At 68.8% G+C, this 57,671-nt stretch carries 44 protein-coding genes (2 of these 44 only partly in view); 23 read left to right on the top strand and 21 right to left on the bottom strand.

Features of this window, described 5'->3' with window-relative positions; all coding sequences use genetic code 11:
• The 4 genes from ADE01S_RS04655 to ADE01S_RS04640 form a co-directional block, all read right to left on the bottom strand.
• Window positions 1–209, bottom strand: the 5' end (the start) of a protein-coding gene (locus ADE01S_RS04655; protein ID WP_062680290.1) for a formate/nitrite transporter family protein. The gene continues 604 nt to the left of window position 1, outside the view; 209 of the gene's 813 nt are visible here — the first part of the coding sequence; its start codon is at window positions 207–209; its stop codon lies off the left edge, out of view.
• Window positions 210–256: 47 nt separating this feature from the next.
• Entirely contained in the window at window positions 257–607 is a 351-nt protein-coding gene (nirD, locus tag ADE01S_RS04650; RefSeq protein ID WP_062680289.1) for a nitrite reductase small subunit NirD, read from the bottom strand.
• The gene (gene nirB, locus ADE01S_RS04645) at window positions 607–3,156 is read right to left on the bottom strand and encodes a nitrite reductase large subunit NirB (protein WP_062680288.1); all 2,550 of its coding nucleotides are present in this window, start codon (window positions 3,154–3,156) and stop codon (window positions 607–609) included. The genes nirD and nirB overlap by 1 nt, the downstream gene beginning before the upstream one ends.
• A gap of 324 nt (window positions 3,157–3,480) precedes the next feature.
• The gene (locus tag ADE01S_RS04640; RefSeq protein ID WP_062680287.1) at window positions 3,481–4,368 is read right to left on the bottom strand and encodes a LysR family transcriptional regulator; all 888 of its coding nucleotides are present in this window, start codon (window positions 4,366–4,368) and stop codon (window positions 3,481–3,483) included.
• Window positions 4,369–4,558: 190 nt separating this feature from the next.
• Between ADE01S_RS04640 and ADE01S_RS04635 the strand changes: the two genes are divergently transcribed.
• A complete protein-coding gene (locus tag ADE01S_RS04635; RefSeq protein ID WP_062680286.1) occupies window positions 4,559–6,175 on the top strand; it encodes a GMC family oxidoreductase in 1,617 nt (538 codons plus the stop codon).
• A gap of 68 nt (window positions 6,176–6,243) precedes the next feature.
• Here the strand turns inward: ADE01S_RS04635 and cfa are convergent, their stop codons facing one another.
• Entirely contained in the window at window positions 6,244–7,425 is a 1,182-nt protein-coding gene (gene cfa / locus ADE01S_RS04630) for a cyclopropane fatty acyl phospholipid synthase (protein ID WP_062680285.1), read from the bottom strand.
• A 337-nt stretch (window positions 7,426–7,762) separates the two neighbouring features.
• Between cfa and ADE01S_RS04625 the strand changes: the two genes are divergently transcribed.
• The 3 genes from ADE01S_RS04625 to greB all read left to right on the top strand — a co-directional run bounded on the left by ADE01S_RS04625 (window position 7,763) and on the right by greB (window position 10,276).
• Window positions 7,763–8,698, top strand: coding sequence for an alpha/beta fold hydrolase (locus ADE01S_RS04625; protein WP_062680284.1), 936 nt, complete (start codon window positions 7,763–7,765; stop codon window positions 8,696–8,698).
• Between the two features lie 109 nt (window positions 8,699–8,807).
• A complete protein-coding gene (locus ADE01S_RS04620; RefSeq protein ID WP_062680283.1) occupies window positions 8,808–9,653 on the top strand; it encodes a 3',5'-nucleoside bisphosphate phosphatase in 846 nt (281 codons plus the stop codon).
• A 71-nt stretch (window positions 9,654–9,724) separates the two neighbouring features.
• Window positions 9,725–10,276, top strand: coding sequence for a transcription elongation factor GreB (gene greB, locus ADE01S_RS04615; RefSeq protein WP_062680282.1), 552 nt, complete (start codon window positions 9,725–9,727; stop codon window positions 10,274–10,276).
• Window positions 10,277–10,446: 170 nt separating this feature from the next.
• Here the strand turns inward: greB and ADE01S_RS04610 are convergent, their stop codons facing one another.
• The 3 genes from ADE01S_RS04610 to ADE01S_RS04600 form a co-directional block, all read right to left on the bottom strand.
• A complete protein-coding gene (locus ADE01S_RS04610; RefSeq protein WP_062680281.1) occupies window positions 10,447–11,475 on the bottom strand; it encodes a DctP family TRAP transporter solute-binding subunit in 1,029 nt (342 codons plus the stop codon).
• 62 nt (window positions 11,476–11,537) lie between these two features.
• Window positions 11,538–12,836: a TRAP transporter large permease gene (locus ADE01S_RS04605; RefSeq protein ID WP_062680280.1), complete on the bottom strand. Its 1,299-nt coding sequence runs from the start codon at window positions 12,834–12,836 to the stop codon at window positions 11,538–11,540.
• Window positions 12,833–13,390: a TRAP transporter small permease gene (locus ADE01S_RS04600; protein ID WP_062680279.1), complete on the bottom strand. Its 558-nt coding sequence runs from the start codon at window positions 13,388–13,390 to the stop codon at window positions 12,833–12,835. The genes ADE01S_RS04605 and ADE01S_RS04600 overlap by 4 nt, the downstream gene beginning before the upstream one ends.
• A 362-nt stretch (window positions 13,391–13,752) precedes the next feature.
• On the opposite strand from ADE01S_RS04600, the gene purL reads away from it, so the two are divergent.
• The gene (gene purL / locus ADE01S_RS04595; protein ID WP_062680330.1) at window positions 13,753–17,802 is read left to right on the top strand and encodes a phosphoribosylformylglycinamidine synthase; all 4,050 of its coding nucleotides are present in this window, start codon (window positions 13,753–13,755) and stop codon (window positions 17,800–17,802) included.
• Between the two features lie 152 nt (window positions 17,803–17,954).
• On the opposite strand, the gene ADE01S_RS31945 is transcribed toward purL, so the two are convergent.
• Together ADE01S_RS31945 and ADE01S_RS04585 are read right to left on the bottom strand one after the other, a co-directional pair.
• Complete coding sequence (locus ADE01S_RS31945) at window positions 17,955–23,318, bottom strand: autotransporter domain-containing protein (protein WP_062680278.1); 5,364 nt, start codon at window positions 23,316–23,318, stop codon at window positions 17,955–17,957.
• Between the two features lie 296 nt (window positions 23,319–23,614).
• The gene (locus tag ADE01S_RS04585; protein ID WP_062680277.1) at window positions 23,615–24,541 is read right to left on the bottom strand and encodes a LysR family transcriptional regulator; all 927 of its coding nucleotides are present in this window, start codon (window positions 24,539–24,541) and stop codon (window positions 23,615–23,617) included.
• A 171-nt stretch (window positions 24,542–24,712) separates the two neighbouring features.
• On the opposite strand from ADE01S_RS04585, the gene ADE01S_RS04580 reads away from it, so the two are divergent.
• The 5 genes from ADE01S_RS04580 to ADE01S_RS04560 are packed head-to-tail and all read left to right on the top strand — an operon-like array spanning window position 24,713 to window position 29,506.
• Window positions 24,713–25,924, top strand: coding sequence for an ABC transporter substrate-binding protein (locus ADE01S_RS04580; RefSeq protein WP_062680276.1), 1,212 nt, complete (start codon window positions 24,713–24,715; stop codon window positions 25,922–25,924).
• 30 nt (window positions 25,925–25,954) lie between these two features.
• Complete coding sequence (locus ADE01S_RS04575) at window positions 25,955–26,470, top strand: thiamine pyrophosphate-binding protein (RefSeq protein WP_062680275.1); 516 nt, start codon at window positions 25,955–25,957, stop codon at window positions 26,468–26,470.
• A gap of 13 nt (window positions 26,471–26,483) precedes the next feature.
• Complete coding sequence (locus ADE01S_RS04570; RefSeq protein WP_062680274.1) at window positions 26,484–27,080, top strand: thiamine pyrophosphate-dependent enzyme; 597 nt, start codon at window positions 26,484–26,486, stop codon at window positions 27,078–27,080.
• Between the two features lie 31 nt (window positions 27,081–27,111).
• A complete protein-coding gene (locus ADE01S_RS04565; protein WP_062680273.1) occupies window positions 27,112–28,542 on the top strand; it encodes an aldehyde dehydrogenase family protein in 1,431 nt (476 codons plus the stop codon).
• A 49-nt stretch (window positions 28,543–28,591) separates the two neighbouring features.
• Window positions 28,592–29,506 carry an NAD(P)-dependent oxidoreductase gene (locus tag ADE01S_RS04560; RefSeq protein ID WP_062680272.1) on the top strand — a complete coding sequence of 305 codons (915 nt, stop codon included), beginning with the start codon at window positions 28,592–28,594 and terminating at the stop codon, window positions 29,504–29,506.
• Here the strand turns inward: ADE01S_RS04560 and ADE01S_RS04555 are convergent.
• The 3 genes from ADE01S_RS04555 to ADE01S_RS04545 all read right to left on the bottom strand — a co-directional run bounded on the left by ADE01S_RS04555 (window position 29,503) and on the right by ADE01S_RS04545 (window position 33,515).
• Window positions 29,503–31,899 carry a TonB-dependent siderophore receptor gene (locus ADE01S_RS04555; RefSeq protein ID WP_062680271.1) on the bottom strand — a complete coding sequence of 799 codons (2,397 nt, stop codon included), beginning with the start codon at window positions 31,897–31,899 and terminating at the stop codon, window positions 29,503–29,505. The genes ADE01S_RS04560 and ADE01S_RS04555 overlap by 4 nt on opposite strands.
• Before the next feature lie 114 nt (window positions 31,900–32,013).
• Window positions 32,014–32,997 carry a FecR domain-containing protein gene (locus ADE01S_RS04550; protein WP_062680270.1) on the bottom strand — a complete coding sequence of 328 codons (984 nt, stop codon included), beginning with the start codon at window positions 32,995–32,997 and terminating at the stop codon, window positions 32,014–32,016.
• Window positions 32,994–33,515: a sigma-70 family RNA polymerase sigma factor gene (locus ADE01S_RS04545; protein ID WP_242663493.1), complete on the bottom strand. Its 522-nt coding sequence runs from the start codon at window positions 33,513–33,515 to the stop codon at window positions 32,994–32,996. The genes ADE01S_RS04550 and ADE01S_RS04545 overlap by 4 nt, the downstream gene beginning before the upstream one ends.
• 158 nt (window positions 33,516–33,673) lie before the next feature.
• On the opposite strand from ADE01S_RS04545, the gene ADE01S_RS04540 reads away from it, so the two are divergent.
• From ADE01S_RS04540 to ADE01S_RS04510, 7 genes are all read left to right on the top strand, one after another.
• Window positions 33,674–35,299 (top strand): methyl-accepting chemotaxis protein, encoded by a 1,626-nt coding sequence (locus ADE01S_RS04540; protein WP_062680269.1) that lies wholly within the window; start codon window positions 33,674–33,676, stop codon window positions 35,297–35,299.
• A 177-nt stretch (window positions 35,300–35,476) separates the two neighbouring features.
• On the top strand, window positions 35,477–36,766 hold the full coding sequence (locus ADE01S_RS04535) for a hypothetical protein (RefSeq protein WP_062680268.1): 1,290 nt from the start codon (window positions 35,477–35,479) through the stop codon (window positions 36,764–36,766).
• Between the two features lie 124 nt (window positions 36,767–36,890).
• Window positions 36,891–38,360, top strand: coding sequence for a M20 family metallopeptidase (locus tag ADE01S_RS04530; RefSeq protein WP_062680267.1), 1,470 nt, complete (start codon window positions 36,891–36,893; stop codon window positions 38,358–38,360).
• Window positions 38,357–38,914, top strand: coding sequence for a DUF1415 domain-containing protein (locus tag ADE01S_RS04525; RefSeq protein ID WP_062680266.1), 558 nt, complete (start codon window positions 38,357–38,359; stop codon window positions 38,912–38,914). Before ADE01S_RS04530 ends, ADE01S_RS04525 begins: the two co-directional genes overlap by 4 nt.
• 349 nt (window positions 38,915–39,263) lie before the next feature.
• Entirely contained in the window at window positions 39,264–40,250 is a 987-nt protein-coding gene (locus ADE01S_RS04520) for a Bug family tripartite tricarboxylate transporter substrate binding protein (RefSeq protein ID WP_062680265.1), read from the top strand.
• A gap of 12 nt (window positions 40,251–40,262) precedes the next feature.
• Window positions 40,263–41,555, top strand: a complete 1,293-nt coding sequence (locus ADE01S_RS04515; protein ID WP_062680264.1) for an acyl-CoA thioesterase/BAAT N-terminal domain-containing protein — start codon at window positions 40,263–40,265, stop codon at window positions 41,553–41,555.
• Window positions 41,556–41,712: 157 nt separating this feature from the next.
• On the top strand, window positions 41,713–42,687 hold the full coding sequence (locus tag ADE01S_RS04510) for an FAD-dependent monooxygenase (protein ID WP_062680263.1): 975 nt from the start codon (window positions 41,713–41,715) through the stop codon (window positions 42,685–42,687).
• On the opposite strand, the gene ADE01S_RS04505 is transcribed toward ADE01S_RS04510, so the two are convergent.
• The 5 genes from ADE01S_RS04505 to ADE01S_RS04485 all read right to left on the bottom strand — a co-directional run bounded on the left by ADE01S_RS04505 (window position 42,654) and on the right by ADE01S_RS04485 (window position 49,124).
• Complete coding sequence (locus ADE01S_RS04505) at window positions 42,654–43,676, bottom strand: Lnb N-terminal periplasmic domain-containing protein (protein ID WP_062680262.1); 1,023 nt, start codon at window positions 43,674–43,676, stop codon at window positions 42,654–42,656. The two genes, ADE01S_RS04510 and ADE01S_RS04505, sit on opposite strands and share 34 nt — an antisense overlap.
• Window positions 43,673–45,058 carry an HdeD family acid-resistance protein gene (locus tag ADE01S_RS04500; protein WP_062680261.1) on the bottom strand — a complete coding sequence of 462 codons (1,386 nt, stop codon included), beginning with the start codon at window positions 45,056–45,058 and terminating at the stop codon, window positions 43,673–43,675. Before ADE01S_RS04500 ends, ADE01S_RS04505 begins: the two co-directional genes overlap by 4 nt.
• A gap of 161 nt (window positions 45,059–45,219) precedes the next feature.
• On the bottom strand, window positions 45,220–46,155 hold the full coding sequence (locus ADE01S_RS04495) for an SMP-30/gluconolactonase/LRE family protein (protein ID WP_062680260.1): 936 nt from the start codon (window positions 46,153–46,155) through the stop codon (window positions 45,220–45,222).
• Between the two features lie 33 nt (window positions 46,156–46,188).
• Window positions 46,189–47,580, bottom strand: coding sequence for an FAD-binding oxidoreductase (locus ADE01S_RS04490; protein WP_062680259.1), 1,392 nt, complete (start codon window positions 47,578–47,580; stop codon window positions 46,189–46,191).
• Between the two features lie 242 nt (window positions 47,581–47,822).
• Window positions 47,823–49,124, bottom strand: coding sequence for a UDP-N-acetylglucosamine 1-carboxyvinyltransferase (locus ADE01S_RS04485; protein WP_062680258.1), 1,302 nt, complete (start codon window positions 49,122–49,124; stop codon window positions 47,823–47,825).
• Between the two features lie 220 nt (window positions 49,125–49,344).
• On the opposite strand from ADE01S_RS04485, the gene ADE01S_RS04480 reads away from it, so the two are divergent.
• Together ADE01S_RS04480 and ADE01S_RS04475 are read left to right on the top strand one after the other, a co-directional pair.
• Window positions 49,345–50,283: a DODA-type extradiol aromatic ring-opening family dioxygenase gene (locus ADE01S_RS04480; RefSeq protein ID WP_062680257.1), complete on the top strand. Its 939-nt coding sequence runs from the start codon at window positions 49,345–49,347 to the stop codon at window positions 50,281–50,283.
• The gene (locus ADE01S_RS04475) at window positions 50,280–51,098 is read left to right on the top strand and encodes a DODA-type extradiol aromatic ring-opening family dioxygenase (RefSeq protein WP_062680256.1); all 819 of its coding nucleotides are present in this window, start codon (window positions 50,280–50,282) and stop codon (window positions 51,096–51,098) included. Before ADE01S_RS04480 ends, ADE01S_RS04475 begins: the two co-directional genes overlap by 4 nt.
• Here the strand turns inward: ADE01S_RS04475 and ADE01S_RS04470 are convergent.
• Entirely contained in the window at window positions 51,095–52,042 is a 948-nt protein-coding gene (locus ADE01S_RS04470) for a GlxA family transcriptional regulator (protein ID WP_062680255.1), read from the bottom strand. The two genes, ADE01S_RS04475 and ADE01S_RS04470, sit on opposite strands and share 4 nt — an antisense overlap.
• Window positions 52,043–52,338: 296 nt before the next feature.
• Between ADE01S_RS04470 and ADE01S_RS04465 the strand changes: the two genes are divergently transcribed.
• Window positions 52,339–52,950 (top strand): cysteine hydrolase family protein, encoded by a 612-nt coding sequence (locus ADE01S_RS04465; RefSeq protein ID WP_062680254.1) that lies wholly within the window; start codon window positions 52,339–52,341, stop codon window positions 52,948–52,950.
• Between the two features lie 185 nt (window positions 52,951–53,135).
• Window positions 53,136–53,750 (top strand): hypothetical protein, encoded by a 615-nt coding sequence (locus tag ADE01S_RS04460; RefSeq protein WP_062680253.1) that lies wholly within the window; start codon window positions 53,136–53,138, stop codon window positions 53,748–53,750.
• 23 nt (window positions 53,751–53,773) lie between these two features.
• Here ADE01S_RS04460 and ADE01S_RS04455 read toward each other — a convergent pair whose 3' ends face one another.
• Complete coding sequence (locus tag ADE01S_RS04455) at window positions 53,774–54,511, bottom strand: DUF899 domain-containing protein (RefSeq protein ID WP_087881461.1); 738 nt, start codon at window positions 54,509–54,511, stop codon at window positions 53,774–53,776.
• Between the two features lie 340 nt (window positions 54,512–54,851).
• Here ADE01S_RS04455 and ADE01S_RS04450 point away from each other — a divergent pair, with 340 nt between their 5' ends.
• A complete protein-coding gene (locus ADE01S_RS04450; RefSeq protein WP_062680251.1) occupies window positions 54,852–55,331 on the top strand; it encodes a VOC family protein in 480 nt (159 codons plus the stop codon).
• 20 nt (window positions 55,332–55,351) lie between these two features.
• Here the strand turns inward: ADE01S_RS04450 and ADE01S_RS04445 are convergent, their stop codons facing one another.
• The gene (locus ADE01S_RS04445; RefSeq protein WP_075873424.1) at window positions 55,352–56,311 is read right to left on the bottom strand and encodes a DNA/RNA non-specific endonuclease; all 960 of its coding nucleotides are present in this window, start codon (window positions 56,309–56,311) and stop codon (window positions 55,352–55,354) included.
• A 238-nt stretch (window positions 56,312–56,549) separates the two neighbouring features.
• Here ADE01S_RS04445 and ADE01S_RS04440 point away from each other — a divergent pair, with 238 nt between their 5' ends.
• Window positions 56,550–57,671, top strand: partial view of a GGDEF domain-containing protein gene (locus tag ADE01S_RS04440; protein ID WP_062680250.1) — the 5' portion only. Its footprint extends 54 nt past the window's final position; the window shows 1,122 of its 1,176 coding nt (coding positions 1–1,122); its start codon is at window positions 56,550–56,552; its stop codon lies off the right edge, out of view.

Here is a 57,671-nt window from a genome sequence, read left to right as displayed (position 1 = left end):
AGAATGCAGAAGCCGACCGGGAACAGCGCCGCGCCCAGGATGGGCGTGCCGGTCTGCACGGAGACGGTGACGGCGAATACCGCCGAGAGCGCCAGGATGGCGCCGGCCATGTAGGCGCGGATGAGCGCGTCGCGGGTGGCCATGTAGATCTTGGATTCGCCGGCATCCACCATCTTGGTGACGAATTCGGCAGGGACAATGTAGGACATGATGGCTTCCTGTTTCTGGAGGGATCGGGAACTGGGGGGCCTGGGCCTCAGCGGATTTCCACCGCGTCGGCGTTGAGCCGCGCGCGCCAGGCGCGCAGCGGTTGGTCGGGGTACTGCACGCAGCTTCCGTCCGCCAGGCGGAAGTGCTGCTTGTAGAGCGGCGAGGCGACCACCAGCTCGCCGCCCAGGTGGCCGACGATGCCGCGGCCGATGACGTTGGCGCCGGAGCGCGGGTCGCGGTTCTCGACGGCGTAGACGTCGCCGTCCGCGGCTTGCGGCACGTAGAACAGCGCGATCTGCACCCCGTCGACCAGCGCCACCACGCCGGAGTTGGGGACCAGGTCCTGGCGGCGGCAGACGGGCCGCCAGGCTTTGGTGGGGTGGGCAAGGGTGTCCATCAGGCAATCTCCTCGGCAATGGGAATGACGCGGGCGGGCGCGGGCCGGGGCTGGCCGCGTTCCTGCACGAACTGGATGTCGGGGTCGGGGCCGCGGTCGTTGACGAAGGTGCGGAAGCGCTTGAGCTTTTCCGGATCGTTCAGCGCGTTGGCCCACTCGCATTCGTAGCGGTCCACCACCAGCTGCATCTGGGCCTCCAGTTCGGCGCACAGGCCCAGGCTGTCTTCCAGCACCACCTGCTTCAGGTAGTCCAGCCCGCCCTCCAGCGACTCGCGCCACACGGAGGTGCGCTGCAGCTTGTCGGCGGTGCGGATGTAGAACATCAGCAGGCGGTCGATGACGCGGATCAGCGTGGCGTCGTCCAGGTCAGTGGCGAACAGTTCGGCATGGCGCGGCCGCATGCCGCCGTTGCCGCAGACGTACAGGTTCCAGCCGTTCTCGGTGGCGATCACGCCGATGTCCTTGCTCTGCGCTTCCGCGCATTCGCGGGTGCAGCCGGAGACGGCGAACTTCAGCTTGTGCGGCGAGCGCAGGCCCTTGTAGCGGTGCTCGATGTCCAGCGCCATGCGGACGCTGTCCTGCACGCCGTAGCGGCACCAGGTGCTGCCCACGCAGGATTTCACCGTGCGCGTGGATTTGCCGTAGGCGTGGCCGGTCTCGAAGCCCGCGGCGATCAGTTCGCCCCAGATGCCGGGCAGTTCGTGCAGTTGCGCGCCGAACAGGTCGATGCGCTGGCCGCCCGTGATCTTGGTGTACAGGCCGTACTTCTTGGCGACGGCGCCGATGGCGATCAGCCCGTCGGGGGTGATTTCGCCGGCGGGAATGCGCGGCACCACCGAATAGGTGCCGTTCTTCTGCATATTGGCCATGAAGGTGTCGTTGGTGTCCTGCAGCGGCACCAGGGCGGGATCCTGGATGGGGCGGTTCCAGCAGGACGCGAGGATGGAGCCCACGGCCGGCTTGCAGATGTCGCAGCCCAGCTGGCCCCGGCCGTGGCTGGCCAGCAACTCGTCGAAGGTCTCGATGTTGCCGACGCGCACGATGGCGTACAGCTCCTGGCGGGTGTAGGCGAAGTGCTCGCACAGGCTCTTGTCGACCGCGATCCCGCGGGCGGCCAGTTCGTGCTCCACCACCTGCTTGAGCAGGCCGGCGCAGCCGCCGCAGCCCGAGGCCGCGCGGGTGCAGCTCTTGACGGCGGCCAGGTCCGCGCAGCCGCCGCCGATGGCGTCGCGGATGGCGCCCTTGCTGACGTTGTGGCAGGAACAGACGGTGGCCGAGGCGGGTAGCGCATCCACGCCCAGCAGCGGGGCGGCCTGCCCCTGGGGCAGGATCAGGCTGGCGGGATCGGCGGGGGGCGCGATGCCGTTCTGCACGTATTGCAGCAGTGTGTCGTAGTAGCTGTTGTCGCCGACCAGGACGGCGCCCAGCACGCGCTTGCCGTCGGCCGACACCACCAGGCGGCGGTAGCCGGCGCCGGCTTCGTCGATGTAGCGATAGCTGCGCGCGCCGGGCGTCGCGCCGTGCGCGTCGCCGATGGAGCCGACGTCCACGCCCAGCAGCTTGAGCTTGGTGGACAGGTCGGCGCCGGCGAAGGGTTGGGGCGCCTGGCCGCACAGCGCCGCCGCCGCGATGCGCGCCATCTGGTAGCCGGGCGCCACCAGGCCGAACACGCTGCCGTTCCAGGCCGCGCATTCGCCGATGGCGTAGATGTGCTCGTCGCTGCTGCGGCAGTAATCGTCCACGGCCACGCCGCCGCGCTCGGCCAGCGTCAGCCCGGCCTTGCGGGCCAGCGTCACTTGCGGCCGGATGCCGGCCGAGAACACGATCAGGTCGGTTTCCAGCGCGGCGCCTTCGGCGAAGCGCATGCGGTAGCGGTATTGCGTGCCGGGCCGGATGTCCTGCGTGGCGCGCGACAGGTGCACGCCCACCCCCAGCGATTCGATGCGGGCGCGCAACGCGGCGCCGCCGGCTTCGTCCAGCTGCACCGGCATCAGGCGCGGCGCGAATTCCACTACGTGCGCCTCCAGGTCCAGCGACTTCAGCGCGTTGGCCGCCTCCAGGCCCAGCAGCCCGCCGCCGACCACCACGCCGCGGCGGGCGCCGCGGGCGGCCTCGCGGATCAGGTCCAGGTCGTCCAGCGTGCGATACACGAGCCGCGACGTTCCTTCCGCGCCCGCGATCGGCGGCACGAAAGGATAGGATCCGGTGGCCAGGACCAGCTTGTCATAGGCCTGGCGGCCCAGCGGGGTGACGATCTCGCGGCGGTGCCGGTCGATCTCCAGGACGGCGGCGTCCAGGTGCAGCATCACGCCGTCCCGCTCGTAGAGCGCCGCGTCGCCCAGCGCCATCGAGTCGGCGTCGCGTCCGTTCAGGTATTCGGACAGGTGCACGCGGTCATAGGCGCGGCGGCTTTCCTGGCCGTACACATGGATGCGGTAGCGCTCCAGGGCGCCGAGGGCAACCAGCTGCTCGACGCAATGGTGGCCCACCATGCCGTTGCCGATGACGACGAGGGTCTGCAGGGAGTCGGATGTGGCCGATACGTTCATGGGATATCCCCGGGCTTGGATATTCAGGTTTCAGAAGACGAAAAGCGCCCTGGACCTTGCGGTCGGGGCGCCTTTGCCGGTATTGCTCAAGTTGTCTTGCCGGCCTTGCGGCCCGCATGCCAGACATCAAGCAAAGTCCGTGCCAGGAATGCGGCCTGGGCCCGCCTTGAGGCGGAATGCCGGGGAGCGCGGGGCGAAGAGTGAGCGGAAGCGGGCGGACGAAGGCCGCGGGGCGGCCGCGGCGGGAAGGGCCGCCGCATCAAGCCGGTGCATAGTCCTGTGCGCGCCGCACCTGTTTGGCGCAGTGCAGCACGGCGCGGGCGTTCAGCCGAAGGCGGCCCGCACGGCGGAGAAGGCGGCGGCCACCAGCGGATCCTCGCGCCGGGCCGCCTGGGTGATGAAGGACAGCTCGGCCTGGATCGACAGGCCCTTCACCAGCAGCAGGCCGTTGGCCTGCGATTCGCGCAGCGCGATGGAGTCGCGCGCCAGCGACAGCCCGACGCCGGAACGCACCAGGTCCAGCATGGACGACTCCTGGTCCACTTCGGCCACCGCGTTGGGCGCGATGCCCAGCGCGGCGAACCGGTCCGACAGCAGGCGGTGGTGCACGGAATCCGGCGGGGTCCAGATCCAGGGCAGGGCGGCGATCTCGGCCCAGCCCCGGCCGGCCACCTGGGCGCCCCAGCCCTTGGGGGCGACCACGCAGTACGCGAACGAGGCCAGGGGCAGCGCCTCCACCCCGGGCGAGCCGCCGTTGCCGGCTTGCGGGCCCAGGAAGAAGCCCGCGTCCAGTTCGCCCGAGCGGACCTGCCGTCCCACCGACCCCGACATGCCATGGCGCAGCGTGGGCCGGATCTTGGGATAGTGCTCCACCAGGTATTGCAGGGTGGCGCCCAGCCGCAGGAATTCGGGGTCGAGAATCGTGCCGATGCGCAGTTCGCCCTGGACGGTATCGCGCAGGGCGCCGATGGCGCGCTGGAAATCCTCCAGGGCATCCAGGATCCGCTGCGCCGACGGCAGCAGCGCCCGGCCGTCGGCATTGGGGGCCAGGCCCTGGGCGGTGCGCGAAAACAGCGTCAGGTCCAGGGCTTCCTGGAAGTTCTTCAGCTGCAGGCTCAGCGCGGGCTGGGTCAGGTGGAGATGCTCGGCCGCGCGCGTGAGGTTGCCTTCGCGGGCGACGGCGGCAAAAGTGCGGATGTGCTTCAGGTCCATGGGCAGTCCAGGAGAAGGGCGCTGGGCATTATTAGAGTTGCTTATAAGGTGTTTTTCAACAAATCATTGGACAGTTGCGCGGGCCTGCGCCAGAGTCACGGCAGATGCCCGGCGCGCGCCCTGTGCCGCAGCCGGGTCGGCTCACCCCGCCGGCGGACGCATTGCCCCGGCAAGCAGATAAGAAGAGCTTATGGAGACGTACGACTACATCATCGTGGGCGCGGGGTCGGCCGGCTGCGTGCTGGCCAACCGGTTGAGCCAGGATCCGGCGTTGCGGGTGCTGCTGCTGGAGGCCGGCGGGCGCGACAACTACCACTGGATCCACATCCCCGTGGGGTACCTGCACTGCATCGGCAACCCGCGCACGGACTGGATGTACCGCACCGCGGCCGAGCCCGGCCTGGGCGGCCGCTCCCTGATCTATCCGCGCGGCCGGGTGCTGGGCGGCTGCTCGTCGATCAACGGCATGATCTATATGCGCGGCCAGCGCCAGGACTACGAGGACTGGGCCGCCCTGTCGGGGGATCCGGCCTGGGGGTGGGACCAGGTGCTGCCGGTGTTCAAGCGCAGCGAAGATCACCACCGCGGGGGCGACGACTGCCACGGCGCCGGCGGCGAATGGCGGGTGGAGCCGCAACGGCTGCGCTGGGACATCCTGGAAGCCTTCGCCGCCGCGGCGGAGCAGGAGGGCATTCCGCGCGTGCAGGATTTCAACCGGGGCGACAACTTCGGCAGCGGCTATTTCGAAGTGAACCAGCGCCGCGGCTGGCGCTGGAACACGTCCAAGGCCTTCCTGCGGCCGGCGCGCAAGCGCGCCAACCTGCGCGTGGAAACCGGCGTGCAGGCCGAACATCTGCTCTTCGAAGGCAAGCGCTGCGTGGGCGTGCAGCTGCGGCGCGGCGGCGCCAGCGTCGGCGTGCGGGCGAGCCGCGAGGTGGTGCTGTCCGCCGGGGCCGTGAACACGCCGCAATTGCTGGAACTGTCGGGCGTGGGCGAACCGGCCCGGCTGCGCGAAAGCGGCATCGCGCTGCGCCACGCCTTGCCCGGCGTGGGCGAGAACCTGCAGGACCATCTGCAACTGCGGGTCATCCTCAAGGTAAGCGGCGTCAAGACGCTCAACCGCATCGCCTCGACCTGGTGGGGCAAGGCCGGCATCGGCCTCGAATACCTGGTCAATCGCAGCGGGCCGATGAGCATGGCGCCGTCGCAACTGGGCGCGTTCGCCAAGTCGGACCCCGGCCAGGCGCGCGCCAACGTGGAGTTCCACGTCCAGCCGCTGTCGCTGGGCGCCTTCGGCGAACCCCTGCACGGCTTCGATGCCTTCACCGCCAGCGTGTGCAACCTGCGGCCCACCTCGCGCGGCAGCGTGCACGTGCAGGGCTCGCCGGGCGCGGGCCTGGCGCCCGTCATCGCGCCCAACTATCTCAGCACCGAGGAAGACCTGCGCGTGGCGGCGGACTCCATCCGCCTGGTGCGCCGGATCGCCGCGGCGCCCGCGCTGGCGCGCTACCGGCCGCAGGAATGGCTGCCCGGGCCGGCCTTCCAGACGGAAGCCGAGCTGCGCGAGGCGGCCGGCAAGATCGGCACCACCATCTTCCATCCGGTGGGCACCTGCGCCATGGGACGCGATGCCGACGGCGGCGCGGTGGTGGACGCGCGGCTGCGGGTGCACGGCCTGGAAGGACTGCGCATCGCCGACGCTTCGGTCATGCCGCTGATCACCTCGGGCAACACCAATTCCCCGACCATCATGATCGCGGAGCGCGCGGCGGAGATGATGCGCGAGGACGCGGCGGCAGGCGCGTAAGGCGTGGAGTCATCCGGGCGGGCCGCCCATCGGCGGCGGACGCCCGGATCCGCGGGGCGCCGCCGCGCTCAGCGCAGCGAGCGGTACGTGTCCCGGCGTTGCGGATGGGTCAGCATCACCTGCCAGAGCTGGCCCTCGCGCGACCGGAAGAAGCCCGCGCAGCACATCAGATAGTATTTCCACATGCGGTAGAAGCGCGTGCCGTAGCGCGGTTCGAGCTCGGGCCAGGCGCGCTCGAAGTTCTCCCACCACGCCATCAGCGTGCGGTCGTAGTCGGCGCCGAAGTTGTGCCAGTCCTCGATGATGAAGCGGCCTTCCACGGCCGTCGCGATCTCGCGCGCCGAGGGCAGCTTGCCGTTGGGGAAGACGTAGCGGTCGATCCAGGGGTCGGTGCTCTGGCTGGTGGACGCGATGCCGATGGTGTGCAGCAGGAATGCGCCGTCCGGCGCCATCAGGCGCTGCACGTGGCTGAAGTAGGTGTCGTAGTTCTTGGGGCCCACGTGTTCGAACATGCCCACCGACACCACCTTGTCGAAGCTGCCCTGGAGGTCGCGGTAATCCTGCAGCAGCAGTTCCACGGGCAGGCCCTTCACGCGTTCCTGCGCCAGCGCCAGCTGTTCCTTGGAGACGGTCACGCCGGTGACCTTGACGCCATAGCGCTCGGCCGCGAACTTGGCCAGCCCGCCCCAGCCGCAGCCGATGTCCAGCAGGGTTTCGCCCGGCTTGAGCTGCAGCTTGCGGCAAATCATGTCCAGCTTGGCCAGTTGCGCTTCCTCCAGCGTGCCGGCGTTTTCCCAGTAGGCGCAGGAATAGATCATGCGGCTGTCCAGCATGGCTTCGAACACGTCGTTGCCGGCGTCATAGTGCTGCTTGCCGACCTCGAAGGCGCGGTGCTTGGACTGGAGGTTGAACAGCTTGTGGCGCAGGTGCTCGGCGATCAGCTTGACGCGCGCCAGGCCCAGCGCCGCCGACCCCATGTCGGCGCGCAACAGGCGGGTGAACAGTTCGTCGAGCTCGTCGCAGTCCCATTCCCCATCCATGTAGGACTCGCCCAGGCCCAGCGACCAGCTCGCGAAGACGCGGTCGTACATGTGCTTGTCGTGCACATGGATGTCCCAGGGGCGCGTGCCGTTGATCTGGACGTCGGCTCGGGCCAGGACGTCCTGCAACACTTTGGGGGCTTCGGGGGGAGGGAGGGCGACCGCGCGATCGTCGGTGGCTAGCGGGGTGGCGGGACTGCTTTGCTGCATACGGACTCCATATCAATTTTGGGAAGACTGATCTGGCAATGCTGAGACTCTGAACTGTGGCGCGAAAGGCCGGGCAACTCCAATTTAATGATTGGATCGCGCCGATAGGCAACCGCAATTCCCTGGCCGCCCGGCGGGCGGGGCGTCGATCCGGATGGGATGATCGTAGCGACGACCGCGCCGATAGTCCAGGACCGTGGCCCGGATGCCGCTGTCCGAGCGGCTGTCATGCGCCGGCACGCCCGGCGCGATTACACTACGCGCCCCGTCGCCGTCCTATAAGATACCGGCCTAGCGCGCCGCCGTATCGGCGCGCACGGATTCGTGGAGTGTATCGATGGTGGACGCCAGCCTGGAACCCCGTTTGGAATTTGTCACTTGCGCCAGCCCGGCGGGCCTGCATCGCATGGCCTATTGGGAATGGGGCGATCCCGCCAACGACCAGGTGCTGGTCTGCGTGCACGGCCTGACCCGCAGCGGCCGGGATTTCGACACGCTGGCCCGCCGCCTGGCCGGCCGCTACCGCGTGGTCTGCCCCGACGTGGTGGGCCGGGGCCGCTCGGACTGGCTGTCCAATCCGGCGTTCTACACGGTGCCGCAATACGTGTCCGACATGGTGACCCTGATCGCCCGGCTGCGGCCGGCGCGACTGGCGTGGCTGGGCACCTCCATGGGCGGGCTGATCGGGCTGGCGCTCTCCGGCGCGGCGGTGTTCGCCCAGGCCATGCTGGCCTTGCGGCCGCATGCGGGCATGCTGCCGCCCGGCGAAGGCGTGCGCCTGGACAAGCTGGTGCTCAACGACGTCGGCCCGCGGCTGGAAACCGGCGCGCTGGCCCGCATCGGCCAGTACGTGGGCGAGCCCGGCGAATTCGCATCGTTCGAAGAGGCCGTGGCGACGATGCGCGCCAATTCGGAGACCTTCGGCCCGCACACGGACGCGCAATGGGCCGACCTGGCCCGCTATCTCTACCCGGAGCAGGGCGGCAAATGGGTCAAGCACTATGACCTGGCGTTGTCGCAGGCCCTGGCCGCGCAGACGCCCGAGGAACTGGCCGCCGGCGAGCAGATCCTGTGGCGCGCCTATGACACCGTGGCCTGCCCGGTGCTGATCGTGCGCGGCGAACGGTCGGACCTGCTGACGCGCGCCACGGTCGAGGAGATGTTGGCGCGCAACCCGCGCGCCCAGGCGCACGAGGTGCGCGGCGTGGGCCACGCGCCCACCCTGATCGCCGACGAGCAGGTGGAGCCGGTGGCGGCCTTCCTGCTGGCTTAGGGCCCGTTCATACCAAATCGAGCCTTTGCACAGGCCCTGGCGTCACCCCGCCAAACCAGGGACGGACAGGGCGCTATCCACGTCGGCGGGCCTTCTCTACAATAGGCCCATGAACGCGCGTACCCTGAATATCGACCTGCATTGCCATTCCACCGTCTCGGACGGCGCGCTCGCGCCGCGCGATGTGGCGCAGCGCGCGCGCGCCAACGGCGTGGACGTCTGGGCGCTGACCGACCACGATGAAGTCGGCGGCCTGGCGGAAGCCGCCAGCGCGGCGCGCGAGGTCGGCATGGATTTCGCCACCGGCGTCGAGATCTCGGTCACGTGGGCGGGCCTGACGGTGCATATCGTGGGGCTGCGTTTCGATCCCGAAAACACCGTCCTGATCGAAGGGCTGCGCAAAACCCGCGCCGGCCGCGCCGAACGCGCCAAGCGCATCGGAGAGCGCCTGGCGGACATGGGCATGCCGGGCGCCTACGAAGGCGCGCTGCCGTTCGCCGGCAACCCGGAGCTCATCAGCCGCACGCACTTCGCGCGCTACCTGGTCGAGGCCGGGTACTGCCCCGACGTGCAGACCGTCTTCAACAAGCATCTGGGCGACGACCGCCCCGGCCACGTGCCCATGCAATGGGCCACGCTGGCGGAGGCGGTGGGCTGGATACGCGGCGCGGGCGGGCTGGCCGTCATCGCGCATCCGGGCCGCTACAAGTACACGCCCTTGCAGTTCGCCGCGCTGTTCGACGAATTCCTGCAGCTGGGCGGCGTGGGCATCGAGGTCAACACCGGCAGCCATACGGCCGAGGAAGCGCGCCAGTATGCCGACGTGGCGCGCCGCTACGGGTTCCTGGCGTCGCGCGGGTCCGACTTCCACAGCCCGAAGGAAAGCCGGATGGACCTGGGCCGCCTGCCGGCGCTGCCCTCCGATCTTAAGCCGGTCTGGCACGACTGGTTCTGACGCGGGCGGCGGCGCCGCCGCCTTGCCTTCCAAGCTATCGACTATGACCGCGCCCGAGCGGCGCAACCGCCATGAACAAAGCTTTTGTTAAAGAGTCCGATCACGAGGACGACGACGACCTGCCGCAGGCCCAGGCGCTGCCGGCGGGAACCAAGAACTACATGACGCCCGGCGGCTACGAACGCCTGCGCGGCGAGCTGACGCAGCTGATGAACGTGGAGCGCCCGGCCGTCGTGCAGGTGGTGTCCTGGGCCGCGTCCAACGGCGACCGTTCCGAGAACGGCGACTATCTCTACGGCAAGAAGCGCCTGCGCGAAATCGACCGCCGCATGCGCTTCCTGACCAAGCGGCTGGACATCGCCGAGGTCGTCGACCCCGCCGCCCAGCCCAATCGCGACCAGGTGTTCTTCGGCGCCACGGTGCTGTATTCCGACAAGGCCGGCGAGGAACACCGCGTGACCATCGTGGGCGTCGACGAGGCCGAGCCCCTGGCCGGCAAGATCAGCTGGATTTCCCCGGTGGCGCGCGCCCTGATCAAGGCCAGGGAAGGCGATACCGTGGTCCTGCGCACGCCGGGCGGGATCGAGGAGCTGGACATCCTGGAAGTCGCGTATCCGGAGTAGCCGGGCGGGGGGCGCCCGGACGCTCGCGGCGCGCCCAAAAAAATACGGGCGCCAGCTTGTGGCCGGCGCCCGTTGGCGGGCGGGATCTGATGTCCCTGCCTCGGTTGGCGGCTTGCGCCGCCGGTTCCCCTGGGGCTTGCAGTGTTCTTGCGGGTCCGCGTGTCGCGGATTTACTTCTTGCGGTTGGCGATCGACTTCTCGGCCAGGCTCACCAGGTCTTCGCCGATCTGCTTCTTCCACTTGTCATAGACGGGCTTCGTGATCTTCACGAAGGCTTCGTGGTCGGCCGCGGACAGCGAGGTCACGGTGACGCCGTGGCCCTCGATCTCCTTCAGCAGCGAAGGATCCTCGGGCGTCACGCCCTTGCGGGCGATCACGATCTGCTGCTTGGCGGCGTCCAGCGCGGCCTGGCGCACGATGTCGCGGTCCTTTTCGGACCAGGAATTCCAGACCTCGCGGTTGACCACGAAGATCAGCGGGTCGGCCACGTAGTTCCACAGGGTCAGGTTCTTCTGGCCCACGGTGTAGAGTTTGGAGCCGGTGTAGATGGACAGGGGATTTTCCTGGCCGTCCACGGCGCCGCTGGCCAGCGCGGGCTGCGCGTCGGCCCAGCTCATCTGCGTGGGGTTGGCGCCCAGCGCGGTGAAGGTGTCGATGTAGAGCGGCGAACCCACCACGCGCAGCTTCATGCCCTTCATGTCCTCGGGCTTCTTGATCTGGTGCTTGGAGTTGCTCAGCTGGCGGTAGCCGTTCTCGCCCCAGGCCAGCGGCACGACGCCCGCCTTTTCGATGAGCTTGAACATTTCGCGGCCCACGTCGCCTTGCACCAGCGCGTCGATGGCGGCGTAGTCGGGCATCAGGAAGGGCAGGGAGAACAGGTTCAGCTGCTTGACCTGCGGCGACCAGTTGATGGTGGAGCCCACGGCCATGTCGATCACGCCCTGGCGGATGGCGGTGAATTCGCGGGTCTGGTCGCCCTGCACCAGCGAGGTGCCGGGATACACCTTGATGTTGATGCGGCCCTGGGTGCGCTCACGGACCAGGTTGGACCAGATTTCCGCGCCCTGGCCCCACGGGAAGGTGGTGCCGACGACGATCGACAGCTTGTACTCGGGCTTGTAGTTCTGCGCGTGGGCGGGCGCCATGCCCACCACCGCCGCGGCGCACAGGGCGGCGCCGATCAAGTTGCGGAATTTCATGTTGCGTCTCCTCTCTTTGCAAGTCTGTCTGTTGTTGTGTAATGCGTACTCGTAACGCCTGCTCAATAACCCAGCTTGTGCGGCAGCCACAGCGCCAGCTGCGGGAACACCAGCACCGCGACCAGCACCAGGAACATCGCGCCCAGCAGCCACACCACCCAGCGCACCGTGGATTCCATGGGCACGCGGGCGATGCGGCAGGACACCATCAGGTTCACCGCCAGCGGCGGGGTGAACTGGCCCAGCGCCACCTTCAGGGTGAGGATCACGCCGAACCACACCGGATCCCAGCCATAGGCGTTGGCGATGGGCATGAGCAGCGGCACGAAGATCAGGAAGATGGAGATGCCGTCCAGGAACATGCCCACGGTCATCAGCAGCAGGATCAAGAGCGCCAGCACGCCCCATTCGCCCAGGCCCGAGTTGACGATGGCGTGCGTGATCGGATCGATCACGCTGAGCGTGGACAGCGCCCAGGCGAAGATGCCGGCCAGCGTCACCACCAGCATGATCACGGCGGACAGTTCGGCGGCCTCGCGCAAGATGGTGAACAGGTCGCGCAGCTTGATGCTGCGGTGGATGAACATGCCGACGAACAGGCCGTAGAACACCGCGACCACGGCCGCTTCCGTGGGCGTGAACCAGCCCATGCGCATCCCGCCCAGGATCAGGACCGGCGCGGCCAGGCCCCACGAGGCTTCGCGCAGGCTGGCCCAGAAGGGCGGGCGCGGCAGGTGGGCTTCCAGGCCGCCCATCTTGTGCTTGCGGGCCAGCCACACGGCCGGGATGATGAGCGCCAGGCCGGCCAGGATGCCGGGCACCATGCCGGCGGCGAACAGGGCGGGCACCGAGGCGCCGGGCACCAGCACCGAATAGATGATGAAGGCGACCGACGGCGGGATCAGGATGTCCGTGGCGGCGCCGGCCGCCACGACGGCGGCCGAGAACGAGCCGGGATAGCCGGCGCGCGACATGGCGGTGATCATCACCGCGCCCACCGCCGCCGCGCAGGCCGGGCCGGAGCCGGAGATCCCGCCCAGGAACATGGCCACCGCGATGGACACCAGCGGCAGCATGCCCGGGCCGCGCCCGACGATGGCGATGGCGAAGTCCACCAGCCGCTTGGCCACGCCGGAGCGGTCGAAGATCGAGCCCACCAGGACGAACATCGGGATGGCCAGCAGCGGGTATTTCGCCAGGCCGGCGTAGAAGTTCTGCGGCACCGTCAACAGGCCATACCAGGGCGTGTCCAGGTTGGACAGCACGATCGCCACCGTGCCGCCCAGGCCCAGCGCCACGCCGACCGGCACGCCGATCAGCATCAGCACGATGAAGACGGTAAAGAGGATGGCCGCGATCATGGCTGTTCCCCCCGGGCCGTGTCGGCGGCCAGCGGCGCGCGCGCGATGCGGCGCAGGATGCCGAGGGTGCGCAGCGAAATCGCCGCGGCCATGACCGGCAGCCAGATCGAATACCACCAGGTCGGCACGCCGATGGCGGGGGAGGTCTCTTCGTAGATGTATTCGTCGGCCACCAGCTTGACCGACAGCACGGTCAGCAGCAGGAAGAACGCCAGGACGCAGCCGTTGGAGATCAGCGCCATGATGCGCTGGCGGCGCGGCGAGCCGTTGTCGGCCAGGATCTCGATGCGGATGTGGTGGTTGCGCACGAAGGCGACGCTGCCGCCCGCCATGGTCAGGACGATCAGCAGGAACACCGAGATCTCTTCCGTCCACGCGAACGACTGGTCGGTGAAATAGCGCACCAGCACGTTCAGGAAGGTAATGATGGCCAGGGTGGCCAGCAGGATCACGGCCAGCCAGTCCTCGATGGCCAGCGGCACTTTTACGGCGGGATCGGTTTCTGCGGGGATGATCGGTTCGACGGGCTCGGCGGGGGCTTCGGGGCGGGACATGTGAGGCGACGGCCAGCGCGCGGGTAGGCGCTATGCATTTTTATTTATGGGGTCGCTGCATCCTACCGTCGCGCCGTGGGAGCGATAGTTCGTGTTTTCCCGCGGTGCGGGATGGCTGCAACATGGTGCGATGCACCATAAATGTGCCGCCGGCACCGCCGGTCCGGCATGAAAACGCCGAATCCTAAAAGAGCAGGGTGGAATGCTGCTATGCAATATCGGCATCCCGAAAGCTCGGAATTCTTTTGTAACAACAGCCGAAATCGAGCATTCGCGGGCGGATCGAAGGGCAGCTCCGGGAAAACCCCCTAAACGGGTAAAATCACGTTTTGCTCCTCCTCTCTTTATACGGCGCCCGCATCGTGTCCCTAGTTCAGCATCTGCCTGGTTCCTCCGTCCTGTCCTCCTTTCGTCGCGAACGCCTCCTGGCGCAGTTGAAGGAAGCCGGCCTGCCGGTGGCCGACATATCCGCCCGCTACGAGCACTTCGTCAGCACCGACGCCGCCCTGACGGCCGAGCAGCAAAGCCAGTTGAGCCAGCTGCTGGACTACGGCACGCCGGCCACGGGCGATGCGCCCGCCAAGAGCCTGGCGCTGCTGGTGATCCCGCGCCTGGGCACGATCTCCCCGTGGGCCAGCAAGGCCACCGACATCGCCCATAACTGCGGCCTGTCCGCCGTGCACCGCATCGAGCGCGGCGTGCGCTACGTGATCACCCCGGAACGCGGCCTGCTGGGCGCCAAGTCCTTCGACGACGCCATGCTGGCGCGCGCGGCCGACTGCCTGCACGACCGCATGACCGAAACCGTGGTGGACGCCGGCTTCGACGGCCAGGCGCTGTTCCAGCCCCTGGCGGGCAAGCCGATGCGCACCGTGGACGTCCAGGCGCGCGGCGCCCAGGCGCTGGTCGAGGCCAACGTCACGCTGGGCCTGGCCCTCTCGGACGACGAAATCGAATACCTGGCCAAGTCCTTCGGCGACCTGGGGCGCGACCCCACCGACGTCGAACTGATGATGTTCGCGCAGGCCAACAGCGAACACTGCCGCCACAAGATCTTCAATGCCCAGTGGGTGATCGACGGCCAGGAACAGCCCAACACGCTGTTCGGCATGATCCGCGCCACCCACAACGCGCAGCCGGCCGGCACCGTCGTGGCGTATTCCGACAACGCCGCCATCATGGAAGGCGGCCCCGCGCAGCGCTTCCAGGCCGGCGTGCCCGGCCTGGCGGGCGAGGGCGCCGAGGGCGCGCGCTACATCCGCCGCGACACCACCGTGCACACGCTGATGAAGGTGGAAACGCACAACCACCCGACCGCGATCGCGCCGTTCCCCGGCGCCTCCACCGGCGCCGGCGGCGAGATCCGCGACGAGGGCGCCACCGGCCGCGGCTCCAAGCCCAAGGCGGGCCTGACGGGCTTCACCGTGTCGCACCTGCGTTTCGACGATGCCATGCAGCCCTGGGAAGCCGACCACCACGGCCTGCCCGACCGCATCGCCTCGCCGCTGTCCATCATGATCGACGGCCCCATCGGCGGCGCCGCGTTCAACAACGAATTCGGCCGGCCCAACCTGCTGGGCTATTTCCGTTCCTTCGAGCAGACCGCCGGCGGCACGCGCTGGGGCTACCACAAGCCCATCATGATCGCGGGCGGCCTGGGCAGCATCGACGCCGGCCTGACGCACAAGGACGTCATTCCCCCCGGCGCGCTGCTGATCCAGCTGGGCGGCCCGGGCTTTCGCATCGGCATGGGCGGCGGCGCGGCATCCAGCATCAGCATGGGCAGCAACTCCGCCGAACTCGACTTCGACTCGGTCCAGCGCGGCAACCCCGAACTGGAACGCCGCGCCCAGGAAGTCATCGACCGCTGCTGGCAGCAGGCCGAGAACAACCCCATCATCGCCATCCACGACGTGGGCGCGGGCGGCCTGTCCAATGCCTTCCCGGAACTCGTCAACGACGCGGGCCGCGGCGCCATCTTCGACCTGAAGCGCGTGCCGCTGGAAGAGTCGGGCCTGTCGCCCGCCGAAATCTGGAGCAATGAATCGCAGGAGCGCTACGTCCTGTCGATCCTGCCGCAAGACCTGGAACGCTTCGACGCCATCGCGCGCCGCGAACGCTGCCCGTACGCGGTGGTGGGCGTGGCCACCGAGGAGCGCCAGCTGCGCGTGGTGGACGGCGAAGGCCTGCCCGGCCTGGACGCCATCCGCCCGCAAGGCGAGGCCGAAGTGCGTCCCGTGGACGTGCCGATCGACGTGATCCTGGGCAAGCCGCCGCGCATGACGCGCGACGTCCGCCGCCTGCCCGGCGTGTCCGAGCCGCTGGACCTGGCCGGCATCGACCTGACCGAAGCCGCCTACCGCGTGCTGCGCCACCCCACCGTGGCCAACAAATCCTTCCTCATCACCATCGGCGACCGCACCGTGGGCGGGCTGTCCAGCCGCGACCAGATGGTGGGCCCGTGGCAGGTGCCGGTGGCGGATTGCGCCGTCACCCTGGCCGACTACGAGGGCTTCCGCGGCGAAGCGATGTCGATGGGCGAACGCACGCCCATCGCCATGCTGGATGCCCCGGCCTCGGGCCGCATGGCCGTGGCCGAGGCCCTGACCAACCTGGCCGCCGCCGACGTGGCGCGCCTGGAAGACATCAAGCTGTCGGCCAACTGGATGGCCGCCTGCGGCGTGGACGGCCAGGACGCCGCGCTGTACGACACGGTTTCCGCCGTGAGCGAACTGTGCCAGGCCACCGGCCTGTCGATCCCGGTCGGCAAGGACTCCCTGTCCATGAAGACGTCCTGGGAACAGGACGGCGAGCAGCGCCAGGTGGTGGCGCCGGTGTCGCTGATCGTCACGGCCTTCGCGCCGGTGGCCGACGTGCGCGCCAGCCTGACCCCGCAGCTGCGCACCGACGCCGGCGACAGCGTCCTGATCCTGATCGACCTGGGCCGCGGCCGCCATCGCATGGGCGGCTCGATCCTGGCGCAGGCCTACAACCAGGTCGGCGAAACCGTGCCGGACATCGACGCCCCGCAAGACCTGCGCGCGTTCTTCGTCACCATCCGCACCCTGGCCGAGGCCGGCACCATCCTGGCCTACCACGACCGTTCCGACGGCGGCCTGTTCGCCACGCTGACCGAAATGGCCTTCGCCGGCCGCACCGGCATCTCGGTGAACCTGGACATGCTGACTTTCGATCCGCAATCGGCGGATTGGGGCGATTACAAGATCCGCCCGGATCAGGTGAAGGTGCAGCGCGAAGAACTGACGCTCAAGGCTCTCTTCTCGGAAGAGGCGGGCGCCGTGATCCAGGTGCCGGCATCGCAGCGCGACGCCGTCATGCAGGTGCTGCGCGGCGCGGGCCTGTCGGCCCACTCGCACGTCATCGGCGGCCTGAACGGCGCGGACGAAGTGGAGTTCTACCGCGACGGCAAGAAGGTCTGGGGCCAGCCGCGCGCCGATCTCGGCCGCGCCTGGAGCGAAGTGTCCTACCGCATCATGGCCCGCCGCGACAACCCGGCCTGCGCCCAGGCCGAGCTGGACGTCTGGAACGACGCCAAGGATCCGGGCATGAGCCCGACCGTGGCCTTCGACCCGCAGGAAGACGTGGCCGCGCCTTTCATCAATACCGGCAAGCGTCCGCGCGTGGCCATCCTGCGCGAGCAGGGCTGCAACAGCCAGGTTGAAATGGGCTGGGCCTTCGACACCGCCGGCTTCGAAGCCATCGACGTGCACATGACCGACCTGCTGTCCGGCCGCCTGGACCTGGCGCAAGTGCAGGGCCTGGTGGCCGTGGGCGGCTTCAGCTACGGCGACGTGCTGGGCGCCGGCGAAGGCTGGGCGCGCACCATCCGCTTCAACAGCAAGCTGTCGGACCAGTTCGCGGCATACTTCGCGCGCCCCGACACTTTCGCGCTGGGCGTGTGCAACGGCTGCCAGATGATGGCCGCGCTGGCGCCGATGATCCCGGGCGCCGAATTCTGGCCGCGCTTCACGCGCAACCAGTCCGAGAAGTACGAGGCGCGCCTGTCCATGGTCGAAGTGGCCAAGTCGCCGTCGATCTTCTTCGCCGGCATGGAAGGCGCCCGCGTGCCGGTCGCCGTGGCCCACGGCGAAGGCTATGCGGACTTCTCGCAGCAGGGCGACGCCGCCCGCGTGCTGGCGGCCGTCCGCTATATCGACAACGCCGGCCAGCCCACCGAAGCCTACCCGTTCAACCCGAACGGCAGCCCCGGCGGCCTGACCTCGGTCACCACCGCCGACGGCCGCTTCACCGTGATGATGCCGCACCCGGAACGCGTGACCCGCAACGTGATGATGTCGTGGGCGCCCGAGAAGTGGGGCAATGCGGACAAGGGCGGCGCGTTCAGCCCCTGGATGCGCATCTTCCGCAACGCCCGAGTCTGGCTGAAGTAAGGGCGGACAAGGGCAAGCGCCCCGGCGTCCTGGATATCGTTGCCAGGGTTGCCGGGGGCGTTAGTGAATGGGTCGCATCCGATCCCCACGAAGCGATACGCTGAGTGGGGATCGTTCTTTCTGGGAGCTGGCGTGAGCGCTGCGCCGCGCGTTCAGAACCGCCAGCGCATGTTCACCGTGCCGGTATGCTCGCGCGCGCCGCTGGACAGCTGGCCCGAATAGCCCAGCCCCAGCGAGGCGTTGCGCGAGATCGATGCCTCGCCGCCCAGTTCCAGCAAGGCTGCGTTGCGCGCAATGGGCGTGCCCGCCACGGTGAAGGGCTGCCCGCCGTCGAAGGCCAAAGTGCTGCGCGTCTGCACGCTGCCCAGCGCATGACGCCAGCCGACGCTGGCGCGCACGGTTCCTTCCGCCGTTCCCAGAGAGACGGGAGCCTGCGCGCGCAACCCCAGGCTGGTATTGGCCAGATCGTCGCGCTTGCGTTTGCCGCTGAGCGCGGCGGAGCCGCCAGACTCGGAGAAGCCGCGAGTGCGCGTGTCGCTCCAGGCGATGCCGGCGAACGGCTCCAGCGTGGCGCCGTCCAGCGGCATGGCATAGCCCAGTTCGGCGAACAGCTGGGCCGTGCTGGCGCCGTAGTCCGCCTTGAGCTTTTCGTTCAGGCCTGCAACGTGGATGGAGCGTTCGGAGCCCAGGTCATGCCAGGTGTAGCCGCCGCCAACCAGCAGATTGAGCTTGCCCGAACCGGCGTCGAAGGCCTTGCCGCCATAGACCAGCGCGCCGTAGCTGTTCACGCGAGTCTTGGAGGCGAGCTCGCTGGCGCTGATGTTGCCGTCCGAGAAGGTCAGTGCCGCGCCGAGGCGCCAGCCCGAGCCCACGGCGTAATCGGCGCCCATCGACAGCCCGTACTGGGTTTGACGCGATCCCGCCACGCCGTTGCCGCCATCCAGGGTTTGCCGGCTGCCCTGGAATTCGGCCCAGACCGGTTGCGCGGACGATGAGGGCAGGGCGCTCGCGGGGCCGCCTGCATCGCTCATGCCGGAGGACGCCGTGGCTGCGCCCGGCAGCAGGGGCGCGCTCAGGTTGCCGCGCAGGCGGGCCAGCGGCGTTGCGCGCGCGCTGGCGACGGTGTTCTGCAGGCTGGCGCCGAGGCTGGCATGCGCTTCACCGGACAGATTCTTGAAGGCTTCCGGCGGCGCGCCGTTGGGCAGGGTCAGGATGCGCTCGCGCAGCGGGTGGTCGGCCGGCAGGCTGTCCAGCGCGTTGGCCACGGCGCGCTGGTTTGGCGTTTGGGCCAGCGCGGCGAAGGACTGGTTCTGCTCGAAGCGCAGCTTTACCGACTGTGGGGCATAGACCAGGCTGGGCGCGAGATAGGCGAAGTTGGAGGTGACCTTCTCGAACGTGCCATTGACGCCGTTGCCGGCCGTGAGAATGGTGTAGTCGTAGTTGGGCTTGAAGCCGGCGCTCGCATGCAGCACCGAGCCGCCCAGCAACGTGGCCGTGCCCGTGACCTCGACGCGGCCGGCGTCGCCGTAGTGGGCGGACGTGCCGATCCGGTAGGTCGAGCCGGCCTCCAGGGTCAGGTCGCCTGCGACGCGCAGGGTGCCGGTGCCCTGCTGGCCGGTCTGCCGGTCCATGTAGTCCGGGGCCAGGATGCCTCCCGCCGCCACGGTCGTCGAACCGACCGTGCCCTCGCCGCCCAGGGTGGCGCCGCTGGCGACCGATACCGGGCCGGCAATCCGCGACGCGCTCGATACGAGCAGCGTTCCTTGCTGGACGGTGGTCGAGCCCGTGTAGGTATTGACGCCGCTCAGCATCAGCGTGCCCGTGCCGGCCTTGACCAGGCTGCCGCCCGCGCCGCCGGCTTCGCCGCCATCGGCGATCACGCCCGCGATCCAATTGTCCATGCCCAGGCCGCCCAGGGTGAGCGTGGCGCCGCCGAGCAACACGTCGCCCGCGCTTTCCAGCGCGCCGATGGCGATGCCCGGGGCGCGCAGGCCGCTGAGGTCCAGCGTGCCGCCCTTGGCATTGTGAATGGCGGCGGCGTCCGCGCTGGCCTGGTCGCGCAGGAGAATCCGGCCGCCATCGCCGTTGACCAGCGTGGCCCGGGCGGCGCTGGCGCGGTCGGCGAACACCAGCGTGCCGCCGGCTTCGTTATGCAGCCTTGCCTCGCCCGCGCTGGCTTGCGCCAGGAACTGCGTCGTGCCGCCATTGCGGTTGATGATCCGCAGGGATTGCGCGCTGCTGTCCGCGTTGAAATTCAGCGTGGCGCCATCGACCCGGACCGGGCCCTGGCCCAGCGCGCCGGTGGCGTCCACGGCCAGCGTGCCGGCGCGCACCGTGGTGCCGCCCTGGTAGTTGTTGGCGCGGGTCAAGGACAGGACGCCCGCGCCGGTCTTGAGCAGGCCGCCCGCGCCGCCGATGGGACCGCTGAGCGTGAGGCGGGTGCCGGCCGCCGTGTCGAAGGCGCCGGCGCCGTCCAGCACGATGTTGCGTGCGATGTTCATGTCCGCCGTGGTTCCCAGCGCGCCGCCGTTGAAGTGCAGGGCGTTGTCCGCCGCGCCCAGGGCGCCGTCGGCCGACACGGACAGCGTGCCCGCCGAGATCCGGGTCATGCCTTGGTAGGTGTTGTTGGCGGTGAGTACCAGCGTGCCGGCGCCGGTCTTGTGCAGGCCGTCCTGGCCCGCGATGACGTTGTGCAGCGTGGCGGTATAGCCCGTGCTGGCGGCGGAGCCGTCGCCCACGCGGATTTCGACCGGCGCGGGGTGGACGGCGTCGGCCACCAGGGTGAGCGCGTCGCCGTCTAGCGTATAGCCGCTGCTGGCGAATTGCAGGCCGGCGCTGCGCACCGGCCCGTCCACGCCGCTGATCGTCACCGTGCCGCTGTCGCCCGCGAAGATGGCGAAACCCGGTTGGGGCTGCATGACGCTCGTCACGGAGCCATTGGCGTCGGTCCAGATGGCTGCCGTGTTGGACCAGACGCCCGAGCCGCCGCCCGCCTGCGTGGCGCTGGCCGCGCCATTGGCGTTCCAGAAATTCAGCGTCATGCCGGCGGTGTTGACCAGGTTGATCTGGCGCGCGCCGTCCAGATACTGGAGCGCCACCTGGGACCCCGCGGGCGTGGCGCCCAGCTTCAGGGCGTCGCCACGGCGTTCCAGTGTGCCAGTGTAGTCGAACAAGCGGTACAGGCCGGCGCCGAAGCCGCCCGCGTCGCGCACATTGACCGTCGCGCCTTCCAGTATCAGGTCGCCGCGCACGTCGACCGAGGCGCCCGAGCCTCCGGGGGCGCTCAGGGCCGCGTCGAGCACGCTGCCGGACGCCAGCGTCAGGCGGTCCGTGACCGTCAGGCCGCCGCCGCCCGCGCCGCCGGGAGCCAGTATGCCGCCGGCAAGGATGGTGGTGGCGCCGAGGCGCCCGTGCCCGGCCACCGTGGCTCCGCTTTCCACCGTCACGTCGTGCGTCAAGGCCGCGTCCGAGCCGGCCTCGCTGCCGACCACTAGCTTGCCCTGGCGCACCAGGGTGCCGCCGCTGTGTCCGCTGGCGCCGTCCAGCGTCAGCGTGCTGGCGCCGGTTTTGACCAGGCGCAGCGAGCCGGCGCCGCCATCGCGGATTTCGCCGCTGAAATAGGAGTCGCCCAGTTTGTTGCCGTCGATGGTCAGCACGGCGTCGGCGGCGCCGGTGTTCTGTATGTAGCGGCCGTCGTTGTTCAGCAGGGGCCTGAGCCGAAGTTCCTGAATTCGGCCGACCGTCGTGCTGTGGCCGTCGAGGTTCAGCGAGCCGCCGGTGTAGTAGTCGGTGTTGTTGCCGGCGGGCTGGTAGCCGAACTGGATGGCTACGTTGTCGGTCAGCGCGTTCTCGGCGCCGATCCGGACCGCGCCCTGATGGCCCAGGTGGAGTTCGCCGCCGCTGACCGAGCCTGCGGCGTTGGCGTTGAGCACCCCTTCCTGCGCCAGGCGCAGGTAGCCTGCGCTGACGGCGTCGGCCGCCTGCGCGTTGACTTGGCCGGCATAGACGTAGAGGCGTCCGCCGTTGATGGCCTGCGCGGTGTTGGCATTGAGCGTTGCGCCATGGGGGCCTTGGCCCAGGCATCCTCCTGCGCCGTTCGGGCCGCATAGGGCGAGGGAGCCTCTTATCGCATTGGCGGCGTTGGCGTTCAACGTGCTGTTGCCGCCCAGGGTCAGATAGGCGAAGACGCTTGTGGTCGCCGCCTGCTCGGCATTGACGTTAAGCGTACTGTTACCTAAGAATCTCAGGCTCCAACCATAGCCGTCATCGCGCAGCACATCGCGGCCGTTGATGTTCATCACGCTGTCGTCGTAGAACGAGAGCCAGCCCGACGCTTCGTCGCCGGGGCTTCCGTCCAGCGCCCTGTCCGCATTGGCGTCGAGCACGCTGTTGCCCTTGAACGACAGCCCCCGAGCGTGAACGGTGCCTCCCTGGACCTTCCTGGGCGCGGACAGCGAGCCCTCGGCCGCCAGCACGAGCCTGCTGCGATCGTTGAACTGATTGTCAATGCCCTTGGAAATGACGTAGGCCGACTTCGTGTTGGCATAGAGCGTGCTGTCGTCGTGGAAGGAGAGTTTCACTTCATCGCCAAAGGCGTTCTCGGCGTTGGCGTTCGCGACGCTGTTGCCGTGGAAATTGAGCTCCGCCGCCGGCCACGGATCTCCCCAATAGTTGCTGAAGGGCCCCGCGATGCCGCGGGAGCTGTTGGCGTTGAAGGTGCTGCTGTCCCGGAAGTTGAGGGTTGGCGGGCGGATGTAGTCGGCGTTGTGCAGCCAGGACGTTCCGGTGATGCCTTCCGCGGCATCCATGTTCAGGACGCTGCGGTCGGAGAAGTCCAGGGTGTTGATCCGGGCGGCGCGGGCGTGGGTGATGTTGAGCGTGCTGTCATCCTTGAACGACAGGGACGGGGGCGGAGCGGGATAGTCATAGCCGGGCGCCACGAAGGCGTCCTGGGCGTTGAGCCATAGCTTGCTGTTCTCGCTGAATATCTGGACGCCGCCGACAATGGAGCGGGTGGCGCCGGCGATCAGCTCGCTGGCGCCAAGAAAGTGCTGCGTGCCGCCGGAGATGGCGTTGGAGGCGCGGACTTCCAGCCGGCTTTGGTCGTTAAAGCGCTGCTCGCCGCCCGTGATGGCGTCGGCCTCGCGGGCCGCCAGCGAGGCTTGGTCGAAGAAGTGTTGCTCGCCGTCCGACACGGCGTTCCTGGACAGGGCGTTCAGCTGGCTTTCGTCCCGGAAGGTCTGTTGGCCGCCCGCGACCGCGAATTCGGTATCGGCTTCCAGCCGGCTCTGTTCCAGGAAAGTCTGGCTGCCAGACGAGAAGGGGCCATGGGCCTCGTCGGCGCCGGAATAAGTCTGCGACAGCGCGGGGCCGGCGAGCGCGGCTCCGGCCGCCAGCGCCGCGCGGACCAGCCGCTGGCGCGCGCGGCCGGAGCGGGAATGGCTCCTGGTCTTCTCCGAGGCGACCTGCCAGATGCCGAGGCGGCGGTTGAAGATGACCCGATAGATGTGATTCATGGTTCCGCGTAGATCCCGTTGTTGTAATGATGGATGGCGCGCCGGCGTCGATCTGGCGCAACCCATCATGCGCCGGCGAAACGCAGGTTAATTCGGGGCATCGGGGCGGATATATAGAAGGATTCCGATTTTGGAATCCGATCTTTTTCGTTTTTTCAAGGCGCGGGCGGGAAGCGCCGTTCCCGCGCGGGGCGGACGCAGCCGTGGCCAGGCCTGGCGCGGCGGCCCGGCCAACTTGCGGGTCGTTCCAGCCGGAGCCTCCTCCCTTTGGGAGGGGCCGGCCTTTCGATGCCCGCCTACTTCTTCCGGGGCTTCAGCGATTTCATGAAGCGCTGGGCGCGCGCGACCGCGTCTTGCGCCTCGGCCGCCAGCGCGGCGACGAAGCGCTGCGCCGCCAGGCTGAGCGGGCGCCGCGGATGATTCACCACCACCAGTTGCCGCTGCATGTCGGCATGGATCCGGCGCACCGACAGGGCGCCGGCGTCCAGTTCGTGCGCGATGGCGCTGACCGGCAGGATGGTGGCCCAGGCGCCTGATTTCACCAGTTCCAGCGTGGGCGTGAGCGCGTCCATTTCCAGGCGCGGCCGCGCGGCCGGGCCGCGCTTCTTCAACACCGGATCGATGATCGCGCGCAGGCCCTGGCCCTGCGAGGGCACGATCAGCGCGTCGATGGACAGGTCCTGGAATTCCACGTTGCGCAGCGGGCTGTCCGAGGCGGTGACCAGCACCAGTTCCTCGCTGACCAGCGGGGCCGTTTCCAGGCTGCGCACGGGCTGGATCAGATTGACGATGGCCACGTCCAGCTCGCCCGCGTCCAGCCGTTCCACCAGGCCGGCGCTATAGGCCTCGGTCAGGCGGATGGCGACGTCCCGGTTTTCGGCGCTGTAGAGCGACAGCGCGCGCGGCACGATGCTGGCGCCCAGCGACGGCACCGTGCCGACGCGGATCAGGCCCGAGGTGCCGCCGCTGAGATCCAGCATGCGCTGGCGCACGCTTTCGACCTCCTTGGACAGCGGCAGCAGCATCTTGTAGAGATCGACCCCGGCGGCCGTGGGCGTTACGCCCCGGCTGGAACGTTCGAACAGCTGGACCTTCAAGGTCTTTTCCAGCTTGGCCAGTTGCGTGCTCAGGGCCGACTGGACGATGCCCAGCTCGGCGGCGGCGCGCGTCATGCCGCCGTTGCGGTAGAGGCAGAGAAAGCACTCGATCTGGCGTAAATCCATAGTGGGAAGCGTGGGTTGGCGATACCGGATTATAGGGAGGGGGAAGCGTTCCGGGACGCCGTCCTAGGGGAAAACGATATGCTCAAAATAGATCGTATGTGAATATATTATTAAAAACAGAGATGGCTTTGGCGATCCTGCGGCAAGGCCGACACAGCGAGGAGACAAGACGTGGAAACCAGGACGAAAGTGTTAGGTGCCGTCGCGTTGGCGGTAGTCGGCATATGCAGCGGGGGCGCGGCGGCGGCCCAGGGCGACACGGTGAAGATCGCGTTCGTCACCGACATGAGCGGCCCGTACTCGGATTTCGATGGGGCGGGAGGCCTGGACGCCATCCGCATGGCGGTCGCCGACTTCGGCGGCAAGGTGCTGGGCAAGCCGATAGAGATACTCGCTTCCGACCACCAGAACCGCGCCGACATCGCGTCGAACCGCGCCCGCCAGTGGTGGGACCAGGACAAGGTGGACCTGGTGATCGGCGGCTCCAACTCGTCGGCTTCGCTGGCCATCAGCACGATCGCCGCCGAGAAGAAAAAAGTCTTCATCAGCGCCGGCGCGGGCGCCGACAGCCTCACCGAAGAAGCCTGCACGCCCTACACGGTGCGCTACACCTATTCGACGTCGGCGCAGGCCCGCGGCACGGCGGCCGCGATGGTCCAGCAGGGCGGCAAGAGCTGGTTCATGCTGACCGCCGATTACGCCTTCGGCTATTCGCTGGAAAAAGCCAGCATGGACGTGGTGCAGGCCAGCGGCGGCACGGTATCCGGCTCGACGCGGCACCCCTTGAATACGTCCGACTTCTCGTCCTACCTGATGAAGGCCCAGGCCTCCAAGGCGCAGGTGCTGGGGCTGGCCAACGGGGGCGGGGACCTGATCAACTCGATCAAGACTGCCAAGGAGTTCGGCGTCAGCGACAAGATGCGCCTGGCCGGCCTGATGGTCTTCATCACGGACATCCATAGCCTGGGCCTGGACACCACGGCCGGCATGTACCTCACCGACGGCTGGTACTGGGACCTGGACGAGCGCTCGCGCGAATTCAGCAAGCGCTTCTACGCGCGCAACAAAAAGATGCCGACGACCTTCCAGGCCGGCGACTACTCCGCCACCACCACCTACCTGAAGGCGGTGGAGCGCGCCGGCACCACGGAGTCCGGCGCGGTCATGAACGCGTTGAAGTCCATGCCGATCGACGACATGTTCACCAAGGGGTACATCCGGGCTGACGGCGCCATGGTCCACGACATGTACCTGATGCAGGTCAAGTCGCCCTCGGCGTCCAAGGGCGAATGGGATTACTACCAGAAGGTCGCCACCATTCCGGGCGAAGAGGCCTACGCGCCGACCAAGCCCGGCATCTGCGAGCTGAAAGCGCAGATCTGAGTTTCATCCACATACCGGAGGCAGGGAATCATGGCAGAGAGTTGGCCCGAGTTGGTCTATCGAAACTTGAAAGAAGCCGGGATCACGCAGATGGCCTACGTGCCCGACGCGGGGCACAGCCAGCTGATCAAGCTGTTCGAGGCGGATGCGGAGGTGGAGGCGATTTCCCTCACCACGGAGGAGGAGGGCGTGGCCATGCTGGGCGGCGCCTGGCTCGGCGGCGCCAAGGGCGTGCTGCTGATGCAGTCCAGCGGCGTGGGCAACTGCATCAATATGCTCGCGCTGATCCAGGAATGCCGCATGCCCTTTCTCTGCCTGGTCACCATGCGCGGCGAATGGGGAGAATTCAATCCCTGGCAATGCCCCATGGGCCAGTCCGCCGAGGCCGCGCTCCAGGGCGCGGGCGTCTACGTGCAGCGGGTGGAGCGGGGCGAGGACGTGCCGGAGACGGTCCGCGCCGCCAGCCTGCTCGCGTTCAACTCGAACCGCGCGGTCGCCGTGGTGATTTCCCAGCGCGTGCTGGGCATCAAGAACTTCAGCAAGTAGGACGGGCAACGATATGAACGCGACAGCGACGATGAACCGGCGGACGGCGGTGGCCCGGATACTGGATAAGCGCGGCGACGCGCTGGTGGTGGCCAGCCTGGGCAATCCCACCTACGACACTTCGGCCGCGGGAGACGACGACCGCAATTTCTACGTGTGGGGCGCGATGGGCGGGGGCTGCATGGTGGCCTTCGGCCTGGCGCTGGCGCAGCCGGCCCGCCAGGTGCTGGCCTTCGTCGGCGACGGCGAGATGATGATGGGGCTGGGGGCGCTCGCCACCATCGGGGTGCGCGCGCCGGCGAACCTGAAGATCATCGTGATCGACAACGAGCACTATGGCGAGACCGGCATGCAGGCGGCGCATTCGGGGCGCGGGGTGGACATCGCCGGGGTCGCGCGCGCCTGCGGCATCGCGGACTCGGCCACCGTGCGCGGCGAGGCCGAACTGTCGGACCGGATTCCCGGCCTGCGGCAGCCCGGCCTGCAATGCCTGGTGTTAAAAGTGTCTTCGGCGCCGGAGCCCGGCAGCCTGCCGCCGCGCGACGGCCCCTACCTGCGGTCGCGGTTCCGCGAGGCGGTGCTGGGTAAGGGCAAGGGCGGCCACGCATGACCAATCAGCGACCCAATACGAGGAGCAGACAGTGACGCAGAAAGCAAACTACATCGGCGGCGCGTGGGTGGAAGGCGCCGGTACCCTGGAGAATCTCAATCCCGCGGATCCGCGGGACCTGATCGGTTTGTACGCTAGCGCCGACGAGGCGCAGATGCGGCAGGCGGTGCAGGCGGCCCGGGCCGCCGGGCCCGGCTGGGAGCGCAGCACCACGCAGCTGCGCAGCGATATCCTGTTCCGCGCGGCCAACGAAATCCTGGCGCGCAAGGAAGAGCTGGGCGCCCTGGTGTCGCGCGAGGCCGGCAAGACGCTGGCCGAGGGCATGGGCGAAGTGGTGCGCGCCGGCCAGATATTCCAGTTCTTCGCGGGCGAGGCGGTGCGCTACGGCGGCGAGAACCTGCCGTCCGTGCGTCCGGACATCGGGGTGCAGATCAGCCGGCACCCGGTGGGCGTGGTGTCGATGATCACGCCCTGGAACTTCCCCATCGCGATCCCGGCCTGGAAGATGGCGCCGGCACTGGCTTTCGGCAACACCGTGGTGCTCAAGCCTTCCGAGCACACGCCCGGCGCGGCCTGGGAACTCTTCGCCATCCTGGAACGCGCGGGCTTGCCGGCCGGCGTGGCCAACCTCGTCAACGGCGAGGGCGCGGCGGCCGGCCAGGCCCTGCTCGACGGCGTGGACGCCGTGAGCTTCACGGGCAGCGTCGCGACCGGCCGCAAGATCGCCACCGGCGCGTCCGAGCGCATGATCCGCGTGCAGCTGGAGATGGGCGGCAAGAATCCCCTGGTGGTGCTGGACGACGCAGATCTGGACGTGGCGGTCGAGTGCGCCTTGAACGGCGCCTTCTTTTCCGCCGGCCAGCGCTGCACCGCGTCGAGCCGGCTGATCGTGGCCGACGGCATCCACGACCGCTTCGTGCAGGCGCTGACGGAACGGATGCGCAAGCTGGTCGTGGGCGACCCCCGGACGGCGGGCACCCAGATCGGCCCCGTCATCAATGACGCGCAGCTGCGCAAGATCCTGGGCTACATCGAGCTGGGCCAGAGCGAGGGCGCCACGCTGGCGGAAGGCGGCAAGCGCGCCGACGCGTCCAGCGCCGGCCATTTCCTGCGCCCGACGCTGTTCACGCAGAGTTCCAACGACATGCGCATCAACCGCGAGGAAATCTTCGGCCCGGTGGCCGCGGTGATCCGGGTGTCGGGCTACGACGAGGCCCTGGAAGTCGCCAACGACACGGCCTTCGGCCTATCGTCGGGCATCTGCACCACCTCGCTCAAGGCGGCCAACCATTTCCGCCTGAACGTGCGCAGCGGGCTGACGATGGTGAACCTGCCCACGGCCGGGCTGGACTATCACGTGCCTTTCGGCGGCGTGAAGGCCTCCAGCTTCGGGCCCCGCGAACAGGGACGCTACGCCGTGGACTTCTACACGTCCACCAAAACCGCCTACATCGGCTATTGAACCACCGCGGCTGACCGGCGCGCGAACGCCGGCAGCAGAGGAGACAGGCATGGAAAAGATCGGCTTTATCGGTTTGGGCCGCATGGGCAAGCCCATGGCGCTGAACCTGCGCAAGGCGGGATTCGACCTCGTGGTCCTGGACATCAACAAGCAGGCCATGGAAGAACTGGCCGTGGCGGGGGCGGCGCTGGGCAAGGACGTGGCCGACGTGGCGCAACGCTGCGCCATCATCGTGACGATGCTGCCCTCGTCCAAGGAAGTGGAGCAGGTGGCGCTGGGCAGCGGCGGCATCTTCGGCAATGCGGCCCGCGGCAGCCTGCTGATGGACATGAGCACCATCGACCCGCTGGCCACCGACCGGCTGCAGGAACAGGCGCTGGCCCATGGCATGACGGTGGTGGACGCGCCCGTCGGCCGCCTGGCCGAGCATGCCGACCGCGGCGAATCGCTGTTCATGGTGGGCGCGAGCGACGCCGATTTCGCCCGCGTCAAGCCGTTGCTGGATGCCATGGGCACCACCACCTACCACTGCGGCCCGGTGGGAGCGGGCGGGCGCACCAAGCTGGTCAACAACTACGTCGCGGTGACGCTGTGCCAGGTCAACGCCGAGGCGCTGGCGCTGTCGCAGCGCTTCGGGCTGGACATCACCAAGACCTTGCAGGTGCTGTACGGCACGTCGGCCTCCAACGGCCAGCTGCGGATGAACTTCCCGAACAAGGTGCTGGTCGGCGACACCTCGCCGGGATTCACCATCGACCTGGCCCACAAGGACATGTCCCTGATCGTGAGCGCCGCGCACGCGGCCAAGGTGCCGATGCCGGTGGCCGCCGCCGTGCACGAATCGTTCAGCCTGGCCCGGGCGGGCCAGTTCGGCGGCATCGACTTCTCCGGCATCGCCGACGCCATCTGCCACTTCGCCCAGATCGAGAAGCCGCGCGTGCCGGAGGGCTGGAAGCCGGCCTAGAAACGGTACTTGACCCGTCCGATCACGCTGCGCCGGCTGCCGGGGTAGCAATCCGTGAGGTCGGAGCACGTCGCCAGGTATTCCTTGTCGAAGAGGTTGGTGGCGTTGACGGACAGGGTCAGGTGCTTGTCCACGGCATAGGACACGCCCGCGTCGATGAGCGTGCGGCCCGCGATCTTCAGCGTGTTGGCATTGTCGCCGTAGGTCGAGCCCACGTAGCGGGCGCCCACGCCCAGGCTCAGTCCGGCCAGGGCCGAGCGGCGCACCGTGTAGTTCAGCCAGCCGGAGGCGGTGTGCTCGGGCACCAGCGCCGGCCGGTTGCCCTGGGTGGCGTTGTTGGCGCTGGTGATCTCCGCGTTGACGTAGGTGTACGAACCGGTGAAGTCCCAGCCGTCGGCCAGGCTGAACTTGCCCTCGACCTCCACGCCGCGCGATTGCACTTCGCCCGAGGCGACCTGGAAGCCCGGGTTCAGCAGGTCGTTGGTCAGCACATTGCTTTTCTTGATGTCGAACAGCGCGATCGTGTACAGCGAATCCGATCCCGGCGGCTGGTACTTGACGCCGGCCTCCCACTGCCGCGCGCGCGACGGCGCGAACGGGGCGCTGCCGTTGGCCGGCGCCGACACGCCGGTGTTCGGCAGGAAGGACTGTGCGTAGCTGACGTAGGGCGCGACGCCGTTGGGCATTACGTAGTTCAGGCCGGCCCGGCCGCTGAAGCGCGTGCCGTCCTGGTCGGTCTCCGTGTTCAGCAGGCGGTTCTCGGTTTTCTGGCTGTACCAGTCGTAGCGGCCGCCCAACGTGAGCACCCAGCGGTCGGCGAACCTGATCTGGTCCTGCAGGTACAGCCCGGTCTGGTGCGTGCGTTCCAGGTAGTTGGCCAGCGGCGTCGTGGGCGTGGGAACGTCCACGCCGTAGACCGGGTCGTAAGGATTCAGGCTGGGCGCCGGCCCCATGGTGCGCGATACGTCGGCGCTGCTGCGGTTGAAGTCCAGGCCGGCCAGCAGCGTGTGCGAGAGCGGCCCGGTGTCCAGGTTGAACTGCACCTGGTTGTCCAGCGCCAGCGCGGTCATGCCTTCGTCGAACCGGCGCGCGGAGCGGGTCAGCCCCTGCGGGTTCACGCCCACCACCAGCACGTTGTCCAGCAGCGCGTCTACCGTGCCGTAGCGCAGGTTCTGGCGCACCTGCACGGTGTCGTTGAAGCGATGCTCGAACAGATAGCCGATGGTTTTCTGCTTCTGGTCGTAGCGGTTGAAGTTGGGGTCGCCGTTGCGTATGTCGGTGGGTTTGCCGTTCACGGTGACGGTGCCGATGGTGCCGCCCGAGCGGTCATGCAGGAACTCTGTCTGCAACGTGAAGCGCGTGGCCGCGGAAGGCGCCCAGGTGAGGGACGGGGCGACGAAAAGCCGGTCGTCCGAGATGCGGTCGCCGTTCGGATAGGTGAATTGCGTATTGGCGTCGCGCGCCACGCCCACCAGGCGGTAGAGCAGGGTGCCGTCTTCATTGGCGGGGCCGGTGAGGTCCACGGCGGCCTGCTTGCGCTGGAAGCTGCCGTATTCCAGTTCGGTTTCGTACTGCGGCGTGGCCGAAGGCAGCTTGCTGACGCGGTTGATCAGGCCGCCCGCGTCGCCCTGGCCATACAGCACCGAGGACGGGCCGCGAAGCACCTCGATGCGTTCGAGCGCATAGGGTTCGCTGCGGAACAGCGTGTAGCCGGTGGCGGCCTGGCGCAAGCCATCCTTGTAGTCGCTGGTGGATTGGGCGTTGAAGCCGCGCATCATCACCCAGTCGAACCCCTTGGGGTCCACGCCGTAGGTTTCGACCGCCACGCCGGGCACGTAGCGCAGGACTTCGGTCACGCTCTGGGCATTCTGCGCCTCCATCTGGGCGCGCGTCACCACGGAAATGGACTGCGGCGTTTCCAGGATGGGGGTGTCGGTCTTGGTGCCGGCGCGCGATTCCTGCGCCACGAAGCTGTCGGGCGCGACGCCCGCGGCGCTCACGGTCACGGCTTCCAGCGTCGCCACGCCGGCCTGGCCCGCGGGCAGGCGGCGCAGGACATAGCCGCCGCCCTGGGGCTGGGCGGCCAGGCCGCTGCCGGCCAGGATGGCGGCGAATCCCTCGCGCACGCCGTAGGCGCCGCGCAGGCCCGGGCTGGTGGCGCCGGCGGTCAGGGCGCCGTCGATCGTGATCATGACGCCCGCTCGCTGCGCATAGGCGTTGAGCACCTGGTCCAGCGTGCCGGCGGGAATGTCGTAGACGGCGGCCGCCTGGCTGCGTGGAGAGGCGGGCGGCGCGTCGGCGGCCGCGCCCGGGACCGGCGCGGCCGCCGCCAGCGAGGCCAGGGCCAGCGCGACGGCGCGCCGGGTCGCGGAGAGGGAAAAGCGGAAGGGCATATCGGGGTTCTCGTCGGAGTGAAATGGCGGGGTTATTCACGTATCCCGGACGAGAACGGAAAAGTGCTACGGTTGCGGCCGATTTTTTTCGGAAGGGGCCGGCCCGCCCTGCGCTCAGCGGGGTTCCACCACCACCCAGTAGTTCGTGTAGCGGCTGATCCGCAGGGGCAGGGCGGCGGCCAGGGAGGCCAGCACGCGGTCCGTATCGCCCAGCGGATAGACGCCGGACACGATCAGGTCGGCCACGCCGGCGTGGCACCGGATCACGCCGGGGCGGTGGCGCCCCACCTGTTCGAGGAAGTCGGCCAGGCGCATGCGGTCCGCCACGAGCTGGCGGTTCAGCCAGGCGGGCCGCGCCCCGGCCAGCGGCCGGGCGGGCGTGGCGCCCGCGGCGGTGAAGGAGGTCGCGTGGCCCGCGTCCAGCACCATCGGACGGGCCCGCGACGGCCGGATCTCGACCGCGCCCTCGTACACCGCGACCGCCACCTCGCCGCGGCGGCGGTCCACGGTGTAGCGCGTGCCCAGTGCGTGGACGCTGCCCAGGTCGGTCGCGACGAAGAACGGCCGGCCCCGCGCAAGCGGGCCGTGGCCGGTTTCGATATAGAGTTCGCCGCGGCGCAGCGCCACGCGTCGCGCATCGGGGCCGTAATCGATGTCCACGGCGCTGTCGCCGTTGAGCGTCAGCAGGGTGCCGTCTTCCAGCGCGACCTGGCGCCGCTCGCCGACGGCGCTGCGGTAGTCGGCCAGGTAATCGGCCAGGTAGCCGGACCAGGGCGCCTGGCGAACGGCCAGGCCGGCCGCGCCCGCCACCCCCGCGCCCAGCAATCCGAAGCCCATCAGCCGCAGCGCCTGGCGCCGGCCGGCCTTGCGGCCGGTGGCGGCCAGCGCGCGGGCCGACGCCACCGGCGACACATCCAGCAGGCGCGAGTCCAGCCGCTGCACGTGCCGCCAGGCGCGTTCGTGGTCGGGGTGGGCGGACAGCCATCGCTGCCAGGCCGCCCGTTCCTCGTCGCTGACCTCGCCGGACCACATGACGACCAGCCAGTGCAGGCCTTGCGCCAGCGCGGGTTCCGGGATGCCGGGAGGGATCGCCGTCACAGCGCCGCCATGCAGGCCTGCGCGGCGCGCAGCATGTGCTTGCGCACCAGCGCGACGGACACGTCCAGGCGCTGCGCGATCTCGGAATATTTGAGCCCTTCGAAGCGCGACAGGATGAAGACCTGCCGCGCCCGGGCGGGCAGGGCGTCCAGCGCGGCGTCCACGGCGATCAGGGTTTCCAGCGCCAGCGCCCGCGCCTCGGCCGAGGGCATGTGCGCCTCGGGCAACTGGGCGAGCGCTTCCAGGTAGGCCGTCTCCAGCGAGCGGCGGCGGAACAGGTCGACCACCAGCCCCTTGGCGATCTGCGTGAGGAAGGCGCGCGCCTGGCCGGCCTCGGGCAGCCGGCCGGAGCGCAGCAGGCGCTCGTAGGTATCGTGCGAGAGGTCGGCGGCGTCGTGCGCGCATCCCAGCCGGCGGCGGAGCCAGCCCGCCAGCCATCCATGGTGGTCGAGGTAGAGGGCGTTCAGGGCATGGTGCGCCGCAGGCTGGTTGGCCGCCGTCACGGTGGAGTCTCGCAATGCTTGAAAGCTGATAATGATAATCGTTGTTAATTTTATTAGACAAGCGGGCGCCGCGCGGGGCGCGGTCACGGCGATGTAACCCAATGAGATATTTAACTTTTCATTGCACGGCGCCGTAATAGGGGGGAGCTTTATGCAACCCCGGAGTGCCCCCCATGTTCAAGAATTTAAGTATCCGCGCGGTCTTGACGACCGCTTTAGTCGTTTTCTTCTCGCTTTTCCTGGTAACCGGCATCGCCGTCCACCAGCAACTCGATTCCAATCGCGGTTCCATCGAAGTACTGCTGGACACCAACCTGGTCCGCGCCAACGCCGTGAACAACGCCGGCGCCGAACTGCTGCGCGCCCGGCTGGTGCTGCTGGCGGCCCAGACCGCGCTGATGGAAGGCAAAAGCATCGACAACCTGGCCAGCATGCAGCGCCTGGAGGGCTATACCAAGAAAGCCAGCGACCTGATCCAGACCGCGCGCCAGACGCCCGAGACCTCGGCGCAAGGCAAGCCGCTGCTGGAAGCCGCGCTGGCGGCGTTCGACGTCTACCAGCGCGACGCCATCGTGCCGATGATCGCCGCCATCCGCGCCGGCAACGCCCAGGAGGCCGGCCGCCTGAATCTTGAGAAGGTGACGCCCCTGGGCCTGACCTTCACCGCCGCCATCCAGAAATACGTGGACTACGCCGACGACGTGGGCCTGCGCGTCGCGCGCGACGCATCCACCCGCATCAACGGCGCGATCGCCGTGCTGGCCGGTCTTTTGATCGTCGTGGGCGTGCTGGTGGTGGGCCTGTACGCCGTGTTCGCGCGTTCGGTCTTCCGCCCGCTGCACGAGGCCGGACGGCTGTTCGATCGCATCGCCGCCGGCGACCTGACCAACCGCATCGAGCAGCGCGGCAACAATGAAATCGGCGTGCTGTACGGCGCCGTCAAGCGCATGCAGGACAGCCTGGCGCGCACCGTCTCGGCCGTGCGCCTGGGCGTGGAAGAAATCCATACCGGCTCGCGCGAGATCGCGGCGGGCAACATCGACCTGTCGTCGCGCACCGAGCAGCAGGCGGCCTCCCTGGAGGAAACCGCCGCCAGCATGGACGAACTGTCGTCCACCGTGCGCAACAACGCGGAAAGCTCGCGCAGCGCGTCGGAACTGGCGATGGCCGCCTCCGAGGTGGCCACGCGCGGCGGCCGGGCGGTGGGCGACGTGGTCGGCACGATGCGCGGCATCGCCGACAGTTCCAACCGCATCGCCGACATCGTCGGCGTGATCGACGGCATCGCCTTCCAGACCAACATCCTGGCGCTGAACGCGGCCGTGGAAGCGGCGCGGGCGGGCGAGCAGGGCAAGGGCTTCGCGGTCGTGGCCAGCGAAGTGCGCGCCCTGGCGCAGCGCAGCGCCGCCGCCGCCAAGGAAATCAAGGGCCTGATCGACGACTCGGTGCAGAAGGTATCGGTCGGTTCCGACCAGGTGGAGGCCGCCGGCGCCACCATGCAGGAGATCGTGACCTCGGTGCGCCGCGTCACGGACATCATCAACGAAATCTCCAGCGCGTCCGAAGAGCAGTCGCAGGGGATCCAGCAGGTGAACCAGGCCGTGTCGCAAATGGACAGCGTGACGCAGCAGAACGCGGCCCTGGTCGAGCAGGCCGCCGCGTCCGCGGCCTCTCTGGAAACCCAGGCCCAGCGCCTGCGCGAAGCCGTGGCGGTGTTCAAGCTGCAGGCCGGCCAGGTGATCGACGCCGACGCGCCCGCCCTGGGCCGCGGCGCGGAGCCGGCGCTGATCGGCGCCTGACGGGCGGAAAAGCGGGGAGATCCGGCGCCGCCCGGACGCTTCCCGCGGCATCGGGGCCCCGGCGCCCTCGGCGCGTCCCCGATCCATCGCGACCGGAACCGGCGCGATGGATCCGTTACTCAAGTTGGGTGGAGCCGACCTTCCGCGCTCCCGCCCACTGAGCCAAGGGGAATTTCCATGAATGACATTGCCGCTTTGCGATCAGGCGCCACGCTCCTGAGCAGTGAAGTCCAGGACCTCAGGCAGGATCACGTCCAGACCGTCAACCGCTACACCGCGCTGGCCGAGCTGCTGGAGCGGATCGACAGCGCCAAGCAAGGGCAGCACGACGACCTGGAAGCCCAATACCCCACCTCGTTCAAGCCGGATTTCACAGATCGGAACGCGATTATTCCGAGCGCGGGGGCCGTGTCGAAGGGGGCGCGGGAAATCGTCTCCCAGCAACAGCTGGTCCACGAATGCCAGCAGGTGCTGCAGGCGCTGGCGCAGGAAGAGCTGGAGCATGGCGAGCGCCTGGCGCGGGTGGGCGACCGCCTGGACGAGGCCCTGGCCCTGGTCCGGCCCCAACATACGCCCACGCTCTCTGACGCCTCCCGCCTGCGCGATTGCCTGGGCGAAGTCCAGGATGAAATGGCCGTCATGGCGGACCGCCACGTGGCGATGCAGCAGGCGAACGAGCTGCTGGCCGACCTGATCGGCAAGCTGAAGGCCGAGCCGCCCGAGGTGCCGCAGGCCACCCCGCGGCAGACGCAGGTGCTGCATATGCGGGCCGAAGGCGCCATCCAGATCCCGGGCAGCCCGGGCAGCCATTCCCCGTCGTCGTTTTCCGTGCCGACCCAGCACCAGGTGAGCGGCCGGATCCAGGGCGGGCTGCGTCCGGGAAGCACGCTGGGCAGCGACGCGATCGTCAGCGCCGACGACGGCCGCAACCAGGTCGTGTGCAGCAACGTGGTGCGCATTTCCGCCAGCGACCTGGCCAACCCGCAGCGGCTGGGCCAGGTGCTGGATTCGCTGACCACCCGGGCGTCGCGCGGCTGCCATGCGGTGGCGGCGGAACGGCAGGGCGAGACCGGCTTTCCGGGCGCGAAAACGGTGTCGGACCGCCTGTTCAAGACGGCGATACTGGTGATCGACCCCAAGAAACTGGACGACGCGGACCAGCTGGAGGTCGCCAGCCTGCTGGGCAATCCCACGCTGAGCACGGAGTGCTCGACCCGCGAGGTGCCCAAGAGCGCCATCGTGGCGGCGATCGTCCCGGCGCGGACCGGCGGCGACGTGGGCGTGCCCACATTGCAGGTCGGAGACCGGCAGGCCGCCTTCTCCATGACGGTCAAGGACGGCGGCGGGCAGTATCAGACGCAAGTCTTCGACGACCTGACCATGCCCGACTACGAGCAGGGCCTGACCGCCGTGCTGCAGGCCAATCCGGACCGGACCCTGCTGATCCACCTGACGCGCTTCCAGTAGCGCGGGCGGCGGCTTTCGCGGGCGGAAGGGGCCTGGCGCGCAACGCGTCCGGCCCGCCGGCCCCGGACGGGCATAAAATAGCGGATTGTCCATCCCCGCACGCACCTCTACAGGATCCCGCGCCATGAACGCACGCATCCCCGAAGACGCTCTTCCGCCCACCCTCGATCCGAAGGCCCTGCAGGCTTTCGTGGACGACAAATGGGACAACGAGATCATCCCGGCGCTGACCGACTACATCGCGATCCCCGCCAAAAGCCCGGCCTTCGACGCCGATTGGGAAAAGAATGCGTTCATCGAGCGCGTGGTGCGCGACGCCGCGCAATGGGTCGAGGCGCAGAAGGTATCCGGCCTGAAGCTGGAAGTGGTGCGCCTGCCGGGCCGCACGCCCGTCATCTTCTTCGACGCGCCGGCCACCCGCAGCGACAACGGCGATACCGTGCTGCTGTACGGTCACCTGGACAAGCAGCCCGAATTCTCCGGCTGGCGCGCGGGCCTGGGGCCCTGGACGCCCAAGTACGAAGACGGCAAGCTGTACGGCCGCGGCGGCGCGGACGACGGCTACGCCGTGTACGCCTCGCTGACCGCCATCATGGCGCTGGACAAGCAGGGCATTCCCCGCCCGCGCTGCGTGGGCATCGTCGAAACCTGTGAAGAGTCCGGCAGCTACGACCTGCTGCCCTACGTGGACGCGCTGCGCGACCGCCTGGGCAATGTGGCGCTGGTGGTCTGCCTGGATTCGGGCGCGGGCAACTACGACCAGCTCTGGATGACCACTTCGCTGCGCGGCATGGTGTCGGGCACCCTGGAAGTGCAGGTGCTGGACGAAGGCGTGCACTCGGGCGACTCCAGCGGCGTCGTGCCCTCGTCGTTCCGCATCCTGCGCCACCTGCTGGACCGCCTGGAAGACAGCGGCACCGGCCGCCTGCTGCCGCAAAGCCTGCATTGCGACATCCCCGCCGACCGCATCGAGCAGGTGCATGCCACCGCCCGCATCCTGGGCGACGAGGTCTGGCGCCGTTTCCCCTGGAGCTGCGGCGCCGAGGGCGGCTTCGTGCTGCCCATGACGACCGAGCCCGAAGAGGCCTTGCTGAACCGCACCTGGCGTCCGACGCTGTCGGTGACGGGCGCCGAAGGCCTGCCGCCGCTCTCCAGCGCCGGCAACGTGCTGCGCCCGCGCACCGCCTTCAAGCTGTCGCTGCGCCTGCCCCCGCTGGTGGACGCCGTGGCCGCCTCGGAGGAAATCAAGGCGCTGCTGGAAGCCGACGCGCCCTACAACGCCAAGGTGATCTTCAAGGCCAACGAAGGCGCGGCCACCGGCTGGAACGCGCCCGCGTCCGAACAGTGGCTGACCCGCGCGCTGGACGCCGCGTCCCAGCAGTACTACGGCGCGCCCTGCGGCTACATCGGCCAGGGCGGCACGATTCCGCTGATGAGCATCCTGCAGAAGGGCTTCCCCAAGGCCCAGTTCATGGTCTGCGGCGTGCTCGGCCCGAAATCCAACGCCCACGGCCCCAATGAATTCCTGCACGTCCCTTACGGCAAGAAGCTGACCGCGGCCGTGGCCCAGACCATGGCGGCGATGCCGGTATGATTTCCACTTCCGATGCGTATGCCAATGTGGTCGCGGAAACCAGGCATTGGCTGAACCAGGCCGTCATCGGCCTGAATCTCTGTCCTTTCGCCAAGGCGGTGCAGGTCAAGGACCAGATCCGCTTTGCCGTCAGCGACGCCACCGACGCCGAAGGCGTGTTGACCGATCTACAGGACGAGTTGGCCTTGCTGGCCGAAACCGATCCCGAGCAGATCGACACGACCCTGCTGATCCTGCCCGACGCGCTGGACGACTTCCTGGAGTTCAACGACTTCGAGGACCTGTCGGACCGGCTGCTCAAGCGCATGCGCCTGGTGGGCGAGTTGCAGGTGGCCACCTTCCACCCGCAGTTCCAGTTCGCGGATACCGAGCCGGACGACATCTCCAACTACACGAACCGCTCGCCGTATCCCATCCTGCACCTGCTGCGCGAAGACAGCATCGACCGCGCGGTGGAATCCTTCCCCGACGCCGCCGAGATCTACGAGAAGAACATCGATACGATGCGCCGCCTGGGCATCGAAGGATGGAAGAAACTCATGATCAAGGGCTGAGTCGGCCAGGCCTGGCCAGACCGGGCCAAGCCAAGTCAAGCCGAACCGAACCGGGCCGCGCCGGGTCGGGCGGGGCCAGACCGAGCCAGCCGGAGCCAGACGGAGCCAAGCCGGACCAAGTCGATCCTGCCCAGTTCGGCCCGGATCGCATACCAAATACCGTTTGGCGGAATATGGCGCCCAGGGCGCTTCGGGATATCCCTAGATAGCCCATCCGTGGTATTGCATACAACATACGTTTTCCGCGGCCGCTCGCCCCACGGCGGGCGGCCAGCGGGACCTTCCCCTTTCATTGCTTTTCCCCGCGGGCGTTGGCGCGCGGGGGCGTAGTGCTTGCCTGGAGAGCCGTATGCGATTCACCCGCCGCCATGCCCTGGGCGCGCTTGCCGCGCTGCCCCTGATCTCGCGCCCGGCCTGGGCCCAGAACACCTTCCCGACCCGGCCCGTGCGCTTGCTGGTGGGCTTTGCCCCGGGCGGGCTGACCGACATCGCGGCGCGCGCCCTGGCCGAGCGCATGGGCAAGACGCTGAAGCAGAGCGTGGTGGTGGAGAACCGCCCGGGCGGGCAGGCCATCATCGCCACCGTGGCGGTGGCGCGCGCCGAGCCGGACGGCTACACCCTGGGTTTCGCCGGCACCAACGGCATGATCCTGAACCCCTTGCTCTACAACAACCTGCCTTACCAGCAATCGGATTTCAAGCAGCTGGGATCGATGGGCAAGTCGCCCATGCTGCTGATCGTCAGCCCCGCGCTGGGCGTGAAGAACGTGCAGGAATTCATCGCCCTGGCCAAGAAGAAGCCGGGCGACATCACTTGCGCGCACGCGGGGCGCGGGGTGATCAACCACCTGGCGCTGCTGCATTTCCAGTCCAAGACGGGCACCCAGTTCCAGGACGTGCCGTACAAGGGCAGCGGCCCCGCGCTGCTGGACCTGATGGCCGGCACCGTGCAGAGCACGTTCGACTTCCCGACGTCGGCGCTGCCCAACATCAAGTCCGGCAAGCTCCAGGTGCTGGCGGTCACGTCCGACAAGCGCCTGTCCAGCCTGCCCGACGTGCCCACGATGAAAGAGGCGGGGCTCGATGGCTTCGAACTCTATACCCGCATGATGATCTCGGGCCCCGCGGCCATGCCGGCCGCCGTGGTCCAGACCCTGGAGAACTCGGTGCGCGAAGGCACCCGCGATCCCAGCCTGGTGCAGCAGTTCGCCGATCAGGGCGTGACCGTCGAGTTCACCTCGTCGGCCGACCTGGACCGCGTCATCGCCGAGGAATCCGCCATGTGGGCGCAGGTCATCAAGGCCAACGGCGTGCCCAAGACCGACCTGAAGAGCTGAGGAGCCGCCGCGATGACCGAACAGCCCCGCATCACCGTCAGCCCCGAGCGCGCCCTGATCGACGTGGCGCGCGATATCCGCATGGACGGCTTTCCCGCCTACGCCTTCGTCACCGTGACGGCCAGCATGCAGATGTGCGGCGCGCCGTGGCGCTCGCAGGCCGTGTTCATCGCCGGCCACGACGGCAGCCTGGACCTGGCGCGCGACTGCCCGGTCTCCGGCAGCTACGCCGAGCCCTCGGCCATGGGCATCGTCTGGTCCATGGACTGCCAGGACATGGAGCGCGTGGTGTTCCCGCCCGACCGCACCGAGCCCTTGACCGTCGAGATCGAGGCCAGCGACGGCCGCCGGACCGCCCGCGCGCAACTCGTGCAGGAATTCCTGGCCGACGGAGTGACGCACCGCGCCGTGCGCGAGCAGGTCGGCGGCATGACGCTGTCGGGCGAGCTCTACACGCCGGCCGGGCCCGGCCCGCATCCGCTGGTGATCTACATGAACGGATCGTCCGGCGGCGTCAACGCGCCGCGCGCGGCGCTGTTCGCGGCCCGCGGCTACCAATGCCTGGCGTTGGCCATCTTCAACTACGAAGGCCGGCCCAAGTACCTGAACGACATGCCGCTGGAGTATTTCGAGCAGGCCTTGCGCTGGGCCCGCGCCGAACTGGCGCCGCGCGACGGTTTCGTCGCGCTCTCCGGCATCAGCCGGGGCGGCGAGACCTCGCTGCTGGTGGCGGCCCACTATCCCGACCTGGTCAGCGCGGTGGTCGCCTACGTTCCGTCGCCCGTGATGCACGGCGTCGTCAGCGCCGGATCGCCGGGCACGGGCCGCAATGCCCAGGTCTGGACCAAGGCCGGCGAACCGCTGCCGCACCTGTGGCAGGACAACGCCAGCGCCGATTGGGAAGCGGCCTATGCCTCCGAGCCGCCGTACCGCCAGACCCACGCATTCCTCAGCGCCACCCGCGACAGCGCGGCCTTCGAGCGCGCCCGCATCCCGATCGAGCGCTACCCCGGCCCCGTCATGCTGGTGAGCGCTTCGGACGACGGCTTCTGGCCCAGCACGGCCTATTCCGAGATCGTGGTTCGTCTGCGCCTGGCGCAAGGCCTGCCTACCGTCCATCACGTCTGCATGGGCGCCGGCCATCACGTGCACTATCCCTATCTGCCCGCCACCCTGATCAGCAAGCCGCACGCGATGTCGGGCCTGCTGCTGGACGCGGGCGGGACGCCGCCCGCCAATGCCGCGGGCAACGAGGGCTCGTACCTGGCGGTGCTGGACTTCCTGCGCCGCGAGTCGGGGGCCTAGGGCACCCGGATTGCGACTTCAGGCGTAGCGCCGGGCCGGACCTCCTCCCGGCGGCCTAGGCCTCCTGCGCTTTGACGGCGCAACGCGCTTGCCTTAATTTTCCGGGATTCGCGTCGAGACGGCCGCGGGCCGCCTCGGAATCTCCGGGGGGGAAGACATGCAGATCGCTACGACCGTCCTGGTAGTGGGCGCAGGCCCGGCGGGCCTGCTCACCGCCGCCGAACTCCGCCGGCGCGGCGTCGACTGCCTGCTGATCGACGCGCACGAGCGTCCGCTGGAATGGGACCGCGCCACCGTGGTCCATCCGCGCTCGCTCGAACTCTTCGATTCGCTCGGCATCGTCGAGCCGCTGCTGGCCGCCGGCGTCAGGCAGTGCGGCGCCCGCATCCATGCGAACGGCGAAATCCTGGGCGAGATCGACCTGGATCTTTGCGGCAGCCGCTATCCCTACAACATCGGCATCTCGGAAGAAACCACGGAGGCGATCCTCGCCGACTACCTCGCCGCTCAGGGCGGGGCGGTCCAGCGGGCGACGAAACTGGTGGGGCTGGAAGACACCGAGGACGGCATGCTCGCCACGCTGGAGCAGCCGGATGGCCGGGCCACGGTGCTGGCGCAATGGGTGGTCGGCTGCGACGGGCACCACAGCACGGTGCGCGAGCTGGCGGGGATCGCCCAGGAAGGGCACGACATCGATTACGCCGATTCGCCCATCGTCATGGGCGACCGGCACGACGCGGTATCGCCGGGCCAGCGGCTGCCCGACCAGATCTCTTTCCGCCTCGCGGCGGGCGGCACGGGCATGCTGCACGACTACGCCCGCCGCCCCGGCCACACGGTGTTCCTGGCGGGCGGCCCGGTCACGCCCGAGCAGGCTTTGCGGCAGGTCCGTCTGGGCATGGAGGCGTTGTCCGACGGCGCCATCATCGAGGCGGTGATCGCGCTGACGGCGAACGCCGATGCCGGCGACGTGGACGGCTACCTGGATCCCGCCATGGCCGGCAGGCTGGGCGTGGGAGACATGGTGGTCCTGGCCGTGCGGGCGGACGGCCACGTCGGGCTGCGCGCCGAAAGCCGCCACGTGGAAAGCCTGGCCGCCTACGTCGACCGCTTGCGGACGTCCGCCGCCTGAGCGGACGCCTCCACGCCCGGCACGCCAACGCGGATGCGGCGGGAGAAGTCCGGCGCGTCGCCCGCGGCCCGGGCCCGGTCGGTATAGCGGCCGCCCCGCCGGTAAGCCTGCGCGCTGTCGGCGCCGTCCAGCGCGCCCAGGCGGTACAGGTATTCGGGCAGGTAGCCCGACAGCAGCAGCCGGTAGTCCATCGGCAGCCCCGGCACGATCTGGTCGGCCAGGCGGTACACGATGGTGGTGCAGTTGGCGGTCAGCGTGTTGTAGAAGCGCGGCTTGCGCACCAGGCGGTTGGCCGTGGCGACGTACGACAGCAGCAGCTTGCGGGCCGCGCCCTCGGGCATGCGCACGCGGTACAGGTAGCCGTCCTCGCCGCGCACATTGGTGCGCACGCGCAGGCTGTCTTCTTCGGTGGACGCCAGGACGGCAAGCTCGTATTGCCGGAAGAAGCCGCCGAGCTCCGAGAAGGTGTCGTTGCGCTTGCGGCGGATCTCCACCGAGAACACCAGGTACTGGCCGTCGTCGAAGCCGAACGACACCATGGCATGCGCGACCGCGGGCCGGCCCCAGTAGGACAGGGCCAGGTCCACTGAAGCCAGGCGCGACAAGTCGTAGACGCGGGTTTCCCAGCGCGGGTCGTAGTCGGTGCGCGTGCGCCAGTGGAAATCGCGCACGTTGCGCAGGGTGACGCGGTCGCCGTCCACCGATCCCTGGGTTTGGCGGGCCACCTCGGGCATCCACTCGCGTGCATTCGAGGGGCGCACGCCCAGCCGCCACCACGCCAGCAAGGCCAGCAGCAGCGCGCCGAACCCGGCGGCCGGGTGGAAGCTGCCGCCCGCCAAGCCGGCCAGCGCGGCGGCGGCCAGCGCCAGCCAGGCCGCTGGCGGCAGGGCGCGCGCCCGGCGTCCCAGCGGCGGCTGGAACCAGAGCGCGAGCGCGCCCCATGCCGCGCCCGCCAACACGGCCAGGCCGGCCGCGGCTTGCAGGATCATGACGAGGAGGCGCCGCGCGCGTTGCGGGCGACGGCGGCGCGGTCCTGGCTGCGCCAGCCGGCGCGCAGGCGGGCCATCTGGCGCAGGGCCTGCTGCGACATCTTCCACCAGCCGAACGGGCGCGGGTCGGCCAACATGCTCAAGGCGCGGGCATAGTCCAGCGTCAGGCCCGGCGTCCAGGCCATGGTCAGGGCGCGCTTGCGGATCTGCGCCGCCACCCAGAGTTCCGGCGTCAGCAGCAGGCGCAGCAGCACGCGCCATCCGGCCTCGGGGCCGTGCAACCGGCCCACCACGCCGTCCAGCGCCGCCTCCAGCCCGTTGGAGACCGAGCTGGAGCAATTCCGGTGCGTGAGGTTGTAGGTGGCGTTCTTGCGGTACTCGTCCCAGAACGCCTGCAGCTTGGCCGCGTCGTAGTTGCGGATGCGCACCTGCATGGTGGACGGGCACCAGGCCTTGGACTCGGTCGCGTAATCGGGCTGGAACACGCCGGGCACGTTGTTGTCGGCCGTGGCGCGCAGCAGCGTGCCGAATTGTTCGGGGGAATGGTCGATTTCCTGCGCCGGATAGAGGCTGATGTACACGCCCTCGGGCGACTCCATCGCGGCATGGCCGGTGGACACCACGCCGTTCACGTCGACGGCCGCGATGTAGCGGTCCACCACCGGGTAATTGCGCGTCTCCGTCTTGGCCGAGCCGGAGGGCGTCCAGACGTGGACCGTCAGCGCGCGCTCGGACGCTTGCGGCGGGCCGTCGAACACCGTCTGGGGCGGGGCGTCGGCGCGCGTGGGCATGAAATCCGGATGCGGGTTGTCGTCCAGCGCCGGGTTCGAAGCCAGGCGGCGCACCCGGTAGGCCAGCGCCAGCAGCTTGAGGCCGGAGAACGCCAGGAACAACCCCAGGCAGTACGGCACCGTGCCTACGTAATGGGTGGGGTAGGGCTGGAAGAAGAAGATGGCCAGCAGTATCTCGGCCACGCCCGAGGCGAACACATAGCGCCAGCGTTCATAGCGCACCACGTACGCGGCGGTGCACTGCATCAGCCCGTCCACCAGGAACAGCAGGCCGAAAATCATGGACAGCACGAAATGCCCGTGGTGGTGGCCGGCCAGGACCAAAATGCCGGCCGCCAGCACGATGATCCCCTTGGCGTAGCGCAGCACCCGCTGCCCGCCCACGCCCGACTTGGCGATGGCCAGCGTCGCCAGCCCCTCCAGCACGAACAGCGCGGCGAAGAAATTCAGCGGGAAGTAGATCGCGTTGTCCAGCGCGTCGATGAAGACCACGATGCCGGCGACCAGGAACAGCCAGCCGATGATCACCAGCCCGCGGGCGCGCTTGCGCAGATAGTCGACACCAAGCAGCAACAAGACCAGATGACCCATTGTTCTCAGCGCTCCTTCGCATAGCCGGGTGGATTTTCCTGTTTTCGGCTGCAGCCTCATGACAGGGCCGAACCGGTCGAAAATAAGGGTCGGGGCGAGCCGGCGTCAACGAGATATTCTGCCATTCACGTTAGTAAATGTTTCCCCGAGGCCCGCGGCCCTCAGGGGCGCATGGCGCCGGCGGCGTCCACGTACAGCGCATAGAGGCTCTGGCCCGCCACCATGAACAGCCGGTTGCGGCGGGCGCCGCCGAAGCACAGATTGGCGCAGCGGTCGGGCAGGGCGATGCGGCCGATCGGCACCGCGTCCGGCCCGAACACCATCACGCCGTTCAAGGCGGGGTCCGGCCCCCAGCCGGCCCACAGATTGCCTTCCGTGTCGCAGCGTATGCCGTCGGGCACCCCCTGGTCGCCGGCGTCCACGAAGGTGCGCGCCTGCGCCAGCGAGCGTCCGTCCCGCACTTCGTAGACCCGGATCCGGTTGGGCCGGGAGCCGTTCTCGACGATGTACAGCAGGCTTTCGTCGGGCGAGAAGCACAGGCCGTTCGGGTTCTGGATGTCCGACGCCACCACCTCCAGGCGGCCGGTGCCCGGATCGAGCCGGTACACGTGGGTGGGGAGTTCCGGCTCCGCCTTGTACCCCTCGTAATTGTTGAGAATGCCGAAGACGGGATCGGTGAACCAGATCGAGTGGTCGCTCTTGACGACGATGTCGTTGGGCGAGTTCAGCCGCCGCCCCTCGTAACGGTCGGCCAGCACCGTCAGGGTGCCGTCGTATTCCGTGCGCACCACGCGGCGCCCGCCATGCTCGCAGGTCAGCAGGCGGCCCTGGCGGTCGCGCGTGTTGCCGTTGGGATGGCCGGCGTGGCTGCGGTAGACGGACACGGCGCCGCTTTCCTCGTCCCACCTGAGGAGGCGGTTGTTCGGGATGTCGCTCCACAGCAGGCACCGGCCGTCGCCGAACCAGACCGGCCCCTCCCCATAGCGCAGGCCCGTGGCCAGGCGTTCCACCGCCGCGTTGCCGATGCGGTACTTCAGGAACCGGGAGTCGAGCACCTCGATGGCCGGGTCCGGATAGGTCTCGCTGGGTTGCCACATGGATCGTTCCTCCTTGGGGCCGGCCGGGCGCCGTCAGGACGCCGTGGGCGGGATGTTCTGGTTGTGCCGGAACAGGTTGCGGGGATCGTAGAGCGTCTTGGCACGCACCAGCCGTTCAAAGTTCGGGCCGTAGGCGGCGCCGAGCCGCTCCGGCTCGTCCTGCGTCAGGAAGTTCACGTACACGCCGCCCTGCGAGTAGGGCTCCGTCGACCGGAACAGCGCCCGCGCCCAGGCGATGCAGCGTTCGTCGTCCTGCGGGGCGTCCCAGCGGCCGTGCACGTTCATGGCGAACTGCGCCGCGCGGTGCGGATAGGCGGTGGCCGGCACCGGCACGCGCATGGCGACGCCGCCGATATAGCCCAGGAATATCTCGCACTGCGGCGAGGGCAGGTCCTCGACCGCCGCGATGATGGCGTCGATCAGGCCGTCCTGCAGAAGGCCCAGGTTGTGCGACTTCCAGTAGTTGCGCGCCCCGGGCGTCAGCAAGGGGTCGAAGGCCTGCTGCCAGGCCGCGTAGGGCATGGGGCCCAGGTGCTCGCCATAGGGCTTGCCCCAGCCGCGCACCGCTTCGACGGCGGCCGGCCCCTGGTCCGGATCGCCGGAGTAGCAGATCGCGAAGGCGAGCATGGGCTTGCCGTGGACCGCGGGGGGCAGGAAGGGCAGCGGAGGCGCCAGCCGCAGCACCGCCCATACCGTCAGCTCCTCTGGCATGGCGTCGAGCGCCTCGCGGTACTTCAGCAGCGCCTCCCGGCCTTGTTCCAGCGGCAGCACCACCAGGCCGCCGTAGACCATCGGCCCCACCGGATGCAGCTGGAACTCGAACATCGTGACCACGCCGAAGTTGCCGCCGCCGCCGCGTATCGCCCAGAAGAGGTCTTGGTTGTCCTGCTCGCTGGCGTGCAGGAAGCCGCCGTCTGCGGTCACCACGTCGGCGGAAACCAGGTTGTCGATGGTCATGCCGTAGCGGCGGGTCAGCCAGCCGAAGCCGCCGCCCAGGGTCAGGCCCGCCACGCCCGTCGTGGAATTCACGCCCAGCGGCACCGCCAGCCCGAATGCCTGGGTCTCGTGGTCCACGTCGGCCAGGGTCGCGCCTGGTTCCACGTAGGCGCGGGCCAGGCGGGGATCGACCCGCACCGACTTCATGGGGGAAAGGTCGATCATCATGCCGTCGTCGCAGACGGCCAGGCCCGCGATGTTGTGGCCGCCGCCCCGGACGGCCACCACCAGGTCGTTCTTGCGGGCGAAATCCACCGCGCGGCGGACGTCCGCGGTGCCGGCGCATTGCACGATGACCGCCGGGCGGCGGTCTATCATGGCGTTCCAGATCTTGCGGGCGTCGTCGTAGCCCGCCGCGCCGGGGGCCAGGACCTGGCCTCTCGCTGACGCCTTGAGAGCGTCCAGCGCGTCATTGGACAGTTTGCTCATCACACACCTCCTTGAAGGTGGCGTTTCATAGACGATGTCTAAAACGAGCCGTCTCTACTTGCGGGGCGCGACATGGCAGCCGCCTCCTGTGAAAGGGGCCATGACCCTGGAGTTCCACGCGTCCGGCGCGTCGCGCCGGGAGCAAGTCGGCGAGCTCCCATTTCGCGTAACGGAGCGCGCGTGTCTGGAAAGTATAGGCTTGCGCCGGCCGGCCGGCAGCACCCCGGGGGCCGAGGCGCGGCTTATTCTTCGTTGGCCCACTCGACCTGCACGCCCAGGCTGCGCAGGTTTTCCACGAAGCGCGGGTGGGCGCGGCGGATCGGCGTGGCGTTGCGGATCTCGGAGCGGCCCTCGATGCTGCTGGCGATCATGAAGAGCGCGATCGCGACCCGGATGATGTAGGGGCTTTCCACCACGGCCGGCGTGAGCGGCATGCCGCCGAAAGTGATGACCCGGTGGGGATCCGACGAGAACACGTGCGCGCCGAACTTCGACAGTTCGCCCGTCCAGCCCAGCGCGCCGTCGTAGACCTTGTTCCAGAACATCGCATTGCCCTGCGCGCACACGCCCAGCGCGATGAAGATCGGCAGCAGGTCCACCGGGAAATAGGGCCACGGCGCCGCCTCGACCTTGGTCAGCACGTTGCTGGTGAAGGGCGTCTGTACCTTGAGCGGCCCGTCGCGCAGCGCGCGCGACCAGCCGTCCTCGTGCACGATCCGCACGCCGAACTTGGCGAAGGTGCGGTCGATCAGCGGGAAATTGCCCGGCGTGCGGTTGCGCACGACGACGTCGCCGCCCGTGATCGCGCCCAGCGCGAGGAAGGTGGTGATTTCGTGGAAGTCTTCCTCGAAGGTGAACTCGCCGCCCTGCAGGCGGGCGCCGCCGCGCACCGTCAGGCGCGAGGTGCCGATGCCGTCGATGTCGGCGCCCATCATCGCCATGAAGCGGCAGAATTCCTGCACGTGCGGCTCGGAGGCGGCGTTGGTCAGCGTGGATTCGCCCTGGGCCGAGGCGGCGCACAGCACGAAGTTCTCGGTCGTGGTGACGGAGGCGTAGTCCAGCCAGTGGTGGTTGGGCTTCAGGGGGCCGCTGCTGCGGACCAGCAGCGAACCGCTGGCGCGTTCCACCTCGCCGCCGAAGGAGCGGAAGATGTCCACGTGCGGATCGATTTCGCGCACGCCCAGCGTGCAGCCCTTGACGTTGTCTTCCAGGCGCGCCACGCCGAAGCGCGCCAGCAGCGGCGGCACGAGCATGATGGACGAGCGCATTTCCTCGGGCAGCCGGTGCAGGGCGGCGTCGAATTTTGTGTCGCGGTGGTGCAGGTCCAGCGTGCGGGTGGCCTCGTCCAGCCGGACGTCGCTGCCCAGCGTGCGGAAGATGTCCAGGATCTTGCGGACGTCGGTGATGTCCGGCACGCCATGCAGCCGCAGCGGCTGATCGGTCAGCAGGGTGGCGCACAGCACGGGCAGCACCGCGTTCTTGTTGGCCGAAGGAATGACGCGGCCGCGCAGGGGCGTGCCGCCGTGGACGATGAGGTTGGACATGGAGGAGCGTGCTGCGGGTTGGAAAACAATGGCCGGAATTGTAGCGTCCGCGCGCCGCGGGTCGGGAATATCCCTAGGTCCCGGGGGCTCGGTTTTCGGTTATTTATACGTATACGTACTTTATTTGGCCGCCGCCTGCTAGGGGCGCTCGTAGTGGACGCTGCATGCGCGCCGGGGCGGATGGTCCGCGAGGCGCGATTCCAGGTATCACGGAGGAATCATGAAGGAAGGGGAAATCCTGGCGGGCTTCCTGGCCCCGCATCCGCCGCATCTGGTCTACGGCGAGAATCCGCCGCAGAACGAGCCCCGCTCGGAGGGCGGCTGGGAAACGTTGCGATGGGCGTACGAGCACGTGCGCAACAGTATCGAACGCCTCAAGCCCGACGTGCTGCTGGTGCATTCGCCGCACTGGATCACGCAGGTCGGGCACCATTTCCTGGGCGTGCCCCGGCTGCAGGGCAAGTCGGTCGATCCGATCTTCCCCAATCTGTTCCGCTACCAATTCGAGCTCGACGTGGACGTCGCGCTGGCGCAAGCCTGCTGCGACGAAGGGCACGACCTGGGGCTGGTCACCAAGATGATGCGCAACCCGCGCTTCCGGGTGGACTACGGCACCATCACCACGCTGCACATGGTGCGCCCGCAATGGGACATCCCGGTGGTGGGCCTGTCGGCCAACAACACGCCGTATTACCTGGACACGCGCGAAGGCCAGGGCGAGATGGAACTCTTGGGCCGCGCCACGCGCGAGGCCATCCGCAAGACCGGCAGGCGCGCCGTGCTGCTGGCCAGCAACACCCTGTCGCACTGGCATTTCCACGAAGAGCCCGAGATCCCCGAGGACATGTCCAAAGAGCATCCCGAGCGCTACGACGGCTACAAATGGGATATCCGCATGATCGAACTGATGCGGCAGGGCCGGATGCGCGAAACCTTCGAACTGCTGCCGCGCTTCATCGACGAGGCGTTCGCCGAGGTCAAGTCCGGCGCCTTCACCTGGATGCATGCGGCCATGGACTATCCGGAGCTGCCGGGCCGCCTGCACGGCTATGGCTCGGTGATCGGCACCGGCAATGCGGTGATGGAATGGAACCTGGCCGACGCCGGCCTGTCGCGCATCGCCGCGCCCGCCCGCGCGGCCGAGGAGAATCCCGCATGAGCATCGTTTCCGCTTTCCTGGTGCCGGGCAATCCGCTGCCGCAACTGCGTCCCGACATCGCCCCCTGGGGCCGGATCCAGGCCGCGCTGCGCGTGGCGGGCGAGGCCCTGGCGGCATCCCGGCCCGATTGCGTGCTGGTCTATTCCACGCAATGGATGGCCGTGCTGGACCAGCTCTGGATCACGCGGGAACGCAGCGTGGGCCTGCACGTGGACGAGAACTGGCACGAATTCGGCGAGCAGCCCTTCGACATCGCCAGCGATACCGCGCTGGCGCAGGCCTGCGTGGCGCGTTGCCTCGATGCCGGCGTGCGCGCGCGCGGCGTGGACTACGACGGCTTTCCCATCGATACCGGCACCATCACCGCCAGCACCTTGATGGGATTCGGCCAGCCGGCGCTGCCGGTGGTGATCGCGGCCAACAACCTCTACCACGATGCCGCGCGCACCGAAACGCTGGCGCGGCTGGCGGTCGATTGCGCGACCGCACAGGGCAAGCGCGTGGCCGTGGTGGGCGTGGGCGGGCTGTCCCATTCGCTGTTCCGCGAGCCCCTGGCGCTGGAAGCGGATCGCCTGCACTCCGCCTCGGACGACGACTGGAACCGCCGGCTGCTGGCCCTGATGGAGGCCGGCGATGCGCAAGGGCTGCGCGACATGCTGCCCGACTTTGCGCGCCAGGCGCGGGCCGACATGGGGATGAAGCACCTGCACTGGGTGCTCGGGGCGCTGGGCGACGCGCTGCCGGCCGCCACGGTGCATGCCTACGAACCCCTGTACGGCAGCGGCGCGGCGGTGGTCGAGTTCGGCCGGGCCTAGGCGCTGAACTGCCGCCGGTAGGCCGAGGGCGACACGGCGAAGGCGTTCAGGAAATGCTGCCGGAACGAGGCGGGCGAGCCGAAGCCCGCCAGTTCCGCGACCCGGTCCACCGCCTTGTCGCTCGTCTCCAGCAGCCGCTGGGCCGCCGCCAGCCGGTGGTTGAGCAGCCATTGCGACACCGTGGCGCCCGTCTTGGCCTTGAAGCGCCGTGTGAAATTGCGCCGGCTCATCCCGGCGCGATCGGCCAGCAGGTCCAGCGTCAGCGGGGATTCCAGGTGTTCCAGCGCCCAGTCCAGCGCGGCGCCCAGGCGGTCGGAGCCGGTGACGCCGGGCAGCGGCTGCTCGATGTACTGGGCCTGGCCGCCGTCGCGGTGCGGCGCCACCACCATGCGCCGCGCCACGCGGTTGGCGATTTCCGCGCCGTGGTCGCGGCGCAGCAGGTGCAGGCAGCAATCGATCGCCGCGGCCGTGCCGGCCGAGGTGAGGATGTCGCCGTCGTCCAGGTAGAGGGATTTGCGGTCCAGCTCGACCTTGGGGTAGCGGCGCGCGAAGTCGTCGCCCCAGGCCCAGTGGGTGGCGGCGGTGCGCCCGTCCAGCAGGCCGGCATCGGCCAGCACGAAGGTGCCCAGGCACAAGCCGGCGATCCGGGCGCCCCGGTCATGGCCCGCGCGCAGCGCCTCCAGCAGCGCGGCGGGCGCCGTCTCCTCCGGATCCCGCCAGGCGGGCATGATGAGGGTGTCGGCCTGCTCCAGCGCGTCCAGCCCGTGCTCCACCTGGATCTGGAATCCCGACATGGTCGGGATCAACCCCGGCTTCTCGGCGCAAATCAGCAGGCGGTAGCGCGGCACGCCCAGGCGGGACAGGTCGTCGCCGAACACCATGCAGGGGACGGACAGGTGGAAAGGGCTGATGCCTTCGAAGGCGATGATGGCGACGGTGTGCATGGGAATCCGGCGAAGGAGGCGAAGCCGGCGGGAAGGTGGACGCTCGGCCCGAAAAAGGCTGAGTCCGCTGGGCTGAAGGGGGCCGGCCCGCCTGGCTGAAGAGGCCCGGCTCGCTTGGCCTGGCTGGGCGGCAAGGCTCCGCTGGCTTGGCCCGATTCTAGCAATAGTTGTCCATCGGGCCACTATCGCTGCGGCGCGTCCGGCGGGACACTAAGGTCTTGCGCGCCGCCGGGCGCGCGGCTGGCCCGCGCTGCCGCCGGGCCCCGATTCCATTCCATCCCGCAAAGGACCCCGCCATGAACCATCCCACCATCCGCACCCTCGCCGGCGCCGCCGCCCCGGCCTCGCTCGACGCATCCAGCACGGCGCTCCTGGTCATCGACTTCCAGAACGAGTACTTCACCGGCAAGATGCCGATCCCCGATGGCCCCGCGGCGCTGGGCAACGCGCAGCGCCTGATCGCGCACGCCGACCAGGCCGGGATGCCGGTATTCCACATCCAGCATTTGACGCCCGAAGGCAGCCCCATCTTCGCCGAGCACAGCGCCACCGCCGAATTCCACGCCGAATTGCAGCCGGCCCCGCACCACGCGGTCGTGCGCAAGACTTCGGTCAGCGTGTTTCCCACCACCGACCTGGACCAGCGCCTGAAAGCCGCCGGCATCAAGACGCTGGTGATCACGGGCCTGATGACCCACGCCTGCGTGGCGGGCGCGGCGCGCGACGCCGTGCCGCTGGGCTACGGCGTCATCGTGGCCGAGGACGCCTGCGCCACCCGCGACCTGGACCGCGCGGACGGCAGCGTCGTGAGCCGCGACAACCTGCATCGCGCCGCCCTGGCCAGCATCGACGACACCTTCGGCGACGTGATGACGACGGAACAGGTGCTGGGCTTGAAGGTGGTCTGAGCGCCTGCGCGAAGCCGACGGCGCGCCCGCCACCGGCCGGCCGCGCCGCGCCATCACCCATATGGGGTATGGGTGATGGCGCTTGCCTGCGTTAGCGTCGTGGCAAATGCGCCAGGCCTCGCGGTTCGCGGCTCATGGCGGCGCATCGACATCGACGTCGCGACCACGACGGGGGAGATCGGAAAATGCCGGATGCACGTGATGAAATCCTGGCCGAATGCGCGCTCGCGTTCGCAGGCAACTCCGAAGACTGCAACAAATACGTGAAGGCGGTCTCCGGTCCGTTCTTCGACCCGGACCTGTTCACCGGACCGGGCATGAACGCCGATGCCATCGTGGCCTTGTTGCGGGCCTCGACGGACTGGACGTCGCTGGGTTTCTCCCACGATCAGGCGATCGAGAATGCAAAGGCGGGGAAATTCGTCGTTGCGGGGATGACGTCGGCGGAGCTCCAGAGTACGAATGGCCACTTGGCGGTCGTGGCGGGCGACGACGGCCAGATGTCGGGCAGGGTGCGCGTGCCGATCTGCTACGCCGGCAGCCTGAACGCCGCGGCCCGCGTGCAGCGTAAGCGCGTCTCGGAGACTTTCGGCGCGCAGGTCGCCAGGGATGGCAGGATCAGCTACTTCGCGCGCGACGTGCAGACCCTGCCGGCGACGCTGGCAGTGTCGCGCCTGGTCGACGAACTGCGAGGCGTCCGGATTCCCACCACGGAAATGGCGCTGGCGCCCGTCGAGCCCAAGCGCATCCGCAAGGCCGCCGGCAAGCCCAAGGCAAAGAAAGGCAAGCGCGGCAGCTGAAGCGGGAGCCGGCGCGGCCGGCGCTACTTGTCCTTGTTGCGGAACGCGGCCTCGCCCGCGTCGGAGATCTCCACCCACTTGCGGTCGGGCGCCGCGCCGTCCACGTAGCTGTCGTGCCAGTTCCACCATTTGTAGGTCGGCGTCTGCGGATAGCCTTCGGGGGAATCCTCCCAGGCTTCCTGGCGCCCCAGCGGCGTGATGTCCAGGTAGTTCCAGGTGCCGCCCATCTGCTCGTCGCCGCGGTTGTTCAGGAAGTAGGTGCGGAACACGCGGTTCCCATCGCGGAAGAACACGTTCGTTCCGCGCCACTCGTCCACGCCGAAATCGGCGTCGAAGCGGTCCGTGAGCGTGAACCACGGCATCGTCCAGCCCATTCTCGCCTTCAGCCGCGCGATGTCGGCCTGCGGCGCCCGCGAGACAAAGACGAGGGTGGTGTCGCGGGCGTTGAGATGCGCAAGGTGGGCGACCTGGTCCGCCACCATGGAGCATCCCCGGCAGGCGTGTTCCGGCCAGCCGTAGACGCCGGGTTCGTAGAAGGCGCGGTAGACGATCAACTGGCGGCGGCCGTTGAACAGGTCCGGCAGGCCGAGCCTGCCGTCGGGCCCTTCGAAGGCGTAGGCCTGGTCCACCGCCATCCAGGGCATGCGGCGGCGCTCGGCGGCCAGGGCGTCGCGGGCGCGGGTCTGGGCTTTTTCCTTCACCAGCAGTTGCGCGCGCGCCGCTTCCCATGCCTGGGGCGATACGACGGGGGGCGTGCGCATGGCGGGTGCCGCGCCGGGGGTTGCGGGGTCGTTTGCTGCGGTCATGGCGGGATTCCTCCTGAGGATGAGCGGCAGGCCGCCCGCTGGCGGCCCTGGGAACAGTCTGGCACCGCGGGCCGCGGGGGCGGGAGTAACAAATCTGGCGGCATTCGGCGGGCAGGCCTACCTCGTCCACGACTGCGCGGCCGGCCGCCGGGGCACAACATTTTCCAAAGCTTGGTAACGCGCGCCGGCGGAGCCTGCGGCTATCCTCGGGGTACCGGGTATCCCGACGCGCCGCGCGCATCCGCCCACCGGGCCGCCGCCCCGGCGCCGATCCGTCAACGACAGGAGAGCCAGGATGACCAGCAAAAACACGATTTGCCTTTGGTACGACCGCGACGCCCTGGACGCCGCGCAGTTCTACGCGCAGACTTTTCCGGACAGCGCCGTGGGCAGGATCCTGCGCGCGCCCGGCGACTATCCTTCAGGCAAGCAGGGCGACGTGCTGACGGTGGAGTTCACCGTGATCGGCATTCCCTGCCTGGGGTTGAACGGCGGCTCGGCGTTCAAGCACACGGAAGCCTTTTCCTTCCAGGTGTCCACCGAAGACCAGGCCGAGACCGACCGCCTGTGGAACGCCATCGTCGGCAACGGCGGCCAGGAGAGCGAGTGCGGCTGGTGCCGGGACAAATGGGGCCTGTCGTGGCAGATCACGCCGCGGGTGCTGATGGAGGCGATCGCCGATCCCGATCCCGCGGCCGCCAAGCGCGCCTTCGAAGCGATGATGACCATGGGCAAGATCGATATCGCCACGATCGAGGCGGCAAGACGGGGCTGAGCCGCCGGGCCGCCGGACGCTCAGTTGCCGCCTTGGGGCAACAAGCGCAAGCCCGTGCGCTTCACGAATTCCTCGTAGCTGATCGGCGGCCCGGCCTTGGTGCTGGCGGCGTTCGCCTGCCAGTGCACCCAGGAGCGGCCCGAGGTCGCGTCGTACACGACCTTGTAGAGGTAGGCGGGCACGGCCACGCCGGCGCCGATGGTCTTGGGCTTGTCGGCATAGACCGGGCCCGTGAACACATACACGTCGCCGGCGGCGCGCATCACGTACTTGCGGGTGTCCTGCTCGATGCTGCTCCACGCGCCGCCATTGTGCGTCTGGTCCTGCGGCACCATGTTGGCCAGGGAAAAGCTCTGCGCCATGGCCTCGGGCGTGGACATGTCGCCGGCCGGCGCCATGTGTCCGCGCGAAAAGCCCGATCCGCGGTAATCCTCCAGCTCGGCCCGTTCGGCGCGCGGCAGGCGGGCTTCCGCGTAGAACTTGTCGGTGCGGCGCATGCCCTGGGCCTGCGTCAGCATCTGGCGGCTCAACCGTTCCGCCACGAAAACCGGGGTCTTGGTCTGGCCGTCGTGCAGGATGGCGAAGGCGGAAAAACACACTTCGCGCAGCTTCTGGCTGCCCGGTACTTCCGGCGGGCGCGAATGCGGAAAGAACTGCCGGCATTCCGCGAACATCGTTTGGGCGGGGGCGCCGGTGGGCGCGGCCGTGGGCACCGCGGCCGGCGGCGCCGTCCGCTCCCGGGGCGGCGCGGCTTCCGGGGCCTGCGTGCCGTGCCACGGCCAGCCCAGCTGGTTCAGCGCCTGCTGCACCGGCGCCGGGATCCGCCATTGCGGATTCAATACGTAGGTGGCGGCCCCGAAACTCGCCAGCGACGAGAACAGCAGCGCCTTCAGGAAGCGGGGGAATCGGCCGCCGGATCGGGCCGTGGATCGGCTGGTGGAGCTTCTTTTCCTGGGAGGAGATTTCTTCGGGCGCGTCATTACTACCTGTGAGCTACAGCCGGTCGCGTCGCAGACCGGCACGGCCAAGGATTGTAGATGAGTGGCAAATTTGCCACGCATGCGCGTCATGCTGACTGCCGGCTGACCCAGGCAATGCCGGGTAAAACGCTGTTCGGCGCGGGGATTCCCGGGGTTTCGTTACGTCTTTCCACGGGCTTTCCAACGTAAAATTCCGGCTGGCCGCCGCGATACGCCGGCGCCATACCCCACGTCCCCGATGTACGTCGATCTCCTTACCCTTTACTTCATCATCATCGGAACGCTGCTGGCCACGGCAGGCTTGACGTTCTGGGAGCATCGGGCCCATCCCAAGCGCAGCGGGTCCCTGCGGACCCTGGCGGCGGGCTTCGCCACGCTGGCGCTGGGATGCACGGCGGGGCTGTTCCGGACCCAGTTGCCCGCGCCCCTGGGCTCCGCCGCCGCCAACCTCATCATCCTCAGCGGCTACCTGCTGGTCATGAACGGCGCCGCGTCCTTGCGGGGAAGGCAGTACCGCGGTGCGTCGTTCGCGCTGCTCATCGTGATGGCGCTGGTGTGGGCGACGGCCGGGGTGCGGTGGGAAGATGCGGTCTGGAAATACGTCAGCGCGTTTCCCATTGCGCTGGTAAGCGCCGCGACCACTCGGGAACTGCTGCGCTGCCATGAACTGAAAGCGCTCAAGCCCTTGCGCATCGCCGCGGCGGTAACCGGCATCCATGCCCTGATCTACCTGGGCCGTTCGTTCCTCCTGCCCTGGTGGGTGGCCACGCACGGGCCCGGCGTGCAGCTGTCCGCCAGCACGCTGACCATGTACGAGGGGGTGCTGTATTCCATCCTGCTGCCCATGACGCTGATCAAGCTCGTGCGCGAGGAAACGCACGGCGAACTCATCCGCGAATCCCAGACCGACTACCTGACCCGGCTGGGCAACCGCCGCTGGTTCTTCGAGCAGGGCGCCCGTCTCATCGAGGCCGGGCAGGGGCGCGAGCCGATCGCCGTGCTGGCGTTCGACCTCGACCAGTTCAAGGCCATCAACGACCGCTACGGCCACCAGCAGGGCGACCAGGTGCTGCAATGCTTCGCCGAAACCGCCCGGGACATGCTGGGGCCCGACGCGGTTCTCGCCCGCATCGGCGGAGAAGAGTTCGCGGCGCTGCTGCCGGGCGAGGCCGCGCACCGCGCCCCGGCCCTGGGCGAGTCCGTCGCGCGGCGCTTTGCCGAAACGATATCCAATCGAGTCGACAATATCGCGATCCCGGCCACGGTCAGCATCGGGCTGGCGCAGTACGAGCAGGATGCGCCGCCGCTGGCCGAGGCCTTGGCGACCGCCGACCGCGCGCTCTATCGCGCCAAGGCGCTG

The organism is Achromobacter denitrificans NBRC 15125 (assembly GCF_001571365.1).
Classification (GTDB): Bacteria; Pseudomonadota; Gammaproteobacteria; order Burkholderiales; family Burkholderiaceae_B; genus Achromobacter; species Achromobacter denitrificans.
The sequence above is the reverse complement of the archived record's forward strand: the minus strand, read 5'-3'. Positions and strand labels throughout refer to the sequence as shown.

Excerpts from the sequence above, each read along its gene's own strand:
- ADE01S_RS04640 (WP_062680287.1), bottom strand. The coding sequence starts at position 4,368 with ATGGACCTGAAGCACATCCGCACTTTTGCCGCCGTCGCCCGCGAAGGC.
- nirB (WP_062680288.1), bottom strand. The coding sequence starts at position 3,156 with ATGAACGTATCGGCCACATCCGACTCCCTGCAGACCCTCGTCGTCATC.
- ADE01S_RS04605 (WP_062680280.1), bottom strand. The coding sequence starts at position 12,836 with ATGATCGCGGCCATCCTCTTTACCGTCTTCATCGTGCTGATGCTGATC.
- ADE01S_RS31945 (WP_062680278.1), bottom strand. The coding sequence starts at position 23,318 with ATGAATCACATCTATCGGGTCATCTTCAACCGCCGCCTCGGCATCTGG.
- ADE01S_RS04495 (WP_062680260.1), bottom strand. The coding sequence starts at position 46,155 with ATGTGGCAACCCAGCGAGACCTATCCGGACCCGGCCATCGAGGTGCTC.
- ADE01S_RS04470 (WP_062680255.1), bottom strand. The coding sequence starts at position 52,042 with ATGCACACCGTCGCCATCATCGCCTTCGAAGGCATCAGCCCTTTCCAC.
- ADE01S_RS04560 (WP_062680272.1), top strand. The coding sequence starts at position 28,592 with ATGGAAAAGATCGGCTTTATCGGTTTGGGCCGCATGGGCAAGCCCATG.
- ADE01S_RS04490 (WP_062680259.1), bottom strand. The coding sequence starts at position 47,580 with ATGAGCAAACTGTCCAATGACGCGCTGGACGCTCTCAAGGCGTCAGCG.
- ADE01S_RS04465 (WP_062680254.1), top strand. The coding sequence starts at position 52,339 with ATGAACCATCCCACCATCCGCACCCTCGCCGGCGCCGCCGCCCCGGCC.
- ADE01S_RS04570 (WP_062680274.1), top strand. The coding sequence starts at position 26,484 with ATGAACGCGACAGCGACGATGAACCGGCGGACGGCGGTGGCCCGGATA.
- ADE01S_RS04535 (WP_062680268.1), top strand. The coding sequence starts at position 35,477 with ATGAATGACATTGCCGCTTTGCGATCAGGCGCCACGCTCCTGAGCAGT.
- ADE01S_RS04475 (WP_062680256.1), top strand. The coding sequence starts at position 50,280 with ATGAGCATCGTTTCCGCTTTCCTGGTGCCGGGCAATCCGCTGCCGCAA.
- ADE01S_RS04480 (WP_062680257.1), top strand. The coding sequence starts at position 49,345 with ATGAAGGAAGGGGAAATCCTGGCGGGCTTCCTGGCCCCGCATCCGCCG.
- ADE01S_RS04485 (WP_062680258.1), bottom strand. The coding sequence starts at position 49,124 with ATGTCCAACCTCATCGTCCACGGCGGCACGCCCCTGCGCGGCCGCGTC.
- ADE01S_RS04455 (WP_087881461.1), bottom strand. The coding sequence starts at position 54,511 with ATGCGCACGCCCCCCGTCGTATCGCCCCAGGCATGGGAAGCGGCGCGC.
- ADE01S_RS04510 (WP_062680263.1), top strand. The coding sequence starts at position 41,713 with ATGCAGATCGCTACGACCGTCCTGGTAGTGGGCGCAGGCCCGGCGGGC.
- ADE01S_RS04610 (WP_062680281.1), bottom strand. The coding sequence starts at position 11,475 with ATGAAATTCCGCAACTTGATCGGCGCCGCCCTGTGCGCCGCGGCGGTG.
- ADE01S_RS04445 (WP_075873424.1), bottom strand. The coding sequence starts at position 56,311 with ATGACGCGCCCGAAGAAATCTCCTCCCAGGAAAAGAAGCTCCACCAGC.
- ADE01S_RS04540 (WP_062680269.1), top strand. The coding sequence starts at position 33,674 with ATGTTCAAGAATTTAAGTATCCGCGCGGTCTTGACGACCGCTTTAGTC.
- ADE01S_RS04520 (WP_062680265.1), top strand. The coding sequence starts at position 39,264 with ATGCGATTCACCCGCCGCCATGCCCTGGGCGCGCTTGCCGCGCTGCCC.
- nirD (WP_062680289.1), bottom strand. The coding sequence starts at position 607 with ATGGACACCCTTGCCCACCCCACCAAAGCCTGGCGGCCCGTCTGCCGC.
- ADE01S_RS04575 (WP_062680275.1), top strand. The coding sequence starts at position 25,955 with ATGGCAGAGAGTTGGCCCGAGTTGGTCTATCGAAACTTGAAAGAAGCC.
- ADE01S_RS04515 (WP_062680264.1), top strand. The coding sequence starts at position 40,263 with ATGACCGAACAGCCCCGCATCACCGTCAGCCCCGAGCGCGCCCTGATC.
- ADE01S_RS04585 (WP_062680277.1), bottom strand. The coding sequence starts at position 24,541 with ATGGATTTACGCCAGATCGAGTGCTTTCTCTGCCTCTACCGCAACGGC.
- greB (WP_062680282.1), top strand. The coding sequence starts at position 9,725 with ATGAACAAAGCTTTTGTTAAAGAGTCCGATCACGAGGACGACGACGAC.
- ADE01S_RS04600 (WP_062680279.1), bottom strand. The coding sequence starts at position 13,390 with ATGTCCCGCCCCGAAGCCCCCGCCGAGCCCGTCGAACCGATCATCCCC.
- ADE01S_RS04525 (WP_062680266.1), top strand. The coding sequence starts at position 38,357 with ATGATTTCCACTTCCGATGCGTATGCCAATGTGGTCGCGGAAACCAGG.
- ADE01S_RS04620 (WP_062680283.1), top strand. The coding sequence starts at position 8,808 with ATGAACGCGCGTACCCTGAATATCGACCTGCATTGCCATTCCACCGTC.
- ADE01S_RS04530 (WP_062680267.1), top strand. The coding sequence starts at position 36,891 with ATGAACGCACGCATCCCCGAAGACGCTCTTCCGCCCACCCTCGATCCG.
- ADE01S_RS04635 (WP_062680286.1), top strand. The coding sequence starts at position 4,559 with ATGGAGACGTACGACTACATCATCGTGGGCGCGGGGTCGGCCGGCTGC.
- cfa (WP_062680285.1), bottom strand. The coding sequence starts at position 7,425 with ATGCAGCAAAGCAGTCCCGCCACCCCGCTAGCCACCGACGATCGCGCG.
- ADE01S_RS04450 (WP_062680251.1), top strand. The coding sequence starts at position 54,852 with ATGACCAGCAAAAACACGATTTGCCTTTGGTACGACCGCGACGCCCTG.
- ADE01S_RS04505 (WP_062680262.1), bottom strand. The coding sequence starts at position 43,676 with ATGATCCTGCAAGCCGCGGCCGGCCTGGCCGTGTTGGCGGGCGCGGCA.
- ADE01S_RS04625 (WP_062680284.1), top strand. The coding sequence starts at position 7,763 with ATGGTGGACGCCAGCCTGGAACCCCGTTTGGAATTTGTCACTTGCGCC.
- ADE01S_RS04500 (WP_062680261.1), bottom strand. The coding sequence starts at position 45,058 with ATGGGTCATCTGGTCTTGTTGCTGCTTGGTGTCGACTATCTGCGCAAG.
- ADE01S_RS04460 (WP_062680253.1), top strand. The coding sequence starts at position 53,136 with ATGCCGGATGCACGTGATGAAATCCTGGCCGAATGCGCGCTCGCGTTC.
- ADE01S_RS04555 (WP_062680271.1), bottom strand. The coding sequence starts at position 31,899 with ATGCCCTTCCGCTTTTCCCTCTCCGCGACCCGGCGCGCCGTCGCGCTG.